The organism is Fibrella aestuarina BUZ 2, from assembly GCF_000331105.1.
Taxonomy (GTDB): Bacteria; Bacteroidota; Bacteroidia; order Cytophagales; family Spirosomataceae; genus Fibrella; species Fibrella aestuarina.
The window spans coordinates 5604504-5644902 of record NC_020054.1; the positions used below are offsets into that span (position 1 = coordinate 5604504).

General features: G+C 58.6%; 33 protein-coding genes and 1 pseudogene (1 of these 34 running past the window's edge). 15 read left to right on the top strand and 19 right to left on the bottom strand.

Annotated elements, in window-relative coordinates; translation table 11 throughout:
- Positions 1 to 690: the final stretch of a TonB-dependent receptor gene (locus FAES_RS23185; protein WP_051054259.1), read on the top strand. 2238 nt of this gene lie to the left of the window's left edge; only the last 690 of its 2928 coding nucleotides appear in the window; its start codon lies off the left edge, out of view; the stop codon is at positions 688 to 690.
- Positions 691 to 781: 91 nt separating this feature from the next.
- On the opposite strand, the gene FAES_RS23190 is transcribed toward FAES_RS23185, so the two are convergent.
- From FAES_RS23190 to FAES_RS23200, 3 genes are all read right to left on the bottom strand, one after another.
- A complete protein-coding gene (locus FAES_RS23190; RefSeq protein WP_041259385.1) occupies positions 782 to 2488 on the bottom strand; it encodes a GMC oxidoreductase in 1707 nt (568 codons plus the stop codon).
- Between the two features lie 39 nt (positions 2489 to 2527).
- Positions 2528 to 3274 carry an SDR family NAD(P)-dependent oxidoreductase gene (locus FAES_RS23195; protein WP_015333630.1) on the bottom strand — a complete coding sequence of 249 codons (747 nt, stop codon included), beginning with the start codon at positions 3272 to 3274 and terminating at the stop codon, positions 2528 to 2530.
- Between the two features lie 71 nt (positions 3275 to 3345).
- Entirely contained in the window at positions 3346 to 3711 is a 366-nt protein-coding gene (locus FAES_RS23200; protein WP_015333631.1) for a hypothetical protein, read from the bottom strand.
- An 89-nt stretch (positions 3712 to 3800) separates the two neighbouring features.
- Between FAES_RS23200 and FAES_RS23205 the strand changes: the two genes are divergently transcribed.
- A complete protein-coding gene (locus FAES_RS23205; RefSeq protein WP_015333632.1) occupies positions 3801 to 4439 on the top strand; it encodes a DNA-3-methyladenine glycosylase in 639 nt (212 codons plus the stop codon).
- 5 nt (positions 4440 to 4444) lie between these two features.
- Here FAES_RS23205 and FAES_RS29290 read toward each other — a convergent pair whose 3' ends face one another.
- Positions 4445 to 6106, bottom strand: coding sequence for a sensor histidine kinase (locus tag FAES_RS29290; protein WP_015333633.1), 1662 nt, complete (start codon positions 6104 to 6106; stop codon positions 4445 to 4447).
- A 220-nt stretch (positions 6107 to 6326) separates the two neighbouring features.
- Here FAES_RS29290 and FAES_RS23215 point away from each other — a divergent pair, with 220 nt between their 5' ends.
- Entirely contained in the window at positions 6327 to 7652 is a 1326-nt protein-coding gene (locus tag FAES_RS23215) for an MFS transporter (protein WP_015333634.1), read from the top strand.
- A gap of 14 nt (positions 7653 to 7666) precedes the next feature.
- Here the strand turns inward: FAES_RS23215 and FAES_RS23220 are convergent, their stop codons facing one another.
- The 6 genes and pseudogenes from FAES_RS23220 to FAES_RS23250 all read right to left on the bottom strand — a co-directional run bounded on the left by FAES_RS23220 (position 7667) and on the right by FAES_RS23250 (position 15906).
- Positions 7667 to 8215 carry an RBBP9/YdeN family alpha/beta hydrolase gene (locus FAES_RS23220; RefSeq protein ID WP_041259391.1) on the bottom strand — a complete coding sequence of 183 codons (549 nt, stop codon included), beginning with the start codon at positions 8213 to 8215 and terminating at the stop codon, positions 7667 to 7669.
- A gap of 205 nt (positions 8216 to 8420) precedes the next feature.
- A complete protein-coding gene (locus tag FAES_RS23225) occupies positions 8421 to 9623 on the bottom strand; it encodes an alpha/beta hydrolase (RefSeq protein ID WP_015333636.1) in 1203 nt (400 codons plus the stop codon).
- The gene (locus tag FAES_RS23230; protein WP_158408807.1) at positions 9624 to 10817 is read right to left on the bottom strand and encodes a pectin acetylesterase-family hydrolase; all 1194 of its coding nucleotides are present in this window, start codon (positions 10815 to 10817) and stop codon (positions 9624 to 9626) included. It lies immediately after the preceding gene.
- Between the two features lie 78 nt (positions 10818 to 10895).
- Positions 10896 to 13787 carry a TonB-dependent receptor domain-containing protein gene (locus FAES_RS23235; protein WP_158408808.1) on the bottom strand — a complete coding sequence of 964 codons (2892 nt, stop codon included), beginning with the start codon at positions 13785 to 13787 and terminating at the stop codon, positions 10896 to 10898.
- 63 nt (positions 13788 to 13850) lie between these two features.
- Positions 13851 to 14900, bottom strand: a pseudogene (locus tag FAES_RS30805) (prolyl oligopeptidase family serine peptidase).
- Positions 14901 to 14997: 97 nt separating this feature from the next.
- Entirely contained in the window at positions 14998 to 15906 is a 909-nt protein-coding gene (locus tag FAES_RS23250; protein ID WP_015333641.1) for a helix-turn-helix domain-containing protein, read from the bottom strand.
- Between the two features lie 422 nt (positions 15907 to 16328).
- Between FAES_RS23250 and FAES_RS23255 the strand changes: the two genes are divergently transcribed.
- Positions 16329 to 16733: a hypothetical protein gene (locus tag FAES_RS23255; protein WP_041258321.1), complete on the top strand. Its 405-nt coding sequence runs from the start codon at positions 16329 to 16331 to the stop codon at positions 16731 to 16733.
- Between the two features lie 32 nt (positions 16734 to 16765).
- Complete coding sequence (locus tag FAES_RS23260; RefSeq protein ID WP_051054266.1) at positions 16766 to 17278, top strand: hypothetical protein; 513 nt, start codon at positions 16766 to 16768, stop codon at positions 17276 to 17278.
- Between the two features lie 86 nt (positions 17279 to 17364).
- Here the strand turns inward: FAES_RS23260 and FAES_RS23265 are convergent, their stop codons facing one another.
- From FAES_RS23265 to FAES_RS23280, 4 genes are all read right to left on the bottom strand, one after another.
- A complete protein-coding gene (locus FAES_RS23265; RefSeq protein WP_015333642.1) occupies positions 17365 to 17679 on the bottom strand; it encodes a hypothetical protein in 315 nt (104 codons plus the stop codon).
- A 99-nt stretch (positions 17680 to 17778) separates the two neighbouring features.
- On the bottom strand, positions 17779 to 18264 hold the full coding sequence (locus tag FAES_RS23270) for a c-type cytochrome (RefSeq protein ID WP_015333643.1): 486 nt from the start codon (positions 18262 to 18264) through the stop codon (positions 17779 to 17781).
- A 51-nt stretch (positions 18265 to 18315) separates the two neighbouring features.
- Positions 18316 to 20247, bottom strand: coding sequence for a CocE/NonD family hydrolase (locus tag FAES_RS23275; protein WP_374755358.1), 1932 nt, complete (start codon positions 20245 to 20247; stop codon positions 18316 to 18318).
- Between the two features lie 50 nt (positions 20248 to 20297).
- Positions 20298 to 23654, bottom strand: coding sequence for a fibronectin type III domain-containing protein (locus FAES_RS23280; protein WP_015333645.1), 3357 nt, complete (start codon positions 23652 to 23654; stop codon positions 20298 to 20300).
- A 267-nt stretch (positions 23655 to 23921) separates the two neighbouring features.
- On the opposite strand from FAES_RS23280, the gene FAES_RS23285 reads away from it, so the two are divergent.
- The 7 genes from FAES_RS23285 to FAES_RS23315 all read left to right on the top strand — a co-directional run bounded on the left by FAES_RS23285 (position 23922) and on the right by FAES_RS23315 (position 34103).
- Positions 23922 to 24530, top strand: coding sequence for a sigma-70 family RNA polymerase sigma factor (locus tag FAES_RS23285; protein WP_148289435.1), 609 nt, complete (start codon positions 23922 to 23924; stop codon positions 24528 to 24530).
- Positions 24527 to 25570: a FecR family protein gene (locus FAES_RS23290; protein ID WP_015333647.1), complete on the top strand. Its 1044-nt coding sequence runs from the start codon at positions 24527 to 24529 to the stop codon at positions 25568 to 25570. Before FAES_RS23285 ends, FAES_RS23290 begins: the two co-directional genes overlap by 4 nt.
- 11 nt (positions 25571 to 25581) lie before the next feature.
- The gene (locus FAES_RS23295) at positions 25582 to 29061 is read left to right on the top strand and encodes a SusC/RagA family TonB-linked outer membrane protein (protein ID WP_015333648.1); all 3480 of its coding nucleotides are present in this window, start codon (positions 25582 to 25584) and stop codon (positions 29059 to 29061) included.
- A gap of 19 nt (positions 29062 to 29080) precedes the next feature.
- On the top strand, positions 29081 to 30508 hold the full coding sequence (locus FAES_RS23300; protein ID WP_015333649.1) for a RagB/SusD family nutrient uptake outer membrane protein: 1428 nt from the start codon (positions 29081 to 29083) through the stop codon (positions 30506 to 30508).
- 37 nt (positions 30509 to 30545) lie between these two features.
- Complete coding sequence (locus FAES_RS23305; RefSeq protein ID WP_015333650.1) at positions 30546 to 31262, top strand: SGNH/GDSL hydrolase family protein; 717 nt, start codon at positions 30546 to 30548, stop codon at positions 31260 to 31262.
- Between the two features lie 94 nt (positions 31263 to 31356).
- Positions 31357 to 32958 carry an FAD-dependent oxidoreductase gene (locus FAES_RS23310; RefSeq protein ID WP_051054443.1) on the top strand — a complete coding sequence of 534 codons (1602 nt, stop codon included), beginning with the start codon at positions 31357 to 31359 and terminating at the stop codon, positions 32956 to 32958.
- A 242-nt stretch (positions 32959 to 33200) separates the two neighbouring features.
- The gene (locus FAES_RS23315) at positions 33201 to 34103 is read left to right on the top strand and encodes an FHA domain-containing protein (RefSeq protein ID WP_041258324.1); all 903 of its coding nucleotides are present in this window, start codon (positions 33201 to 33203) and stop codon (positions 34101 to 34103) included.
- Positions 34104 to 34170: 67 nt separating this feature from the next.
- Here the strand turns inward: FAES_RS23315 and FAES_RS23320 are convergent, their stop codons facing one another.
- The gene (locus FAES_RS23320) at positions 34171 to 34920 is read right to left on the bottom strand and encodes a TIGR04283 family arsenosugar biosynthesis glycosyltransferase (protein WP_041258325.1); all 750 of its coding nucleotides are present in this window, start codon (positions 34918 to 34920) and stop codon (positions 34171 to 34173) included.
- Between FAES_RS23320 and FAES_RS23325 the strand changes: the two genes are divergently transcribed.
- On the top strand, positions 34919 to 36493 hold the full coding sequence (locus tag FAES_RS23325; protein ID WP_041258326.1) for a hydroxymethylglutaryl-CoA reductase: 1575 nt from the start codon (positions 34919 to 34921) through the stop codon (positions 36491 to 36493). The two genes, FAES_RS23320 and FAES_RS23325, sit on opposite strands and share 2 nt — an antisense overlap.
- Positions 36494 to 36579: 86 nt before the next feature.
- Here FAES_RS23325 and FAES_RS23330 read toward each other — a convergent pair whose 3' ends face one another.
- A complete protein-coding gene (locus FAES_RS23330) occupies positions 36580 to 37014 on the bottom strand; it encodes a hypothetical protein (RefSeq protein WP_015333654.1) in 435 nt (144 codons plus the stop codon).
- A gap of 43 nt (positions 37015 to 37057) precedes the next feature.
- On the opposite strand from FAES_RS23330, the gene FAES_RS23335 reads away from it, so the two are divergent.
- The gene (locus tag FAES_RS23335) at positions 37058 to 37360 is read left to right on the top strand and encodes a DUF4286 family protein (RefSeq protein ID WP_015333655.1); all 303 of its coding nucleotides are present in this window, start codon (positions 37058 to 37060) and stop codon (positions 37358 to 37360) included.
- Between the two features lie 82 nt (positions 37361 to 37442).
- Here the strand turns inward: FAES_RS23335 and FAES_RS23340 are convergent, their stop codons facing one another.
- Positions 37443 to 37946, bottom strand: a complete 504-nt coding sequence (locus tag FAES_RS23340) for a phosphoribosyltransferase family protein (RefSeq protein WP_041258327.1) — start codon at positions 37944 to 37946, stop codon at positions 37443 to 37445.
- A gap of 224 nt (positions 37947 to 38170) precedes the next feature.
- Between FAES_RS23340 and FAES_RS23345 the strand changes: the two genes are divergently transcribed.
- Positions 38171 to 38572 (top strand): DUF4783 domain-containing protein, encoded by a 402-nt coding sequence (locus FAES_RS23345; RefSeq protein WP_041258328.1) that lies wholly within the window; start codon positions 38171 to 38173, stop codon positions 38570 to 38572.
- Positions 38573 to 38653: 81 nt separating this feature from the next.
- Here the strand turns inward: FAES_RS23345 and FAES_RS23350 are convergent, their stop codons facing one another.
- Together FAES_RS23350 and FAES_RS23355 are read right to left on the bottom strand one after the other, a co-directional pair.
- Complete coding sequence (locus tag FAES_RS23350; RefSeq protein ID WP_015333658.1) at positions 38654 to 39046, bottom strand: hypothetical protein; 393 nt, start codon at positions 39044 to 39046, stop codon at positions 38654 to 38656.
- 68 nt (positions 39047 to 39114) lie between these two features.
- The gene (locus FAES_RS23355) at positions 39115 to 40362 is read right to left on the bottom strand and encodes an MFS transporter (protein ID WP_015333659.1); all 1248 of its coding nucleotides are present in this window, start codon (positions 40360 to 40362) and stop codon (positions 39115 to 39117) included.
- Positions 40363 to 40399: the final 37 nt, after the last annotated feature.

The window sequence follows — 40399 nt, forward strand, 5'->3', positions numbered from 1 at the left end:
TTTGCCAACGCGGCCAACACCCGCACCCGAGGCATCGACATCGTGGGGACCGAGCGCGTAACTCTCGGCGCGGCGCGGTTGTCGGTTTCGCTGGCCATGAATTTTAACAAGAACCTCGTGACGGGTATCAACAGCACGCCGCTGATCGACAACCCAGCCAACAATGAAGGCAAGGGCGGCAACCCCGACAACTGGTTCAAAAATATCCTGTTCGACCGGCAGCAGCGGGGGTACATTGAGTCGTTCCTGCCCCGCGACAAGCAAAATCTGATCGTCGATTTCACGCTGGGTAAGTTCAATGCTAACCTGCGGATGGCGCGCTTTGGCAAGGCTCAGTTCCTGACCAACGCTGACCCCTACGCTAAGGATGCCAGCGGCAATTACTACAACAGCCAGTTTGCCCGCGATGCCAACGGCACGCCGTACATCGATCAGACGTACAGTCCCGTTGTCTACACCGACCTGACGCTGGGCTACGGCCTCACCAAACAGCTGACGCTGCAAGTGGGCGCCAACAACCTGTTCGACGTGTATCCAGATCAGATTTACCTCGATCCGCGCAACGCCCTCGGTTCGGTTGATTACAACTCGGGGCGCGACCAGAGCAACCGGAGCCGCTTCCTGTACGGCTCAAACCAAGGCGGTTTCAACGGCCATTTCCTCTTCGGTCGCCTGTCGTTCTCGATGTAATGGATAGTTAATGTTCAATGCATAATGGACGATGTACAATGGGCAGGGCCGAGGCAAACCTCATTGTACATCGTCCATTATACATTGTACATTACAACTGCTTGCGCTTCATCTCGGCGACGGCGAAGTTGACGGCGCGGGCGGTGAGTGCCATGAACGTGATCGACGGGTTCTGCGTGCCGGTACTGGTCATGGCGGCACCATCCGTCACGAATACGTTCTTGACCAGATGCAGCTGATTGTGTGCGTTGAGTAACGACGTTTTTGGGTCGCGCCCCATCCTGACGCCGCCCATCTCGTGAATATCGAGACCGGGGTTGCGTTTGTCGAAGTCGGGGTGGATGTGCGTGTGGCCTGATTTCTCGAGCATGTAGACGCCCTGTTCCAGGAAATCGCGGCTCATTTTCTCGTCGTTATCGGTATAATCGACCGAGGTAACGAGTTGCGGAATCCCCCATTGATCTTTCAAATCGCGGCTGAGCCGGACGTGGTTTTCGTAGCGCGGCACGGTTTCGCCCTGCATCATCATGTAGGTGTGCCACGGGCCGGGCTTGGTCAGATTTTCCTTGAAATCAGCGCCAAACGTGGCCTCGCCCGGTACGCCCTGCCCCCGCCCCGAACTAAACGCGACCATGTAGCCCCGCAGAAACTCCATTTCCTGCCGGTGCACGTTGCGGAAATTGGGCATGAAGGCCGTCGTGGGCCGCCGACCGTAGTAATAGTCATTCTCGAACCCATCGTAAGTAGCGCTGATCGAGCCGCGGTAGTTGTGGAAGGCAACGTACCTACCCATCAGCCCATTGTCGTTGCCGAGCCCGTTGGGAAACCGCCGCGACGTGGAGTTCAATAGCAGCAGGTTGGTATTGAGGCAGGCGGCGTTGACGAAAATGATCCGGGCGAAATACTCCGTTACCTGCTTGGTGTTGGTGTCGATCACGCGCACACCCGTGGCCTTACCTTTCTGCTCGTCGTACAAAATCGACTCAACCACCGAGAAAGGCCGCAACGTGAGCTTGCCGGTTTTGGCCGCCCAGGGCAACGTGCTCGAATTACTGCTGAAATAGGCCCCGAACGGACAGCCCCGGTAACACAGATGCCGCGCCTGACACTGCGCCCGCCCCTGCGCCCGGTGCACGTCTTTCGGCGAGGTCAGGTGCGCACAGCGGCCAATGATCACGTGCCGGTCTTTGTAGAGCGAGGCCACCGTTTTCTGCACGTGCTTCTCCACGCAGTTCAACTCCCAGGGCGTCAGAAACTCGCCGTCTGGCAGCACGTCGAGGCCGTCTTTGTTGCCGCTGATCCCCGCAAATTTCTCGACGTGGCTGTACCAGGGGGCGATGTCATCGTACCGGATGGGCCAGTCGATAGCGGCGCCATCGCGGGCGTTGGCCTCGAAGTCATACTTGCTCCACCGCTGCGTTTGCCGCGCCCAGATCAGCGATTTACCGCCTACCTGATAGCCCCGAATCCAGTCGAAGGGTTTTTCCTGCACGTAGGGGTGATGGGCATCTTTCACGAAAAAATGCTGCGTGCCTTCGTCGAGCGCGTAGCATTTGGTAGCAATGGGGTTGGCCTCGTCGAAAGCCAGCGGCATGCGGTTGCGGTGCTGAAAATCCCAGGGATTGTTCATCGCCGTGGGGTAGTCTTCCACGTGCTTTACCTCGCGGCCCCGCTCCAGCACCAGCGTCCGCAAGCCTTTTTCACAGAGTTCTTTGGCCGCCCAGCCTCCACTAATCCCTGACCCAATCACGATGGCATCGTAGGTCTGCTGCGCCTTACCCGGTCCGTTGATGTTCATAGCGTAGTTTTTTTTGTAGAGACGCAATCCCTTGCGCCGCTACGTTCGATAAATCGTTGTGGCGGCGGCCTGAGCGGCGGCCAGAATGGTGATGTCAGCGATGGTTACGTGAGCCGGAGCCGTAACGGCGTAAACGATCGTATCGGCAATGTCGGCGGCCTGCAACGGGTCGAAACCCGCGTATACCTGCGAAGCCCGGCTGGTATCGCCCTTGAAGCGGACCACCGAAAAGTCGGTTTCGACAGCACCGGGCGCAATGTTGGTCACTTTGATGCCGTGCTGCGTCAGGTCGAGGCGCATGCCCGTGCTTAACGCTTCAACAGCGGCTTTGCTGGCGCAGTAAACGGCCCCGTTGGCGTAGGTTTGCTTGCCGGCGATGCTGCTGAGGTTGACAATATGCCCCCGCTGGCGCGCCACCATGCCCGGCATGACCGCTTTCGATACATACAGAACGCCCTGCACGTTGCCGTCGATCATGGCGTCCCAATCGGCCAGATCGCCGTCTTGAATGGCCGATAGCCCGTGGGCATTTCCCGCGTTGTTCACCAGAATATCAATGGCCTGCCAGGCGTCGGGCAACGAGGCAATGGCGGCGGCAACGGCCTGGCTGTCGCGAACGTCGAACGTGAGCGAATACGTCTCAACCTGATCGCCCAGTGAAGCCGTTAGTTCGGCCAGTTTATCGGCCCGGCGGCCGCAAAGAATCAGGCGGTATCCCAGGCGGGCAAAGGCCTCGGCAGTAGCCCAGCCAATACCCGACGAGGCGCCGGTAATGAGTGCTGTCATGAGAACATCCGCTGCCGGTTCATCGGGCCCACGGCCATCGGCAAACGGTTGCCCAAGTTAGGCCGAAACGCTTATTCTTTCCGTATGGCCGTTAGTCGTACCGACTTGGCTTTATCCGTGGCGCTGGGTACGTCGGTAGGGCCGGGTTTGTAAATCGAACTGCTTTTCGAGCCAACAACGCCCGAAAAAACAACCGGCAGCGGGGCCTGTTTAGCCGATGTATAGGCCAGGGCTTCCTGCTTCAGCGAGTCGGTCAGGTTGGTGGGTACGTACCTGGCGTTGGTCGTCAGGTCGGTGAGCACGTACTGGTAAACACCCCGTGAGATAGCCGATACGCTCAACGTACCCCGGCGGTTGGTCAGGGGCGGGGTCGAGCCATGGCGCTGGGCCGACGCCACAAACGGCGCGAGCAGCAGGCAGAACAATAGTGCTTTCATAGGGTTGAAGGTAGGAAATTAGACCGTGCGCGCAACGCACGGAAACGCACCAACCAACGTACCCGGCGCAACGCCCCAACCAGCCAACCATGCCCGACAGACTGCCCCTCGCCTACTACGAAGACCACGACACACTCACGCTGTCGCAACAGCTATTGGGCTGCGAATTCGTCCACGACTCGCCCGAAGGCCCGTCGGCAGGCATCATCGTCGAAACGGAAGGCTACGTGACCGGTGACCCCGCCTGCCACGCCTATCGCCGCGAAACCAAGCGCAACGCCGCCATGTTTGGCCCCGCCGGTACGTTGTATGTTTATCAGATTTACAATCATTACAACTGCATCAACGTGGTGACGGGACCGAAGGGCGTGGGCGAGGCGGTGCTGATTCGGGCCCTGCAACCCACCGAAGGCATCGACCTGATGACCCTGCGCCGCAACGAAGCTTTTAAGACCGGGTTTGCCCGCTACCGCCAGAACACCATCGATAGCAGCACGGCCGACGGCTTCCGAAACCTGTGCAATGGCCCGGGCAAGCTGGTTATTTCGCTGGGAATCAGCCGAACCGAACACAATGGCTCGTCGCTGGTAACCGGCCCCATTTACATCCGACCCCGCGTGCTGACCGACTTCGACATGGTTACGACGACGCGGATTGGGATTACGCAGGGAGTCGACCTCCCCTACCGCTATTACATACAGGGCAACCGGTTCGTGAGCCGCAAATGACGCGATCAGGCGAGTGCCTGTAGCGGCAGCGCGATCCAGAACGTAGTGCCGGCGCCGGGTTCACTCTGCACGTCGATAAAGCCCTTGTGGTTGTCCACAATCTTCTTGACGATGGTCAGCCCGATGCCGGTGCCGGCATATTGACCCCGGTTATGCAGGCGCTGAAACATTCCGAAGATGCGGTCTTTGTGTTTGGTATCGAAGCCAATGCCGTTATCGCTCACGGCAATGACGGCGTACTGATCGGGCGGCAGTTGCCGATGTGGCACAGCCGACGCCGCCACGACTGATACGGTAATGACGGGCCGGTGCCCCGCCTGAAACTTGATGGCATTCCCGATCAGGTTCAGAAAGAGCTGGTGCATCTGACCGGCGGCACCCCACACGGCAGGCAGGTCTGTAGCCGTCAGAGTCGCCTGCTGCTCCAGCATAACCAGTTCCAGGTCGTCGCGAATCTGGTCGATGATGCCGTTGAGCGGCACCGGCTCGAAGCGGATCGTCTGGTCGGATAGCTGCGACAGTTGCAACACATCGTTGACCAGCGTTTGCATCCGGCCCGTGGCGCTGATCATCCGCTGAAACAGGTCGGCTTCCGTTGCCGTCAGGCGGTCGGCGATCAGGTCGGTCAGGCGGGTGCCGAAGGTCTGCACCTTGCGCAGGGGTTCTTTCAGGTCATGGCTGGCTACCGACGCAAACTGCATCAGGTCGAGGTTCGAGCGTTCGAGTGCCTGATTGGCCTGCCGCAGCGACTCCGTCCGCTCGGCCACCAGGGATTCCAGATTCTCAGCGGCGCGTTGCTGTTCGGTAATGTCGGCAATGGTGCCCAGCAGCCGAACGGCCTGCCCGGTCTCGTCGAAGAGCGTCTGCCCGCGTATGTCGACCCAGGCCATCGAGCCATCTGCCTTGATGATCGGCGTTTGCACATTGAGCATTCCTTCGCGAAACGCGTACATAAAGGCCGCCTCCACGCGGGCATGGTCGCTCACGGGAATGTGGCTGTAAAACTCATCTTTCTCCCAGGCCGTTTGCGGGCGGGTGTAGCCAAAGATCTCATCGTGCCGTAACGAGCGAATGCTCTTATTCCGAACCAGATCGACTTCCCACACCCCCAGCTTAGAGGCCTCGAGCGCCAGATTGAGCCGAATGCTGTTTTCCGCCATGCGCTGCTGGTCTTGCACTACCTTCGTAGTTTCCATGCAGGTAACGAACACACCGCTGATCTGCCCCGCTTCATCGCCAATCGGGCTGTAACTAAACGTCCAGTACACGTCTTCGAGTTGTCCGTTGCGGTAGATCGGAATCAGCTGATCTTCGCTCCAGGTAGCGTCGCCACCCGCCATAATCTGATCGATCAGTGGTTTGATGATGCCCCAGATTTCGGGCCAGACCTGTTCACCCGGTTCGCCCAGCGCCGAGGGGTGTTTGCCGTTGTTACCCAGGCTGGGGCGGTAGGCATCATTATAGAAACAGATCAGATCGGGTCCCCAGAAAATGAACATCGGGAAGCGCGAACGCATCAGTATGCTGAGGGCCGTGCGTAAACTCTGCGGCCAGGTGTCGGGCGTACCCATCCGCGACTGCGACCACTCCTTTTGCCGCATGAGGCGAGCCATCTCGCCATTTCCCCACAAAGACGCGTATATCTGCCCGGTTGACTCCGTCTGCATTGTGTATCCGATCCTTTACCAACTACACAGCCTGTTTCTTCGTTACCTCACGATTAACCGCCCCGTTCGCAGGCTAAATGTACGGTTGTTTGGCAGGATACGACACGGTTATATGAACAAAAACAAAGGCTGGCAGCTAACCCGCCCAATTTACGGACGGCCCTAACATTTTACCGGACGGGACAGACTATGGCGATCCAACCTGTAGCTTTCCAGTAACATGGAAAATCCGCTTTCGACGACTTTTTCGTCGACTCCGCCCAGCCGGCCAACGCTCGTTCTGAGTCAGAACAAGCCGCTGCGTTTTGTTGCCTTTTTTTACCTCTACGTGATGCAGGGCGTGCCGGCTGGCTTTGCCACCACCGCACTCGCCAACTACCTTGCAGCCGAGGGGCTCCGCTCCGACCGGATCGGTACGTTCGTGGCCATGCAGGGCCTCCCCTGGACGTTTCAGTTTGTCTGGGGGCCGTTCATCGATAAGTTTCAGGGGTCGCGGCTGGGGCGGCGGCGGCCCTGGGTGCTGGCAGCGCAGAGTCTGGCCGTGATCGCATCGCTGGGTATGCTGGTTGTCGACGATCCCGTCGGCAACGTCACGCTGCTGGGTATCGCCTTTTTCATCCACAGCGCCGTGGCGTCGGTGCAGGATGCGAGCGTGGATGCCATGGCCATTTCGACCATTCCCGAAGATGAGCGCGGTCGCATCAATGCCTTCATGCGGGGCGGTTTTCTGGTCGGGACGGGGATGGGGGCGGCAGGGCTGGCCTACGTGCTGCGGCACGCGGGTTTCCACACGGCCGTGCTGACCCAATCGGCGTTTCTGCTGACGCTGACGGTGCTCACTTTTTTCATTCGTGAAAAAGCCACCGATGCCCTCTTCCCCGGCCAAGCCCTGCCAGCGGCCGCCGTTCGGGCGCATCAGCAACATCAGCACAGCATCGGCTGGCTCTTCAGGGAGTTGTTCCGGGGATTGAGCTCGCGGGAAAGCCTGCGCTGGTTCGTGCCCATTCTGCTGGTGTATTCGTGCCAGAACGCCTTCATCCGCGCCTACAACGTGCACCTGATTCAGCAATTGGGCTGGCGCGATACAGAACTGTCGGGTCTGACGGGCAGCTACGGCGTGGCCATTGTGGTCGTCGTAATTCTGCTCGGTGGCTGGCTGGCCGACCGTGTCGGCGCCAAACGCCTCCTGCCCTACATCGTCGGGTTTCACGTAACGTACCTGCTGGCAATCAACCTGCTTGCCCCTTATTGGACCAATCCGACGGTAGCCTCGCTCGGCGCCGTTTGCTGGAATATGATGGACCCCAGCCTGAGCGTAGCCGCCATCCCAATCCTGATGGCACTCTGCCGACCTGACGTTGAGGGTTCGCAATTCACGACCTACATGGCGCTGATCAACCTGTCGGATGTTATCGGCGCGTTCGTGTCGGGTCATGCCCAGCGTTACGTCACAGCCCCAACGATTGGACTGTTTGTCGCCACGATCGCCGGAGCCTGCCTGCTCTGGCTGGTGTTGACGGCCAACCGCCAGCCGGTCGGCCAGTGAGTTGGCAGAGGGGGCTAGCCGCCAGTACGGCCATCCAGCCGGGCGAGCAGCGCCAGACCCGCTTCCCAATCGCCGAGGTTCGAGGTGGCGTTGATGTGACCCGCTGCTCCGATGTTGACCAACTCGCTACCCCAGGCCTTCGCGAACGCCGTGGCCCGGTCCAGCGTCACGTAATAATCGTCTGTACTGGCGACGACGATGGAAGGAAACAGCAACCGAATCAGCTTCATCGGCGCAAAGCCCGTAGTGCCGGGTGGGTACGTGGCCGCTTCGGTATCACTGGGGGCCACCAGTAGCGCACCCTTGATACGCCTGTTGTGGGTATCGGCCCAGTAGGCGATGGTGGTGCAGGCGAGGCTGTGCCCCACCAGGATCACCCTGGCCGGGTCGTACGCCATCACAGCCCGGTCGATCTGTTCGACCCAATCGTGCCGGACGGGGGTCTCCCAATCCTGCTGGTCGACGCGTTGAAAGACAGGAAAGCGCGCTTCCCAGCGTGTTTGCCAATGTTGCGGGCCCGAATTGCCCAAACCGGGAATGATAAGTACGGTAGCGTCGATCATCGTTGCGAAGCGTAATAAGCCCCGAACATAACACGTACCTAGCAAACGGCCCATACCCATGCCGCCATGCCACCGAAACGACCGGAGCCGTTGAGCGTGAAAACCGGCATCTGGGCGAAGCCGCGCCGACTGCCAACGCTGCGGGACGCCAGCCTTGCTATCCGTTGGCCCCTCGCTGGTCTTTAATAGGCTACTGATCGCTACCTCAGCGACGTATGAGGCCTATCTGCCGGAGAAACTGGTCCATAGCCTGCCATTTGAGCTGACCGCTCAGGCTATTGGCATTGCCGTCGAAATAATGTTCCCCGAAAGGAATTTCCAGGTACGTGATGGGCGCTTTCAACGCCTGCAATCGTCGGACCAGTTTATGGCTCCCCGCCACCGGCACCACGTGGTCTCTGGCTCCCGTAATGATCAACGTCCGGGGCAGGTCGCGGCGGGCCATATTGATGATGTCGAGGCTGGCGTATCGCTCCGGGAACTCGGTCGGTGAGCCGCCAATGTACCGTTTTGCGTTTGAGGTCATATCAAGCGCATCCGACGTCTGATTCCACAGGCCCGTCATGTCCACGGGCGGGTAGATGGCGATGATGGCGGTGGGTACGTTCGGGGTCGGTGCCGAAAACGATTGCACCCGGCCAACCCCAAGCCCGTAGCCAACCTGCATCACCAGGCCCCCACCCGCCGAGCCACCACACAGGAGGAGTTGCGTGGTATCGAGGTTGAAGTTCGCCGCATTCGCCTTAACGAAACTCAGGGCAGTGGCCACCGCCCGGGGCGCAGTGGCCCAGGTCTGCACGCTGTCGGTGCCCAGCGGGTAGTCCACGTCGAACACTGTCAGTCCCCTGTCGGTAAACCAGCGGTGGTGCGGGTCCATGGTGCGGGAACCCGCCACAAAACCGCCCCCGTGCACCTGCACGACCGGAATGGAACGCCGACTGGAGTCGGCCGGGCGGTAGACATCGAGCAGGTACTCGTTGCCATCCAGCGTCAGGTACGGGATGGTCTGGTGTGGGCTCTTTTCGCCGAAATTGATCGTCAGTGCCCTGGTAAAGGAAAGCGGGAGCGCATTTGACCACGCACAGCCATACAGAACGGCCAACACGACACATTGCCACAAAAACAGGGACGTAACGCCGATGAAAACATAGTTGGTGAGCCGGGTACGTTGCGCCCGGTGCAACAGATAAGCCAGTACCAGCAGCAGCAGGAAGGCACCAAAAATCAGCACGGAATAATGCGATTCCAGAAGCCCCGCGTAAGCGCCCAGGTACATGGGCCAGTTGGTGAAGGTTCCGAACAGCAGCACGAGCCCAACCAGCGACATGCCGATCAGCACAAGCAGCGCAGCTACTATGAGCAATTTTTTCAGGGCGTGGCGACCCGACCAGGTACGTTGCGGTTCCATCTAGTTCGGATTGGGCTTATCCAGCAACGCCCCCCCGACGGAGACCGGCGTGTCGTCGATCACATTCTTCCGAAGCCAGTCCATATACGTCAGCCCGTCGGATTTGCACGCGTAAAGGCTTATATCGGAGCCCATCAGCGTGTGCGGTGTCGACACTTTTTGGGGATCGTAGCGGCAGTCGGTCAGGAAAAACTGGTAATCGATGTTGGCGGCAGCGAGCTTTTTGACCGACGTTCGCATGCCCTTAGACCAGTCATAGATGTACGCCTTGTTGTCGGTCGACTGGTGATGCAGCACCGCCGAGAACCGGGGCAGCACCCCGTCGTACAGCGTGTTGCTGTTCAGGTGCCTGATGGGCTTGCGGAGGGAGTCGGTCCGGTTAAGCAACGCATCGGCGTAGGCGTCGTTCTCGACCCTAAACCCCAATAGCGCCTCCGGTTTGCTATTCCAGACCGAATTCAGAATGGCAGGCCAGCGGGCCGACGTTAGCTGCGAACAGTCGGAAAGCTGATAAATTCTCTCGTCGCCCTTATACTGGTTGGCTACGTAAGGTGCCCAGTAGGCCGATGCAAACCCACCCGCACTTTCGCCCGACACAAGTATTTTTTTGGGGCTCCTGAAGTTGTCAAACACCCAGGCCAGGGCGTTCAGGGTGTTGTCGCGGCCATTGTGATGCACTTCCGTTTCCGTGCCGCCCACGTTGTAGCGGGTCGTTTTGTCACCCACGTGGAAATCGCCCGTGCAGTAGGGAATAAACACGACGCTCCAGTCTTTGAAGGGATTTTTTGGCGCCTGCCGGTCGAAAACGCCGTTGAGGAAGCGGTCGAAGAAGTCCAGCGTCTTGGGGTAGTAGAACGCTTTCAGGTCTTTCGCGTCGCCCTGCGTCAGCGCGCCCAGCAGGGTGATGGGTGCCGAACAGGTCGTATCGTCCCAACAGGCGCCCCCGCCCGAAAAATGGATGATGAGGTTGTCCGACGCGCCCTTCCTGACGAAGATAAAATAGGGAGACCCATCGCTGCACAACGACCGGCCGCCCAGATCGACCGTCCGCCACTGCGGGTCTTTTACCTCCGCCATGTCATTGATACGGGCCGGCTTGGCCAGATATATGAAGTAGACGTACCCCGCCCCGACGATAAGCGCGACGGCCAGGGCAATAAGCAGCCATTTTACGTATTTCCAGACTGTTTTCATGATCGCCATTTTTGTCTAAAACAGGGTTAATCCGCCTGCCCCGGGCCACCACACGCGTAGCCGCCCGGGGCAGGCCGATCAGAACTTAACGGTAGCGGTCAGGTAGTACGCCCGGGGCTGTATCCCAACGGTCGAATAGGGCGTATTGGCGGCTACGGCCGCATCGTACTCTTTTTTCGAGAAGCTGGCATTACCCCCCAGCACCTGGGCCAAGCTGCCGGGCCGTTGAAACGTCATCACCCCGTAGGTATTGAACAGGTTGTTGATGTTCAAGGCAAGCTGAAACGACTTGGAAACCGTGTAGCCCGCGCTGAAGTCAAACTGCGAGAACGCCGGTAGCTTAAACACGTTGGCCGCATTGGCCTGCCGCGCCCCCAGATACGACCAGGTCAGAAAGGTATAGAATTTATTGGCGGTATAGGTCGGAGTGATGTTCAGCATCGCGCGCGGGCTGTTGTCGGCTTCGTTGCCGGAATACGATAGCTGCGTGTCATCGGCGGGGCCGTTGGCATTGGCCACCCACACCGTATACTCATCGAGCAGCGATTTCTGGAACGTGGCCACCCCGCGCACGCTCAAGTGGGGATTCAGGTATACGTTCGTTTCAATCTCGACCCCGGCGGTTCGGTATTTGGCGTAGGTTCGGGGCGGGAAGTAGTACGACCCGTTGGTATCCTGAAAGATCTGCCCAACCGGCACGCCGCTCAGCACGCTCCAGAACGGCGTAACGAACAGGTTGGATTTACCGAATCCGGCCTTCAGCCCAAACTCGATCTGCTCCGTACTACGTACTTGTGGCCGGTACAGCTTCAGGTTTTGCGGCGTGTTGAGCGTGAAATAGAAGTCGAGGTCGGGGGCCTTCTTCCCCTGCGAATAACGCCCGTAGATGGCCAGGTTGTCGTTGAGTTTATAGTTTAAGGCAGCCGAGTACGAGAGGGTGTTGATGGTGTAGTCGAAGCGGTACGTACCCAGCGTATCGAGTCGGTTGTTGTCGAAGGTCGTCAGCGGGTTGCCGTCCGTTCCGCCCGATAGCGGCGAGCCAACCAGGTTTGGCCTGACGTTGTAGCCCTTGATGTTCACCCGTTCGTAGCGGGCACCCCAGTCGAACGTCCATTTGTCGCTCAGGTTCCAGGTGTGGCCGAAAAACAACGCTCCCTGGTTCTGGGTCGCGTTGAATGAGATGTAAGCGCCCAGATTCCCCGTGCCCTGGCCAACCCCAACCGGATTGGTTATCTGGTAGGTCCCCGATGGCCCCGTGATCGGCACGCCGTTGCTCACGCCGTAGAGCGGTACGCCCGTAAAGCTCAGCGAAAGCAGTTGCGGGTGGTTCTCGATCGTAGCCAGCGCAATATCGCCGCCCGAATACCGGTGCGCGTTTGAATAGCCGTAGTAACCACCCAGATTGAAGCTCATCGTGGCGGTTTTCTTTTTGATGGAAAACCGCTCCAGCAATTCGTTTACCGTGTTGTCGTAGAAGCTCAGCGGGATGAGCAGCACCGAATTTGGCAGCACGTCCTGCCCCGGCAACTGGCTCGACGTAACCTTCGGTACGCCGCCGGTAACGGCTACGTTGGCGAGGGTTTCGCCCGTTTTCAGGCTGCGGTAGGTAAACGATCCGGGCAGGCCAGCCCCGAAACCACCCAGAAAGAAATAAGGAACCAGGTCCGTGATCGACGACGGAATGACCCCGCCCAGCGTGTTGTAGAGCACCGCGTTATCGGAATATTTCGTCGCGTTGCTGAAACTCCAGTTGTTGCCCAGGTCGTGATCCCAGGTGAAGGCAACCGACTTGTACTTGCTCTTCACCTGATTCCGCGAATCGAACGAATAGCGCCCCCCGTTCACCAGGTCCTGCCCCGAATAGCTGAAGGCGTCCGGAAAGTTGGTGGCGCTGCTGTTGAAGCCGGGGGCCAGTTCGGGGGTTTCGTAGCCCTTCGTCAGCATTGGCTGCGCGAATCCATTTTTATCATCGAGGTATTTCAGGAAAATCTTCAGGTTACCACGGGCATATTTCTTCTCAAGGTTTGCCTTCACCTGCCCCCCGACGTTCATCGGGTAGCCCGGATACCGCGCGCCCTGATCGTACCGGTAAAAGCCCCCGATGTTGTAGAACCAGTTGCGGCCCAGCGGCCCACCCAGGTCGCCGTCGATCCGACCGAGGCTGTTCTGCCCGTCGCCCAGCAGGCCGTATTTCAGGCGCACCTCGCCCGCAAACGCATTACCTCCGGTTTTCGACACGTAGTTGAAGATACCGCCCGGCGCGTTGGCAGCCGCCACAGACGCGGGCCCGCCGCGTACAGCGTCCAGCCGGCCCAGCGTGGCATCGGCCCGCAGAAAAAAGTCGGGACCGTAGCTGAAGTAGGTGGTGTTGGTCACGGGCAGGCCATCTTCCTGCATGGATACGTACTCGTAGCCAAAGCTGCCATCGGTGGACCCGATCGTGATGCCGCGCGACGATACGCTGTTCCGAATTTCGCCCACCGACGAGTTCACATACACGCCGGGTACGTTTCTGAGCAAATCCGGCGCGCTGTTGGGCACCTGCAACTCGATCTGTCGGCTGCTAAGGGTGGTGATGGCAATGGAGGCATCCATCCGTTTCCGCTCGTCGAATACGCCCGTCACCACGATCTCATCCAGCACGCGCTCGTCTCTGGTCAATACAATCCGCACGTTGGTCTGGCCGGCCGCAACCCTTACGTCCTGGGTCATGTAGCCCACGTAGGAGGCCACCAGCGTAACCGCTTCGTTGGGCACGCCAGTGAGCGTAAAAGCGCCATTGCCGTCGGTCGTGGTAAACCGGTTGGCCACTTTTATGCCGACGTTAGCCCCGGGCAATGCGCTCCCGTCTGCACCCAAGATATTGCCGGTAATCGTTTTTGTCTGGGCAAACGCCGTGCTGACCGACCAGACACAAACCAGCATCAGCAGCCAACGTGTTGGCCTGACTAGTAAATAGTTAACATTCATAGTGGCAGGAATTGATGGGTAAACAAAGCGGGGCTGACTCGCCATCTGGCGGCAGTTGGTTGGTTATCTCCCGAAGCGTAACACCCAGTCGACGGCCGTGCCCAGCACCAGCGACCGGGTTTTGCTATCGTTCATGTTGAGATCGTGGCCTGCGTTCGGGATGGTCAGCAGCTTGTGTTCGATGCCCAGGGCGGTAAGCTTGCGGTCCAGGACCTCGGACTGCGCGTATGGGACCACCACGTCCGTTGTCCCGTGCACGAGCAGGGTCGGAATGGGCTTGACGTGCGTTATCGGGCTGGCCAGGCCATACGCCGGGTCAGGTACGTTGCCGTTGACATAGCGTTTACCGGTCATCATCTGAACGACCTCGATCAGGCCCACCTTTGCGGCATAGTTCAGCAGCGTGGTATCCGTAAAATCAGTGGGCCCCGAAAAGTCCACCACCGCCTTGATAGTGTTGGAGGTGGTTTAGGCGGTTAGCAGGGCCAGGTGCCCGCCAGAACTAGCCCCGATCAACACAAACCCGTCGGGGCGGGTGTGCCACTCGGCAGCATGCTTACGGCAATACGCCATTGCCTGATCGACATCGGCCACCATCTGCGGGTAATGAATAGCGGTGGTGTCGGCGTAGCGGTGGTTGATGCTGGCAACGGCAATACCGTGGTTGAGCAACGTATCCTGAATGTCGCGCACGTATTCTTTGCCCGCTTTGACCCAGGCTCCGCCGTGAATCAGGATCGCGAACGGGGTTTGCGCGGTCCGGTTGGCCGGCAAGTACACATCCATGACATTGCGGGGATGCGACCCGTAAGCAACGTCATTGATTTTCTGCTGGTTATAACGTCCGATGGCCGTTTTGCCCGTGCCGCAACCGATTAGCGTCAATGTGGCAAGCATGACCAGCCAATAGCTCGCCGAAGGCGTTAGCAGCGTAAGAACGTTCAGCCGGTAACGGGCCGGGGTGTCGGTGAGGTACGTGTTTTGATCCATTCGTCTCGGTTTGGTGGGTTGCTTGTTCCCGTCGTGGCGGCATACACACTCCGGCCAGTGCCATGTTGGCAAAGGTCCGTTCCGTCCGCCTTGGCATTCCGGCGTCCGGGTTAGAAAGTGCATGCGGGAACAATGATCGCAACCTGTAGGCAGGGCTACCGATCGGAATAGAAATAATTTGATACGAAATAGGAATATAAGCCCGCACCCTTACGAAAGGCTATCGGGTCACGGACCGGATGGCGCGTTGCCGGTCGTTGAGCGGGGTGACCCCGTACACTTTCAGATAAAGCTGGGCAAAGTGGCCTCGGTTTGTGTACCCCACCTGATCGCAGATGTGCTGAATAGGCGTATCGGTATGAATGATCAGCTCACGTGCTCGTTCGAGCCGGGTCTTTATTACGTATTGATGAATCGGCAAGCCGAACAGTTTCCGGAAGCCACTCTTGAGATCACATTCGTTGATGCCAAGTTTCCGGCTCAGTTCGTTGATCGAAACGGTAGCAGGTGTCTGCTGATCGATGAGCTCCTTGGCCATTTTAAGGCAGGCAAGCTGGCGCTGCGATAGCTCGCCGTAGGCAACACGGTTATCTACTTTCTTCAGAAAGTCGACGAACAGGTGAAGGAACTCCAGCATCTTACTCTCGACCAGAATAGAGTTACCCAGCGCCTCGTAGTCGATATAAAAAAGCTGCCTGAATAGCTCACTCACATGGGGATTAAGGCAAAAATAATCCAGGGTAGCGGCGATCTTCCGTCGGTCTCCCGGCAGGTAGCGCTCCGGAATAAACAGGCGCATTCCGTCAACGTCGGTAATATCATACTGAAATTTATCCTGTCCCTTCAGAGCTGCCGAATCAATAATGCCATCCGAACTGATCCGCAGGTCGATCACATTATTTTTTCCGACTTCATCAGGCGAGAGAAAGGCAGTTGGGTTTTTGAAAGTCCATTTGCCCCGAAAGAAATGAATATCCTTACGAACGAACAGGAGCAACGAGCCTACGCCGCTTACCTCGGGCAGGTTGATCTGATGGGCATTCCACACCTCCTGCGACGTAAAGCCATATTCGCCAGTCAATGCGCTGGCAAAGTCGACAGGGTCGATATAGGGCAGTTTCAGAAGCACTTGACGCTGATGATCATCGGTTTACATGCAGTGAAGGTAACAAAACGCGCTAAACATTGCTAACGGGAAGGTTAGCAATGTAAGCTTTACGGACCTGCTTTTAGGCGCCGTCGCAGCCAGATCTTTTACCAATCTGGGCAGATTGACCCCACTAATTAGTTACATAGCGTTGAGCAGCGCTTGGAACGCAATACGTATCTAGCAAATAGCCATTGAAACCTAGCTACCAGCCTACCAGCCTACCAGAAGGACAGCTTCCTTCAGGCATTGTAGCCTGTTGCATAAAAGTCCAGTGAATTAAACGATTAAATGCGTTTATTTCCTGAATATGTAGTTCTATAAAAATCGGGATAGTTCAATTACCAGTTTGTGAAAACTGGCGAAAATTTTGTCTAATCTGGTAAACAAAGTCCCCCTGTACTATGCACGTTGATCAACTGACTGAATCAGCTATTTTGAGCCACTTACTATTAGCCAGTGCAACGATCTACTTCACTGTTTATGTCCCGATCCGAGATCAATACATAAAACGGAAGAAGGTATATCTCGAGAGCGAGGGTATTATGGTGGGTTTGTATTATCACCTAAAAACGGGCACGGACTTATTTATCTGTAAAGATTGGCTGCCTGAACGGATTACCGACGTAATTAAAGCGCTGAAGCAACGTTCGCCTAAGGTTAGTTGTATGATCGATTTTAACGCTTTTAAAACAAGCTGTGGCGAAGAGTTTGATCCAAGTAAGCTGTATACTAAGCCTATTTCAAAGGAGGCCAGCATTTATCCTATATACCTGTATAACGCTATTTTATGGAGTAATCCTGAGTAAGCCTATCGATAGAGCCTTATAATTCACACAGTTTGCTTTACATTGATATGGCGATAGCACTCTATATACCAAGCCTTTTCGGGGCAAGCATCGAGGTTTACTTTATCTTATTGAGTCTTGGTTTGCCGACCTTCTTTCTCTGGCGTTGGTTAGTTAGCAAGTTCATCAAGGACCAGCGGATAAGGACTATAGCGACATGGGTAATAACGATTCTAACAACGCCAATGCTGTATGTTGGCCTTGTCATGCTTTTGCTTTTTAGCTTAAGCTATCACCCAACATACAGCTTCGACCAGGAAAAATGGTTTGCGAACAAACGAAAGCGGTATGAACTGTCAGAGGACATTATTGAGCGAAAAATGCTTCTTGGTAAAACAAAATCGGAAGTCAGGCAACTACTTGGCGATGAAGGCAACACGAACGAAAGCGACCATTGGACCTATCAACTTGGGATGAGGCCGGGCTTAACAATCCTTGATCCTGACGTTCTGGCCATCGAATTCAGCAACGGAAAAGTAAGCAGCGTTAAACAATACGAAAGCTAAATAAAACCAAAAAGTATCGCTTGTACGACACGTAATTGTCCGCCGACGAATTAGTAAGCCCAGCTGTCAGCGAATGTACAGTCAGACTAGTTTTCGCCATAGTCTTTGATCGAAAAACTAGCCGCACCTATGACCATTTCGCCAAAGTTATCCGACTTGCAGGAGCCACCTATTCGGTTTTCGGCCGGGTAGTAGCGTTGGGCCTTGATGGTCGTGATCTCCTGCTGGGCATTGCGGTTGAAGACCGTAATGACTACTTTGTTTTTATAACGTCTGATCACCTTTTTCTCGGCAGCCCGGATGTCGGCGTCAGTCGAAGTACGTACGATTTTGATGGGCTGATCGAAGCCACACAGTAGCGATGCACCGAGCAGCAGCGGGACGAAAAAACCTTTTTTCATGACAGTTGGTCTGGTAACGGTTAAGGGACAATAGCATACGCCCGTTGCCCAAACCAAATGTCACAAATTTTCCCTAAAAGCGACACACACTTAGCGACTTTAATTGCTGGAATCTACGTAGTCCAGAATCTGCTTGATCTGTTGATCGGTGAGGCTGGCAAACGAGGTCATCTGTACTTGCCCGTTATCGTTGAACACTTTCACGGCGTAGGCATCGCCGGAAGCAATCAGGGCTGATGAATTGCGAATCCATTTCTGGAGCCACGCCTCGCCGGGGGTACGTTGCCGCACGCCTTTTAGCCCCGGCCCGACCAGTTTGTCGGCCCCGGCGCTGTGGCAGGCGGCGCAGTTGTTATTGAAAATTTCTTTGCCCGCCACTGCATCAGCCGATGGGGCTTTGGGAGCGGCAGTCGGTGCACCACTAGTTGCGGTCGGGGTTGGTGCGCCGCCGGCATCGGCCATGGCGGGCGTCTCAGCAGGCATCAGAAAAACCATCACGACCACGAGCATGAGCATCAGGATGACCGTGGCAACCAGGCCATACAGGGCCGAAACAAGGGGGCGGAGTTGATTGGGATTGATCATAAAAACGGGGAACGATAAGCGGCAACTGATAAATTGGGAACTAACAATCCTTTACTTCAGCACCTGCACCTCAATGGCCGAATTGCCGTAAACCCGGTGCGTCTGTTTCTGGAAGTCAGCAGGGTTAGCCAGGAAAATGTTGGGCACGAAGGTCTGCGGGTTACGGTCGATGAGCGGGAACCAGGTGCTCTGCACCTGAATCATCAGCCGGTGGCCTTTCTTGACCGTGTGCAGCACATCCTGTAGCCGGAAGGTCGCGTTGGTAGGTTCGTTGGGCTTGAACGCCTCGGGTGTCGAGAACGAATTGCGGAAACGACCGCGCATAACCTCCGACCGCACCATCTGCTGGTAGCCACTCAGTATCACGTTTTTGTTCGGCATATAGGGGTGGTTCGGCTCGTCGCCGGGGTATACGTCGATGAGTTTGACAACCCAGTCAGCGTCGGTGCCGGTGGTGCTCACGTTCAGCTTGGCCGTGATCTCGCCGCCCAGCGTCAGGTCTTCGGTCAGCACATCGGTCTGGAAGGTGAGCACGTCGGGTCGGCGGCCCGCAAAGCGCTGATCTTCCGACATGTAGTTGAAGGGTGTAAAGCTCGCCGTCGTGGTGTTGTCTTCCGTGTAGGGCACCGGTTTATTGGGGTCGCTCACAAATTCGGAAGCGGCCAGCGTGGCTCCCTGCTTGGTCAGGTTCCCGTTGGCGGCGAGGTAGAACGTCTGGGTCTCGGCATTGGCGGCGGGCCATTTGTCAAACGTTTTCCACTCTTTCCGACCTGTATCGAACAGGTAGGCTTCGGGCAGATCGCTCTTGCCATCGCCTTTGAGGTGCGCCCGGAAGAATTTCGCTTCGATGTTCCGCTGGTAAAAGGTGGCGATGCTGTCGCCAAAATAGATGTTGCTGTGCAGCGTGTGGCCCGTCTCGGCCGACCAGCGCCCGTGCCCAAACGGCCCCATCACCAGCGTGTTGGCAGCCATCGTGGGGTTGTTGCGCTCCAGCGTTTTGTAGATGTTCAGCGGGCCATAGAGGTCTTCGGCGTCGAACCAGCCGCCCACAGTCATGACGGCGTGTTTGACGCCTTTCAGATGGGGCAGAATGCTCCGTTGCTGCCAGAACGCATCGTAGTTGGGATGCGCCATCGTTTCCTGCCAGTAGAAATTGTCTTTATAGTAGCGGTTAGCGTTTTTCAGTGGCCCCAAATCCAGTTGCCACTGGTAGCCGTCGCGGGTGCCGGTTTTGATCATCTGATCATCGTACCACGATTTGGTCGTGGGGGCCGGATGCTGCACGCCGAAGACCGGGAAGGTGAACAGGTAGGCCTGAATGAACGCCCCGTTGTGGTGGAAATCGTCGAAGAAAAAGTCGCTGACGGGGGCCTGCGGCGACGAGGCTTTCAGGGCCGGGTGGGCATCGGGCAGGGCCGCGGCGGTGTAGAAACCGGGGTAACTGATGCCCCACATGCCCACGCGCCCGTTGTTGTTGGGTACGTTCTTCAGCAGCCACTCGATGGTGTCATAGGTATCCGAGCTTTCATCCACCGACAGGCTCGCCGGGCTGGTGGTCTTGGCTTTAGCTTTTCCGCGTTTGGTCGACGCGGGGGCGGCTACCGGGTCCGGTACGTTCGGCGTCATGTTGGTCCAGGTGCCTTCGCTCATCCAGCGCCCGCGCACGTCCTGATACACCACAATGTACTTCTCGCGCATCATCGTGGCCGACGGGCTGATAAGCGGGCGGTAGGCATCGGGGCCGTAGGGGGCCACGCTGTAGCAGGTACGTTGCATCACCATCGGGTACGTGTTGGTCGCCGAGGCGTCGCGCGGGACATACACGATTGTGAACAGCTTCACGCCGTCGCGCATGGGAATCTGGTATTCGTACTTCTGGTACAGGTCTTTGGTGGTGGCGGGCTGGGCATAACTGACCAGAACGGCCAACCAACAGCCTAGCAGGCTGAGCAAACGCAGGGGCGTGTTCACGAGCGTAGTCACGGGACGAAGAAGGGTTGATGAGAAACTAGGGCGACGAATCTGGGCCAAAGCTACTCAATCAACAGTTTCTGCACGTACACATCAGCCCCACTTTCCACCCGAATCAGGTACGTTCCGGCGGGGGCATCGGGCAAGAGTAGCGGCGATTCGGTTGCCTGCTGCACGGTTTGCCGCTTATGAACCAGCCCCCGCAAATCGATCAGTTGCACGGTTCCGGTGGTGGGCCGGGCAAACTGAAGCGTCACCTTCCCACGAGCGGGGTTGGGCCAGAGCCTGAAGTGAGCCGCCGGTTCAAACTGGGTGGCCAGCAAGACGAGCGTGGTGCCCGAAGCCGTGGCCGCCGCCGACTGGGTTTTATCGCCGAAGGCCGTCAGCCGGTATTGGTAGGTGGTGCTGGGCGACAAACCGGCATCGACATACTGCGTGGTCCCTGCGTCGACGCGCGTCGTGTAGCTGTAGGCTGATTCGCCCGTTTTGCGGCGTTCGAGCCAGTAGTAGGCCGCGCTGGGCACGGGGTCCCAACGGAGCCGCAGCGTATCGAAGGCCACAGCTGTTGCACTGAGCGCGGGGGTGCTCAGCAGCGCAGGAGTTTGGGCGGTTTGGGTGCCGTAGGGCGATTCGGTCCGGTCGCCCAACGCCCGAAGCCGGTAGGTGTAGCTAGTGCCGGGGGCCAGCAGCGTATCCCGCACAGCGCTGACGCCCGCGCCATACGTACCCACGGTCTGGAAGGATTGCCCGGCGGCCATCCGCTCTAGTTGATACGACGTCGCCGCGGGCACTGACGCCCAGCCCAGCCGCAGGGCGTTGTTGTACAGCACCGTCACCGACAGCACCGGCGTGCTCAGCAGGGTCGTGGTGGTGGCGCTTGTTACCCCGTACACCGATTCGGACAGGGGGCTTTTTGCCTTCACCCGGTACGCATAGGCCGTTCCCGGTGCCAGCGCCGTATCGACCAGCGTGGTCACGGTGGGGCCATACGAGCCGATTACGCGGTAAGCCTGTCCGTCGGTCATGCGTTCGAGTTGGTAGGCCGTGGCGTTGGGCACCGCCATCCAGGCCAGCCGGATGGCATTCGTATACACAACCGTACTGCTCATCGTGGGTGTGGCCAGCAGGCCGGGCGTCTGGGCATCGGCGCGCACGATGGGCGATTCGGTGCGGTCGCCGAAGGCTTGTAGCTGGTAGGTATACGTCGTACCCGGCTGCAAACCGGCGTCGCTCACCGCCGTTACCGACGCCTCGAACGTACCCAGCGCGACCAGCGCCGACGTACCGGTTTTGCGCCACAGCGCGTAGTGGGTGGCGTTGGCAACGGGTTTCCAGCTTACCAGGAGTGCGTCATTGAACTGGGGCGCCACGGTTAGTTCGGGGGTGGGCAGGTAGGCGGGCGTTTGCACCGTCACCTCCGCGTAGGGCGAGTCGGTGAAGCGGCCGGTTGCTTTGAGCCGGTACGTATAGCGCTGCCCAGCCACCAACAGGCTATCCTGGAACAGAAGCGTTGCGGGCGGGAGCGTGGCCACAGCCGTGAAGCTGGTTTCGGCCGTTGTCCGCCGTTCGAGCACATAGCGTTGGGCATCGGCGATGGCGTTCCAATGGAGGCGCACGGCGGTAGCATAGGTGGCGGTGGCCTGCAACTCGGGTGTTGTCAACACGGCCGGCGTCTGCACGTCGACCTGCGCGTAGGCCGATTCATCGTCGCGCCGGATGGCTTTTACCCGGAACGCGTAAACAGCGCCGGGCGGCAGATTTTCCACCACAAACGCCTGTTGGTCGCGGGGCAGTTGGGCCAGCGTCGCGAAGGATGAGGCCGACGGCGCTTTTGCCTCAAACACATAGCCAGTCGCCCCCGCCACGGCCGACCACGTCAGCCGCACGGAGGACGCCGATACTACGGATGCCGACAGCGACGGCGTAGCCACGGTGGGTACGTCGGATGGCCCATTGGCGGCGATGGGTACGTCCAGAAATGACAGCGCCCGCAGGCCCCGTTTGTTGGTCAGGTACGGGCCGCGGTACGGGTAGTCGGGCTGTTGGTTGGTATAGGTAGCGGGCAGGTACGTTAGCTTGCTGGCACCCGAGGGGCCGTTTAGTTTCAGAATGATCCGGTTGTCTTCGGCCCGGCCACTCTGCACGCTACCCGCCTGCCCGTCGAGGTACAGAAACTGGGTTAGTTTCAGGCTGCCGTGCCCGTCGGTCCAGTTCATGCGTTGACCGGGGTTGAACTGAAGCGTGATTTCGTCGCGGGCGGCGGTTGAGTAATAGGCCTGCCGCAGGTTGGGCGCGTCGATGTTGTCCTGATCGGGATCGTTGTAAAAATCACGGCCAATCAGGCGGGCCACTTCCATGGCATTCTGGTCGTAACCAGCGTCGGAGTAATGAAGCCCGTCGAAACCCTCCGTTCCCACCGAGGCCACCACCTGAATGTCGGGGTAAGTACGGGGCAGGGTGCGCTGCGACTCACGCACGAACGGGGCCGCCCCCACCGCCGGGTCGATGATGTCGATCTGGTACACGTAAAACTGCTTCACCGACGGCACATCAGTTTTCAGCTGCTGGTAATAGCGCCCAAAGCCACCGAGCCAGTCGGTACTTTCGCCGTAGCCTTCGGTTTCGCCCTGCCGATACACCCAGGCCGTCACGGCGTTGGCCACGCCCGCTTTTTGCAGCCGGTAGAGCAGCCGCCCGTAACCGGTGGTCAGATCGGTAGGGTTTGTGGCCGTGCGTATGGCCTGCTCGTTCATCGACGACCAGTGCATGGCCCCGTTGATGAGGCAGGTGGGGATACCGTATTTCTCCAGTATGTATTGCTGAATGCCAAACCCGAGGTTACCCACGTTCTGCGTGTAGAGCGTCTGGTTCGACAGGGCCCAGGCGGTATCGGCCGGGTTGTACACGCCTTTGCCGTAGTTCTCACTGATGACGCCAAAGGTGCGGCAGAATTCGTTGGTACGGGTGTCGCGGAAAAAGGCCCCGGCATTGGACTGCCCCGCCAGCACAAACACATCGCCCGCCACGATATTGGTGCGCGTGACCACGTTGACCGAGTCGGTGCCTTTCCAGAGTGTCACGCTCACATCATATTCAGCTTTTTCAGCCCGGATGGGCAGCGGGTCGATCTGGAACGCCGCGCTGTTGCCGGCATACGTTAGCGGCACCCGGCGAGACGCAATCGGTTGTTTGTTCCGAAAGAGCCGGACCGAAAGGGCTTCCCAACCGGCCTCCTCAACTCGCCCTGCTACCGGGATCAGCGCTGTGCTCTGCGCATTACGCGGGTATAGCTGGTAAGGTTGGGGTAACTGCTGGAATGCCACCGGCCCGATGCGTTGCGCCTGACTCGTCAGACTGAGCAAACTGACCCACCAGAAAAAGACAAGTTTAGTTATAGACAGGCTGTAAAACTGGTTCATTCAGGTTACTAAAGTCGAGTAAATGTTTCTGCTAAATAAACCTACGATTACATAGCCACCTTAGATCCTTTTGGTCCTTTGCGTTTAAAATTGATTAAAGCGCCTCTGTTGCTCCCGAAACCGCCCATAAACTAATCAGAAAAAAAAGAGCCCAAAGCAGTAATGGTTTTGCGCCATAGTACTTGTCTATGGAAAAATAGACCAATTCACAGGAGGGCGATGGCTACGAATCAGGCAGATCGACAGGGCAGACCAGTCCCGCTACGCATGGCGAATGAGGAGCCCGAGGAGGCCGTTGCGCCAGACTCCGAGGTGTTTATCCGTAACACGTTTGCCACCGACCCGCGGCTGGGCTGCGAGCTGCTGTTCCGGCTGTACTATCAGCCCCTGTGCAGTCACGCCGTCCGGTTTGTGGGCGCGCGCGACGTAGCCCAGGACCTGGTGTCGGAGGTATTCTGCCGGTTCTACACCAATCAGGTGTTTGCCACCATCACCACCTCCTACCGGGCTTATCTCTACAAGACGATCCGGCATCAGGCCTACAACTACCTGCGTTGGGAAGTGAGCCGACAAGTTGACCTGACCTCGGCCGAAGGCTTTTCGACGGGAGAGTCGCAGCAGCCCGACAACGTTACTCAGTATGAGGAACTGTACCAGGACGTTGAGGCGGCCATCAACTCGCTGCCGTTGCAACGGCGGAAAATCTACCTCATGCACCGCTTCGAAGGGAAGAAATACGGCGAAATCGCCGACGAACTGCACCTGGCTCCCAAAACGGTCGAATCCCAAATTCGGAAGGCCAGCCATTTTCTGCGCGACCTGCTGCGGACCAAGTGGACCCTGTCGCTCCTCACCCTGTTAACGCTCTCTGTATGAACACCACTGTCAGCCACGAGCTTCTGTTCGACTACTTTGCCGGGCGGGTGACGGCCCTGCAACGGGAAACGATTGCCGACTGGCTCCGCGACCCTGCCAACGAAGAAACGTTTTACCGCTGCCTCGACGAATGGGAGCGCCGCAAACCCCAATACATTGCCGACCTGACCGCCGCGCTGCCCACCTACCGCGCTTTTCTGGAACAGACTCCACCCGGCACCGTGGCCGCCACGGCCGAACCGCCGCCAACGGCAGTGCCGTTTCAGGCCATTCGCCGCAGTTGGTTTTCCCGGAGCGGGCTCATTGCAGCGTCGGTGGCGCTGGCGTTGCTGGCAGGCGGCTGGCTATTACGCGATCACCTGCTGTACCAGACCATTCAGACCGCCTACGGCGAAACCCGGTCGCTGCAACTGGCGGATGGCAGCACGGTGGTGCTCAACGCCAACTCCTCGTTGCGGGTGCCCCGGTTCGGCTTCGGGAAAGCGATCTGGGGCGAAAAGAGCCGCCACGTACAGCTGACAGGCGAAGCCAATTTTGCCGTCGTTCACACGCCCGACGACCAGCGGTTTGTGGTGCACACGGCCAAAGGGCTCGACGTGGTGGTGCTGGGCACGGAGTTTACGGTGTTTGCCCGCCCCCGCGAAACCAAGGTGGTGCTGGCCAAGGGTAAGGTGCTGGTAAACTACCCCACGTCGGCCCGGAGAACGGAGCAGTTGACCCTCAAACCCGGCGACGTGGTGGCCCTCGACAGTGGCGGCCGGCTCAAGCGCGCCACGACCCCCAAACCCCGCGACTACGCAGCCTGGCAACGGCACGAATTCATTTTCAACAACACGTCTCTGCGCGAGGTGGGCCAGCTGCTCACCGACAACTATGGCCTTCAGGTACGTATCCTGGGCGACGAACTGGCCCGCCAGACCATCACCGGCTCGTTCCACGCCGAAAATGCCGACGAGCTGCTTCAGGCGATTTCCGATGTGCTGGGTATCAACGTGGTGCGCCACGACCAGCAGGTAGTGCTTAACGATAACAACGCATAACCCCCAGTACCATGAACCGACTCATTTACTCACTCCGGCTGGTTTGTCCAATGGCTGCGCTCTGGCTCCTGAACGGGTCGCCGGGGATGGCGCAGGCGATGGCCCGCATGCACACGGTATCGGCCAATTCGATGGCGTTTTCAACGCAACAGATGACAGCGTCCCGCCAGTTGAAAGACGTACTGATCGAACTGAAATCGCACTACAACGTCGATATTCTGTTTGCCGACCGGCTGGTAAACGGCCTGACGGTGTCGCAACGACTCGACTGGTCGGCGGCGCTGGAACGCAACCTCGACCTAGCCCTGCAACAGACGGGGCTACGGTATAAAAAAGTAAAGGCGGGCACGTACCTGGTCACCGAACGCAAACTACCGAAGGTCGGCGCCCGATTTCCCGACGGCCAACCGCAACCCGAAGCCGACCCACTAGCTTCCCAAACGGAGCGCAGCAACTTCGGCGAGATTGGCCAGCTGGCGCTCAAGCAGGTCGAGCGGGCGGCGGAGATCATCATCCGGGGGCGGGTAACCGATGCCGAAAAAGGCGAAGCGCTGCCCGGCGTCAGCGTGGTCATCAAAGGCAGCGTGCGCGGCACCACCACCGACGGCAACGGGACTTTCCAACTCGGCGTGCCCGATCCGAACACGACGCTGGTGTTCAGCTTCGTTGGCTACGAGCGCCAGGAAGTGGCTGTCGGCAACCAAACGACCCTCAACGTCGCGCTGGCGGTGAGCGACAAAACTCTCAACGAAGTGGTGGTAGTGGGCTACGGGCAGGTAAAGAAAAGCGACCTGACGGGCTCGGTGGCGACGGTGCCGGTGGACGAAATCCGGAAGGTGGCCGTTACCTCGCTCGATCAGTCGTTGCAGGGCCGGGCCGCCGGGGTGCAGATCACCCAGAACTCAGGCGCGCCAGGCGGCTCAACCACCATCCGAATCCGGGGTGGCAACTCCATCCAGGGCGACAACGAACCGCTGTATGTGATCGACGGTATTCCGTTTAAAAACGACGGGGCGGGCAGCGGCTCAAGCTTCAACGTCCTCAGCACGCTCAACCCCAACGACATCGAGAGTATTTCGGTCCTGAAAGACGCCTCGTCAACGGCCATCTACGGCTCACGCGGGGCCAACGGTGTGGTGATCATCACAACCAAACGGGGTAAGGCAGGAAAATCGACCATCAACCTCGATGCGTATTACGGCATTCAAACCGTGCGGCGCAAATACCCCGTACTCAACGGCCGCGAATACGCCCAGTTTGTCAACGACGCCAACACCAACGAAGGCCGCGCCCCCGTTTACACGCAGGCGCAGGTCGACGCGTTTGGCGAAGGCACCGACTGGCAAAACGAAATTTTTCGGCAGGCCCCCATCCAGAACTACCAACTCTCGTTCAGCGGGGGCGACGAACGTACCCAGTATGCCATTGGCGGCGGGTATTTCCGGCAGGGCGGCGTGGTGGTCAACTCCGATTTCGACCGGTATTCGTTCCGCATTAACCTGGACCGCAAGCTGACCAACCGCATCAAGATCGGCAACAGCCTGACCGTCAGCCGGACCGTCACGAACCAGTCGCGCACCGATGGCGATCTGGGCAGCGCGGGGCTGGTGACCATCGCGGCGCTGCAATTCCCGCCCATCCTGCCTGTTTACAACGCCGATGGCAGCTACCTGCTCGGGGCCTCGAACTTCACGGCCGACAACCCGGTGGCGCTGGCCCGCGAGAGCCGCAACCGCAACACCGCCTTCCGGGCGTTTGGCAATGTCTTCGGCGATTACCAGATCATCGACGGTCTGAACCTGCGGGTGCTGCTGGGGGTCGACGCCATTCTGCAGAAGCAGGACAACTACCTGCCCCGCTCGGTGTCGAGTGGGCTGGCGCAGGGCGGTGCCGGCTCCATCGCCAACGGGCAGGCGGTTACGTGGCTCAACGAAAACCTGCTGACCTACAACCGCACCATCAACACGGTGCACAGCATCGGGGCGCTGGTGGGCTTCACGCAGCAGGCCAACCGCTCGGAAAGCAGCACGGCAGCGGCGCGTAGTTTCGTCAACGACAACCTCAGCTCGGGCAATCTGGGCTCGGCAGCGGTACCCTTGTCGCCCTCGTCAGGCATCGGCACCTGGGGCTTGCAATCCTATCTGGCGCGGGTCAACTACGGCTACAAAGACAAATACCTGCTCACGGCCAGCATCCGGGCCGACGGGTCGTCGCGCTTTGGGGCCAACAAGCGGTATGGCTATTTCCCGTCGGCAGCCCTAGCGTGGCGGGTGAGCGAAGAAGCGTTCCTGAAAAACGCCCGCGCCCTGAGCGATCTGAAGCTGCGGGCCACCTACGGGTCAACCGGCAACCAGGACGGCATCGGCAACTACCCGGCCTATTCGCTGCTGGGTACGCAGAACTACGTCTTCGGCAATGCCGTCGCCACGGGTATTGGCCCAGCGCAGATTGCCAACCCCGACCTGGGCTGGGAGACCACCACACAGGCTGACCTGGGCATCGATCTGGGGCTGTTCAACAACCGTATCACCATCACCGCCGACGCCTACCTGAAGCAGACAAAGAACCTGCTGCTGAGCGTGACCATCCCGAGCACGTCGGGCTATTCGAGCGCGATCAAGAACCTGGGCCGGGTCGAAAACAAAGGCCTCGAACTGGGCATTTCGTCGCGCAACGTGGACAAGGCGTTTAAGTGGAATACCGACCTGAACCTGGCCATGAACCGCAATAAAGTGCTGGATATTGGCGGGGCGCCGCAGATTTTCGCCGGCCAGGTGGCCAACATCGGGCAGAACCTGAACTCGGGCATTATCCGCGTCGGCGAACCGCTGGGGTCGTTCTTTGGGTACGTTACCAACGGCCTCTACCAAACACCCGACGAACTAACGGCGCTGGCCGATCCGCAGGCCCGCAAGCCCGGCGACCGGAAATACGCCGATCTGAACGGCGACAAGAAAATCGACGACAACGACCGTACCATCATTGGCCGGGCGCAACCCAAGCTGGTGGGCGGCCTGAACAACACCTTCAGCTACAAGGGCCTCGAACTGACCGTCTTCTTCCAAGGCGTTTACGGCAACAGCATCCTGAATGCCAACCGCTTCGAGCTGGAATACCTCAACGCCACCACCAACCAGACCCGCGACATCCTGAACCGCTGGACGCCCACCAACACCAATACCGACGTACCCCGCGCCTCGACCACCCGCCCCGCCAACCGCATCTCGACCCGGCAGATCGAAGATGGTTCGTATTTGCGGCTAAAGAACATTCAGCTGGCCTACAACCTGCCGTCGGCGGCGGTGCGGGCGCTGAATATCCAGTCGCTACGGGTGTATGTGGCCGCCCAGAACTACCTGACGTTTACGAACTACTCGGGCTACGACCCCGAGGTGAACCGCTTCGGGCAGGACGGCCGGAGCCAGGGCTTCGACTACGCCAGCTACCCCGCCGCCAAAACGATGCTGTTTGGCCTGAACGTCGGATTCTAAACGAATACCCCACAAAACCATGAAAAAGATTCTCTCTATTCTGTGTCTGCTGGTCTCGCTGACCGCCTGTGAGGTACTGGAACAAACCCCTGAAGCCACCTTCACACCCGCCAATTTTTACCGCAACGCCGACGATGCCCGCGCCGCCGTCAGTACCATCTACGACCCGCTGAACTCATCGAACCTGTACGCGCAGGTGATGTGGATTATTCAGGATCAGGCGACCGACGATGCCGAATGGGGCAACGGCCGGTCGACAGCCAACCAGCCCAAAAACGACCTCGACAAATACACGTTCACGCCCGCTACAAGCACGTTTCAGTCGGTGTGGAGCACGGTGTATCAGGCGATTAACCGAGCCAACACGGTCATTGCCCGGGTACCCGCCATCCCGATGGACGACGCGCTGAAAAACCGGTTTATTGCCGAAGCCAAATTCATGCGCGGCTTTTACTACTTCACGCTGGTGCGGCTGTTTGGCGGTGTGCCGCTGCAACTCACCGAGACCACCTCGCTCGACAACCTGAACGTGGCGCGGGCATCGGTCGACGATGTGTATAAGCAGGTGATTCAGGATTTTACGGAAGCCGAAGCCGTCTTGCCGACGACCTACAGCGGTGCCGACCGGGGCCGGGCTACGCAGGGCGCAGCCAAGGCGTTTCTGGCCAAAGTATACCTCACCCGGCAGGACTGGCCCCGCGCCGCCGCTAAAGCCAAGGAGGTAATAGACCTCGGCGTGTATGACTTGTGGGCCACGTTCGGCGAAGCGTTTCTGATCGCCAACAAAAACGGCAAAGAAGCCGTCTTCGAGATGCAGGCGCTGGGCGGCGGCGTGGGCGAAGGCAGCTGGATGCAGGGCTACATGCGCCCCAACTTCGACCGCGTCAATGGCGTAGCGGGCTTCGGGGATGACCCGGCCACGGAAAACCTGTATAAAACCTACAGCGCCGCCGACAAACGCCGCGACGTCACCATCAAGCTGTATTCGGCCACCACCAACCCGGCAGCGCCCGCCAGCGTGCTGTTTCCTGGGTACGTCTACAAATACCTCGACCCGTCGGCCACGGCCAACGGTGAAGGCAGCAACAACTTCCCGATCATCCGCTACGCCGACGTGCTGCTGATGTATGCCGAAGCGCTGAACGAGCAGGGCGCGGGCAATGCCGACGCCTACACGGCCATCAACCGGATTCGCCGCCGGGCCGGGATCGCCGACCTGTCGGGATTGACGCAGGCCGAATTCCGCGAGGTCGTGCTGCTGGAACGGCGGCTCGAACTGGCTTTTGAAGGGCACCGGTGGTATGATCTGGTTCGGACCAAACGACTCATCAGCGCCATGAAGGCCCAAAACCCCAGCATTCTGGTCGAAGACCGGCATTACCTGCTGCCCATCCCTCAAACCGAGCGCGACGTCAACCCCGCCCTGACCCAAAATCCGGGATATTGATCACGGCTGACGGGAACACGTACCTACGGATTGACTCATGAAACGCCGGACTTTCCTACAAACGACCCTCGCCCTGGCGCCTTATGGTGCCGGGGCAGTTGGTCCTTTCACGCAACAACCCGTTGGCGAGTCGGTGATCATCAATGCGGGCGTGGGCGGCAACAACACCGTCGACCTGCTGGCGCGTATCGAGGCTGACTGTCTGGCGCACCGGCCCGAGCTGACCATCCTGATGATCGGTACCAACGATGTCAACAGCCGGAAGCACGTACCTGTTGACGCCTACGGGCAGAACCTGCGGCAGCTTTGCACCAAACTCAAAGCCGCCCGCAGCGAGGTCGTCCTGATGACCATACTGCCGGTATACGAACCTTACCTGATGACGCGCCACGACCCCAATTTTTACAAACCCGAGGGGCACCCCGCCCGCACAAGGCAGCTAAACCAGCTGGTTCGCGACACGGCTACGTCGTTTGAGTTTCCCTGGCTCGATATGCACCATGTCTTCGCGTCGGTGGGCAACATCGGGCTCGACCGGAGCAGCCTGCTGAAAAACGAAGCCAACAGTGGCAAAACTGACGGTGTTCACCCCACCCCCGACGGCTACCGGCTCATGGCTGTTACGCTGTACACCTTTCTGGCCCAACGGCAATTGCTCAGAAACCGAATCGTGTGCTTCGGCGACAGCATCACCCGAGGCGATGCCGATGACCAAACGTACCCAGCCTACCTACAGCGGCTGATCGCCGGGTAGGCGGCCGCTCTCTTTTTGTTTTGCTTCTAAACTCAATCGTATGATTTCCTTATCGCGTAAGCGTTTTCTTCTGGCGGCCTTTTACAGTTTGTTTATGAGCCATGTATGGGCGCAACCGGCTGTTCGGCAAGCCGATGTTATCATTTACGGCGGCACCTCGGCGGCCGTCACGGCGGCGGTTCAGGTGAAAAAGATGGGCAAAACGGTCATCATCGTCTCGCCCGACAAACACCTGGGCGGATTGTCGGCGGGCGGCCTTGGCTTCACCGATACAGGCAACAAGGAGGTGATCGGCGGGCTGTCGCGCCAGTTTTACCAGCGGCTCTACGCCCATTACCAGCAGCCCGATTCCTGGCGATGGCAGAAGCCAGGCGAGTATGGCAACAAAGGGCAGGGTACCCCCGCCATCGATGGCACCAACCGGACGATGTGGATCTTTGAACCCCACGCGGCAGAGCGCGTTTTCGACGATTTTGTGCGGGAAAATAAACTCACCATCTACCGCGACGAATGGCTCGACCGGGCCGCGACAGGTATATCCAAAAAAGGCAACGTCATTCAATCGTTCCGCACGCTGAGCGGCCACGAGTACCGGGGCAAGATGTTTATCGACGCCACCTACGAAGGCGATCTGATGGCGGCGGCAGGTGTAAAATACCACGTTGGGCGCGAGGCCAACAGTGTGTACGGCGAAGAACACAACGGCATCCAAACGGAGGTGTTTCATCACCGCCACCATTTCATGATGAACATCAGCCCGTATAAAATTGCGGGAGACCCATCAAGCGGCCTGCTGCCCGAAGTGTCGGCGGACCCACCGGGTGAAAAAGGGGCGGGCGACAAGCGCATTCAGGCCTATTGCTTTCGGATGTGCCTCAGCAATCACCCCGACAACCGCCTGCCCTTCCCGAAACCGGACGGCTACGACCCGGCCCGCTATGAACTACTGACGCGGGTCTTCGCGTCGGGCTGGCGCGAGACGTTTGCCAAGTATGACCCCATTCCGAACCGGAAAACCGACACCAACAACCACGGGCCGTTCAGCACCGACTACATCGGCAAAAACTACGATTACCCCGAAGCGACTTACGAACGCCGCCGCGCCATCATCCGCGACCATGAACGGTATCAGAAAGGCTTGATGTATTTCCTGCAAAACGACCCGAACGTACCGGCCGACGTGCACGAGGCCATGCAGCAATGGGGCCTGCCGAAGGACGAGTTTACCGACAACGGCGGCTGGCCGCATCAGCTCTATATCCGCGAAGCCCGGCGTATGCTGGGTACGTTCGTGATGAAAGAAGCCGACGCCTTAGGCAAAACGCAGGTGCCTAACCCCATCGGTATGGGTTCTTACACGCTTGACGCGCACCAGGCCCAGCGGTATGTGAAAGCCGACGGCTACGTGCAGAACGAAGGCGACATCGGCGTGCATCCCGACAAGCCCTATTCCATCGCCTACGGGTCGATTCTGCCCAAAGAAGCCGAGTGCAGTAACCTGCTGGTGCCGGTCTGCGTATCGGCCAGCCACATCGCCTACGGGTCGATCCGGATGGAGCCGGTCTTTATGATTCTGGGGCAGTCGGCAGCTACGGCGGCGGTGCTGTCCATCGACAACAAGGTATCGCCGCAGCGCCTGCCCTACGAGAAGTTGAAGGCCGTTCTGCTCAAAGACGGCCAACGCCTGACGAATTAATCGTCATTAGAAATGTGGTGGCCAATCGGGGATCGGCCACACTACGGGTCCCCGACCCAACTAAAGCCAGTTCAACCGCCGTAAGCGCAATCAGCTAGCTAGTTGCTCTACGGCGTTGAGTTTACTTCATGGGTCCCACCATCCGGTCGCTTATCTTTTGGCGGTTGTCGCTTTCTATTCGTCGGGCTGCGCCTATTTTTGGTCAGCAGACAAACAGAACCAACAAGTCAACGGATGTGAACATGGCTTTTTCGGACAAACTCAAGCAGCTTTTCGGCCTCGGGGCGCCCCCCGAGGCTACCCAACCCACGCCCGACGAGCCAGCCAACCGGCCCCGGGCAACCCCGCCGCCCGCCCCGGCGGCGCCGTCGGCTCCCAAACCGCCACCAGCCCCGCAGCGCCGCGAGGAACTGTTTCGGTTCCTGATCGAGAAACTGACGCCCTACGCCAACGAAACCGATAACGCCCCCCTGGGCCTGCGCCTCTGGGTACGTTGCCCCACGCCCGACGACGTGCAGCTGATGCAGGTGGTGCTCTACGCCAATCAGCCGGGCCGCTTTCAGGAAGAGTTGAGCCGCCACCTGGCCAACCACTACATCGCCCTGGCCCCCAACTGGCTCTTCGAATGGCAACTGGTCACCGACGAACTCCCCGTCGATTGCACCTATCATCAGGGCAATTTCGGGCTGACGGTCGTGTTTAAACCCGTAGCCACGGCGGTGCACCCCACCCAACTCCGGCTGCGCGCGCTCACGGGCCAAACCGCCGAAACCGATTACCTGCTCGACCCATCGCAGAAACTGACGTACTGTGTGGGCCGGGGGGCCACCGTCGAGACGGCATCAGGCCGCATCCGAACCAACGATATTGTCTTTGTCGACCCCGAAGACCCCGCCTTCGACCCGCGCCGGGGCGAGGTCAACCAGGTGGTGAGCCGCCAACACGCCACCATCAAATTCGACGAGACCGCCCGCCGCTATCGGCTCTACGTCGATCCCGGCGGCCTGCCCACCAACGGCAACAAAACCAAGATTCTGCACGCTAACGACACCCTCGAACGGGCCGATATGCCCGGCGTCGGCTACCTGCTCGTCCCTGGCGACCAGATCGAACTCGGTGGCGAAGTCAAACTGCTGGTGGAGTAACCTCATAGTAGCCGTCAGGCATCCCCCCTCCCCTTATTTCAAGGGCCGGGGCCGGGGGGGGTACTCCTTAGCGCACGTCGGCGTACCAGCGTTTTAGCTTGGCGGGCGGGTAGCCGATGCCCCACAAAAAGCCGATGGTCAGGTAAATGGCGTTGGCTTTCCAAAACCCCCACTTCGCCACCCGCCGATCCGACGATTCGACTAGCCGCCCCACCTGCCGAACGCGCCCGTAGCGCACCAGCCTGAGCAGCAGATCGGCCTCTTCCATAATCGGCATGTCATCGGCATAGCCACCGATGGCCAGAAACTGCTCGCGCCGGCAAAAGATGGCCTGATCGCCGAAAAGCAGCCGCGCCCCACGAAAGAAAAACAGGTGCGGCCTGAACAGCAGCGGGGCGTAGTAGGTTTTCAGGAAATTGTGCAGCGACGTCAGCCAACGGGTTTTCGTGGGGCCACGCATGATCGAGATGAAGCCGCCCGCCGCTACTGTTGGGCAAGCCAGCGTTTGGCCAATCACCGTCAGCGCATCGTCGGGCAGGATGGTATCGGCGTGTAAAAAGCAGAGCAGATCGCCCTGCGCGCGCTGGGCTGCCCCATTCATCTGCGTAGCCCGCCCCAGCCGATCGCAGCATAGCAGGTGCAGGTTGGGCCAATCGGTCTGGGCCGCGCGCACAAGGGCCAGTGTCTGGTCGGTGCTTCCTCCATCGGCTACCCACACCTCAACGGGCTCGGGGCAGAGCTGTCGCACTAAACGCAGGGTGCGGGGCAAATCGGCCGCCTCATTAAGCGTAGGAATGATAATCGATACAGACACCATGTTTCAGTTTATACCGGGCGTGCTGCTTAAACAGCTATACACACGCAGTAGCTTACAAAACACGCCAACGGGCATTACGTTCACGCTCAAAAACCGGCTGGCCGACGCCCAGTTTACCGGCCTGCAGCGCGCCCGCATCGACGGGATCGACTACCCGGCCGAGGCCTTTCAGCTTATTCCCGACACGGGTGAGGCGGTCACGGTAGCCGCGATTTCACCGGCACGGCCCCTCCCCTTTCCGTTGCGCCAGTCGGTGCGGGTGGTGGCGCAGACGGCCCAACTGGACCCGGGTCTGCATCAGCTGGAAATTACGCTGCATACCAAACCGTTTGGCACCATCACGTTGCGCGTCGACGATGAGCTACAGCCCGGCCTGTTCGGTGAAGTCGACGAGCTAACCGCTCCCGCTACCCTAAGCATTCCCCGGCAGGCCGACGATTACACGCCCGAAGCCGTCGCCGAGCGGCAACGCTACCTGGCGGAACGTACCCAGACGCAGCCGCAACACCTTTTCAAAGCGTCGTTTGCGCCCGATACCGTGCGGCGGAACATCGAACACTTCGTAGGGGTAGCGCAGGTGCCCATCGGGCTGGCCGGGCCGTTGCGCGTGAACGGTGAATGGGCACAAGGCGACTTTCTGATTCCGCTGGCCACTACCGAAGGTACCCTGGTGGCGAGCTACAACCGGGGCATCAAGCTCATCAACGGCAGCGGGGGCGTTACCTGTACCGTTCAGGACGACGCCATGCAGCGTGCGCCCGTTTTCGAGTTTGCCGACGCCCGCGCCGCCCGTGATTTTGTCCGCTGGATCGAGGCGCGACAGCCACAGCTAGCCGCCGAAGCACAGACGACGTCCAGCTACGCCAAACTGCGTTACGTGGACACGTACCTGAACGGCAAACTGGCGTTTCTGCGCTTTGGCTACACCACCGGCGATGCAGCGGGCCAGAACATGGTGACGAAAGCCACGCTGGCGGCCTGCAATTACATTCTTGAGCAGTACCCTGACGGGCAGATTCAGCACTTTTTTCTGGAATCGAACATGGCGACCGACAAGAAGCCGTCGCAGATCAACGTGCTGCGAACCCGCGGCAAACGGGTGACGGCCGAGGTTACGATTCCGCGCGCCCTGCTGATTCGGGAATTACAGGTGGAGCCTGAGCAGCTCCACCGGCATGCCCGCGTGGGGCAGGTGGGCGCGTGGCTGGCAGGCACCAACAACAACGGCCTGCATTCGGTGAATGGGTTGGCGGCGCTGTTTATCGCGACGGGTCAGGATGTGGCCTGTCTGGCCGAATCGTCGGCGGCCATCGCCTACTCCGAGATCCTGCCCAATGGCGACCTGTATGGGTCGGTGACGCTGCCCTCACTGATTGTCGCTACGCACGGAGGCGGCACGGGTCTGCCTACTCAGCGCGAATGCCTCGAGTTGATGGATTGCTATGGACCGGGCCAAGTGATGAAGTTTGCCGAGATTGTGGCGGGTGTCATTGCGGCCGGAGAACTATCGCTGGCCGCCGCTATTTCCTCCCTCGACTGGGTGTCGAGTCATGAGGTGAAACGGAACGACTAATGTATAATGAAGAATGTATAATGTACGCTGCCAGAAGCGTTGCGCTAGCCCATTGTACATTCTTCACTATACATTAGTCATTGTGATTAAAAATTACCCGCGCCGAGGTTGCGGAAGGCCCAGGGGATACCGGCCAGAATAAGAACGAGACCGATGCCGTAGAAGATACCCACGAGCCGGTGCTTTTGGGTATCGCTGGTGGCGCGTTTCGAACGCGAATAACCCACCGTGATCAGCGCGATAGCCAGCAGCATGATGGTGATGTGCTCAACCGTGTAGAAGCGAATCACGCGCTCGCTCATGCCGTTGAAGTTGACTTTAGGGCTGATGAAATACAAAATCAGGCCCAACACCAGTTGGAGGTGCACTGAAATAAGGGTGAACAGGTACAATTTCCGGTTGCCGTCGGTGAACGACTGATTACCCATCCAGCGGCTTACCGATACAAAAACGGCGGCTACCAACAGCAGTAGAGCCAACCAGCGAAGCCCGGAGTGGGCGTGAACTAATCCAGAATACATGGTGTAATTTGAGCTAATGTGAACTGGGTGCAAAGAAACGACAATGATTCTCTACAACATCACAATGAACGTCGATCTGCGGATTGAGCGGGAGTTTTTACGCTGGATGAAGGACGTACACGTACCCGACGTCATGAATACGGGCCTGCCCATCAACAACAACGTGCTGAAACTGCTCACCGAAATCGACAATGGCGGCGCCACCTACACGTTTCAGTACTGGTTTCAGACGATGGAAGATTTCCTCACGTACCAGAGCCGCTACCAGTCGGCCCTGCAACAACAAGTCGCCGACCGCTATACCAACCGCTACACCTCCTTCCGGACGCTGCTGGAGGAAGTATAAAGTAGGTTCAAAGTCCAAGGTTCAAAGTTGGCTGGCACCAGCGTAGTGCGCGCCAGCCAACTTTGAACCTTGGACTTTGAACTTACCGTAGATACACCCCTTCCCGGTCTTTGTCGCTGAGGATCACTTCGATGTGCTCGTTGAGGGTCGTGGCCAGTTCGAGGCCAATAAAATCAGCAGCGATGGGGTAGCGCGGGTGGTTGCGGTTCACCAGTACCGCCACCTGAATTTTCCGGACCGGCACCGACAGAAACGGTTGCAGGCTGAAGGCCAGCGTCCGGCCCGAGTAGAGCACGTCGTCAATCAGCACCACCACTTTATTACTATAGTCGGCCACCGGGTCGGGCAGGGCCATCGTGGGTTGCGTCGTCTGCGTTTTATCGATCGTCAACTGCACCAGCGACACCGCAAACGGGGCAATCTGCCGGAGTTCGTCGGCCAGTCGCCGGGCCAGTTCGTAGCCCTCGCCGGCTACACCCGCCAGCACCAGCGCTTTCTCGTCAAAATTGGTTTCGTAAAGCTGACTGGCAATACGCCGGATTTTCTGCTGAATCTGCGTCGCCGTCAGGATAGGAGTCACTGCCATACAAAGGATAGGCCAAAAGCCAGAATGAAGCTGCAATTGTACTATAAAGACGCTGGATTTCGCCCCTGCCCTCCGCATATTGACCGTATTCGCCGATTAGCACATGTTTTCATATGTTACCATACACAGCTAAGCGGAAATAGGATTCTGGCACAGTTTTCGCCTGTTAGTGGATGGGTATATCTCCATTCACTTCCTAGTCAATACTGTTTTACAAATCGTTTATGAAGTCATACTGTCTATGGCTCATCAGTTGTCTGCTCTGGGTTAGTATGTCCTGTTTCTCGTCGGAAGCCAATCCAACGCAGGCGATCGGCGACTCGATGCGACTGGGCGAAGCCAAACGGTTAGCCTCTTATTTCGACGCCAACCTTGAGTTGCGCATCGATCCGGTCGGGGTTGATTACCCGTCGGTTCGGGCCAGCCAGGCGGAATTAATCATGCGGTCTTTTTTCAAAAAATTTCCACCTCGCCATTTTCAGCCCTCCGATCAGGGGCTGACGCCCCACCTTCGCTACGCCACCGGCACGTATTGGTCTGGCTCACAAGCCTTTCGCGTCAATGTGCTGATGAGGCAGACGGCGCCCGGCCGATACCGTATCCACTCCATTCAGGTCAACGAGTAGATATGCATCAGGGGCAGACGCCTGGCTACCAATCAGCGGTTTGTACCGCTCGGTAACCAGGCGTCTGCCCCTGTTTCGTTCTTACCGAATGTCGAGCAAGTCAATCGTTTTGACTTCCTGCGTGGCCCCCCAGCCACATTGCAGGGTGGTGGTTTGGCCCGTTTCGCGGTACCGGATCGTCACGTCTTTACTCCCCATCCAGTAGCCAGTGCCCGAGGCGGCCACTTGCGCCTGTATTACCCGGTCCATCAGCGGTCGGGTAACCTGCGTCGGCAGCCGAATGTAGGTTCTTGAATCGGAAGATGTACCAGTTGTCATAAGCCATAAGTGCGCATCACACCCATCCACGGGCAAGCTGTTGCCACGCAGGGTAGCACTACTTTCCAGTACGTCGCCCCCTTCCGGGTTGAGCGTTGCCTTGTCGGTACAACTCAACAACGACGTCAGCAGCAAAACAAAGATCCAGCGAGTCATAGCGATGTGTTCATTTTCTTGTAAGACCCGTGCCGCCTGCAAACAGTTGGATCGCAGCGGCGTCCCGGTCAGGCTTCGACAAAGTCGAGGTCTTTGGCGAAGGTCTCTTCCATGCGGCTCAGCGACCAGAACGCCAGCGCAAAAATGACTACGCCCAGCACGCCCGCCGCGCCCAACGTACCCAGACCGGGCTTCATGGCTTTGAAGGCCATCGTCATCGGGATCAGCATGCCCCGCACGATGCTCGGCACCGAGGTCGTAGCCGTAGCGCGCAGGTTAGTCCCATACTGCTCGGCTACCATCGTCAGATACATGGCAATATAACCCGTGCAGAAACCGAGCAGCGCCATCACCGCATACAACGTACCTGGCGTCTTAAGCCCGCCAAACAGGTAGATGGCGCACAGTGTCACGCTGGTTAGCAATAATCCCGCCACAGCGCGTTTACGCGAGTGCAACCATTGGCTGATGGGGCCCGACAGCAGGTCGCCCACGGCCAGCCCCACGTAGAGCAGCATCACGCACCGCCCCGGATCAATCGTAGTGCCAATGGCCATCGCCTCGCCAAATTCGTTGGCAAACGTGGCCAGGATGCCCACCACAAACCAGGTAGGCAACCCCAGCGCCACACACCGCAGGTATTTCACGGCCTGTTTTGTACTACTGAAAAAGTGCCCAAAATTACCCCGATCGACTTCGTGGCGCTCCTGTTTCAGGTTGGTAAACAAACCCGACTCAAACACGCTGACGCGCAGCAACAGGAGCAGCAAACCCATGACGCCGCCCACAAAAAACGCCGTTTGCCAGTCGAACAGGCTGTTGACGATGTAGGCCATACCCGCGCCCAGATAACCCGTACCGGCCACCACCGACGTCCCGAAGCCCCGAATCGCTTTGGGCAGAATTTCCGACACGAGCACCATTGCCGCGCCGATCTCACCCGATAGCCCCACGCCCGCCACAAACCGCATCAGGGCGTAATAATCGGTAGGGGCCATGAACCGAACGACCGGCACAAATCCGCAGGCAATGTTGGCCAGCGAATACATGATAATCGAACCAAACAACACTGACATGCGCCCCCGCCGGTCGCCGATGATACCCCACAGAATACCGCCAACGAGCAACCCCGCCTGCTGACAGTTAAGAATAAATGCGCCCACGCTCGACACCTCGGCCTTGCTCAACGCCAGCGATTGCAGGCTAGGCACCCGCACAATGCTGAAGATGAGCATGTCGTATACGTCGACAAAAAATCCAAGCGCCGACACGATCACGGGCAGCGAAAACAACGTAACGTAGGGGCGCTGAGGCATTGATTGCAGACGAAGGAATGGTGTTATACGAATGAAT

What these genes read in the sequence shown, in the direction of transcription:
- FAES_RS23345 (WP_041258328.1), top strand. Translation starts at nt 38,171, where the DNA reads ATGAAGTCATACTGTCTATGGCTCATCAGTTGTCTGCTCTGGGTTAGT.
- FAES_RS23350 (WP_015333658.1), bottom strand. Translation starts at nt 39,046, where the DNA reads ATGACTCGCTGGATCTTTGTTTTGCTGCTGACGTCGTTGTTGAGTTGT.
- FAES_RS23300 (WP_015333649.1), top strand. Translation starts at nt 29,081, where the DNA reads ATGAAAAAGATTCTCTCTATTCTGTGTCTGCTGGTCTCGCTGACCGCC.
- FAES_RS23200 (WP_015333631.1), bottom strand. Translation starts at nt 3,711, where the DNA reads ATGAAAGCACTATTGTTCTGCCTGCTGCTCGCGCCGTTTGTGGCGTCG.
- FAES_RS23310 (WP_051054443.1), top strand. Translation starts at nt 31,357, where the DNA reads ATGAGCCATGTATGGGCGCAACCGGCTGTTCGGCAAGCCGATGTTATC.
- FAES_RS23315 (WP_041258324.1), top strand. Translation starts at nt 33,201, where the DNA reads ATGGCTTTTTCGGACAAACTCAAGCAGCTTTTCGGCCTCGGGGCGCCC.
- FAES_RS23225 (WP_015333636.1), bottom strand. Translation starts at nt 9,623, where the DNA reads ATGGAACCGCAACGTACCTGGTCGGGTCGCCACGCCCTGAAAAAATTG.
- FAES_RS23290 (WP_015333647.1), top strand. Translation starts at nt 24,527, where the DNA reads ATGAACACCACTGTCAGCCACGAGCTTCTGTTCGACTACTTTGCCGGG.
- FAES_RS23320 (WP_041258325.1), bottom strand. Translation starts at nt 34,920, where the DNA reads ATGGTGTCTGTATCGATTATCATTCCTACGCTTAATGAGGCGGCCGAT.
- FAES_RS23265 (WP_015333642.1), bottom strand. Translation starts at nt 17,679, where the DNA reads ATGAAAAAAGGTTTTTTCGTCCCGCTGCTGCTCGGTGCATCGCTACTG.
- FAES_RS23340 (WP_041258327.1), bottom strand. Translation starts at nt 37,946, where the DNA reads ATGGCAGTGACTCCTATCCTGACGGCGACGCAGATTCAGCAGAAAATC.
- FAES_RS23305 (WP_015333650.1), top strand. Translation starts at nt 30,546, where the DNA reads ATGAAACGCCGGACTTTCCTACAAACGACCCTCGCCCTGGCGCCTTAT.
- FAES_RS29290 (WP_015333633.1), bottom strand. Translation starts at nt 6,106, where the DNA reads ATGCAGACGGAGTCAACCGGGCAGATATACGCGTCTTTGTGGGGAAAT.
- FAES_RS23285 (WP_148289435.1), top strand. Translation starts at nt 23,922, where the DNA reads ATGGCGAATGAGGAGCCCGAGGAGGCCGTTGCGCCAGACTCCGAGGTG.
- FAES_RS23270 (WP_015333643.1), bottom strand. Translation starts at nt 18,264, where the DNA reads ATGATCAATCCCAATCAACTCCGCCCCCTTGTTTCGGCCCTGTATGGC.
- FAES_RS23335 (WP_015333655.1), top strand. Translation starts at nt 37,058, where the DNA reads ATGATTCTCTACAACATCACAATGAACGTCGATCTGCGGATTGAGCGG.
- FAES_RS23280 (WP_015333645.1), bottom strand. Translation starts at nt 23,654, where the DNA reads ATGAACCAGTTTTACAGCCTGTCTATAACTAAACTTGTCTTTTTCTGG.
- FAES_RS23325 (WP_041258326.1), top strand. Translation starts at nt 34,919, where the DNA reads ATGTTTCAGTTTATACCGGGCGTGCTGCTTAAACAGCTATACACACGC.
- FAES_RS23220 (WP_041259391.1), bottom strand. Translation starts at nt 8,215, where the DNA reads ATGATCGACGCTACCGTACTTATCATTCCCGGTTTGGGCAATTCGGGC.
- FAES_RS23355 (WP_015333659.1), bottom strand. Translation starts at nt 40,362, where the DNA reads ATGCCTCAGCGCCCCTACGTTACGTTGTTTTCGCTGCCCGTGATCGTG.
- FAES_RS23330 (WP_015333654.1), bottom strand. Translation starts at nt 37,014, where the DNA reads ATGTATTCTGGATTAGTTCACGCCCACTCCGGGCTTCGCTGGTTGGCT.
- FAES_RS23235 (WP_158408808.1), bottom strand. Translation starts at nt 13,787, where the DNA reads ATGAATGTTAACTATTTACTAGTCAGGCCAACACGTTGGCTGCTGATG.
- FAES_RS23205 (WP_015333632.1), top strand. Translation starts at nt 3,801, where the DNA reads ATGCCCGACAGACTGCCCCTCGCCTACTACGAAGACCACGACACACTC.
- FAES_RS23255 (WP_041258321.1), top strand. Translation starts at nt 16,329, where the DNA reads ATGCACGTTGATCAACTGACTGAATCAGCTATTTTGAGCCACTTACTA.
- FAES_RS23190 (WP_041259385.1), bottom strand. Translation starts at nt 2,488, where the DNA reads ATGAACATCAACGGACCGGGTAAGGCGCAGCAGACCTACGATGCCATC.
- FAES_RS23215 (WP_015333634.1), top strand. Translation starts at nt 6,327, where the DNA reads ATGGAAAATCCGCTTTCGACGACTTTTTCGTCGACTCCGCCCAGCCGG.
- FAES_RS23195 (WP_015333630.1), bottom strand. Translation starts at nt 3,274, where the DNA reads ATGACAGCACTCATTACCGGCGCCTCGTCGGGTATTGGCTGGGCTACT.
- FAES_RS23295 (WP_015333648.1), top strand. Translation starts at nt 25,582, where the DNA reads ATGAACCGACTCATTTACTCACTCCGGCTGGTTTGTCCAATGGCTGCG.
- FAES_RS23230 (WP_158408807.1), bottom strand. Translation starts at nt 10,817, where the DNA reads ATGAAAACAGTCTGGAAATACGTAAAATGGCTGCTTATTGCCCTGGCC.